Annotated in this window: 46 protein-coding genes (1 of these 46 cut by a window edge); 24 read left to right on the top strand and 22 right to left on the bottom strand. The window is 42.5% G+C overall.

Annotated elements, in window-relative coordinates; genetic code table 11:
• Nucleotides 1-181 precede the first annotated feature (181 nt).
• Both SJY28_RS09170 and SJY28_RS09165 read left to right on the top strand, forming a co-directional pair.
• On the top strand, nucleotides 182-1,879 hold the full coding sequence (locus SJY28_RS09170; protein WP_379544203.1) for an AMP-binding protein: 1,698 nt from the start codon (nucleotides 182-184) through the stop codon (nucleotides 1,877-1,879).
• A gap of 653 nt (nucleotides 1,880-2,532) precedes the next feature.
• The gene (locus tag SJY28_RS09165) at nucleotides 2,533-4,233 is read left to right on the top strand and encodes an AMP-binding protein (protein WP_379544202.1); all 1,701 of its coding nucleotides are present in this window, start codon (nucleotides 2,533-2,535) and stop codon (nucleotides 4,231-4,233) included.
• An 80-nt stretch (nucleotides 4,234-4,313) separates the two neighbouring features.
• Here SJY28_RS09165 and SJY28_RS09160 read toward each other — a convergent pair whose 3' ends face one another.
• From SJY28_RS09160 to sohB, 5 genes are all read right to left on the bottom strand, one after another.
• Entirely contained in the window at nucleotides 4,314-5,183 is an 870-nt protein-coding gene (locus tag SJY28_RS09160) for an SDR family oxidoreductase (protein WP_379544201.1), read from the bottom strand.
• A 118-nt stretch (nucleotides 5,184-5,301) separates the two neighbouring features.
• Complete coding sequence (locus SJY28_RS09155) at nucleotides 5,302-6,066, bottom strand: histidine phosphatase family protein (protein ID WP_379544200.1); 765 nt, start codon at nucleotides 6,064-6,066, stop codon at nucleotides 5,302-5,304.
• 48 nt (nucleotides 6,067-6,114) lie between these two features.
• Entirely contained in the window at nucleotides 6,115-7,359 is a 1,245-nt protein-coding gene (locus tag SJY28_RS09150) for a phosphotransferase family protein (RefSeq protein ID WP_379544199.1), read from the bottom strand.
• A 235-nt stretch (nucleotides 7,360-7,594) separates the two neighbouring features.
• Nucleotides 7,595-8,845 (bottom strand): acyl-CoA dehydrogenase family protein, encoded by a 1,251-nt coding sequence (locus tag SJY28_RS09145; protein ID WP_227526716.1) that lies wholly within the window; start codon nucleotides 8,843-8,845, stop codon nucleotides 7,595-7,597.
• Between the two features lie 258 nt (nucleotides 8,846-9,103).
• A complete protein-coding gene (sohB, locus tag SJY28_RS09140) occupies nucleotides 9,104-10,084 on the bottom strand; it encodes a protease SohB (RefSeq protein ID WP_379544198.1) in 981 nt (326 codons plus the stop codon).
• 374 nt (nucleotides 10,085-10,458) lie between these two features.
• On the opposite strand from sohB, the gene aspS reads away from it, so the two are divergent.
• The 4 genes from aspS to SJY28_RS09120 all read left to right on the top strand — a co-directional run bounded on the left by aspS (nucleotide 10,459) and on the right by SJY28_RS09120 (nucleotide 15,273).
• Entirely contained in the window at nucleotides 10,459-12,285 is a 1,827-nt protein-coding gene (gene aspS, locus SJY28_RS09135; RefSeq protein ID WP_191115386.1) for an aspartate--tRNA ligase, read from the top strand.
• Nucleotides 12,286-12,352: 67 nt separating this feature from the next.
• Nucleotides 12,353-13,369, top strand: a complete 1,017-nt coding sequence (locus SJY28_RS09130) for a lysophospholipid acyltransferase family protein (protein WP_379544197.1) — start codon at nucleotides 12,353-12,355, stop codon at nucleotides 13,367-13,369.
• A gap of 149 nt (nucleotides 13,370-13,518) precedes the next feature.
• Nucleotides 13,519-14,319: a glycosyltransferase gene (locus tag SJY28_RS09125; protein WP_379544196.1), complete on the top strand. Its 801-nt coding sequence runs from the start codon at nucleotides 13,519-13,521 to the stop codon at nucleotides 14,317-14,319.
• 96 nt (nucleotides 14,320-14,415) lie between these two features.
• Complete coding sequence (locus SJY28_RS09120; protein ID WP_379544195.1) at nucleotides 14,416-15,273, top strand: hypothetical protein; 858 nt, start codon at nucleotides 14,416-14,418, stop codon at nucleotides 15,271-15,273.
• A 59-nt stretch (nucleotides 15,274-15,332) separates the two neighbouring features.
• Here SJY28_RS09120 and SJY28_RS09115 read toward each other — a convergent pair whose 3' ends face one another.
• Complete coding sequence (locus tag SJY28_RS09115; RefSeq protein ID WP_379544194.1) at nucleotides 15,333-16,499, bottom strand: glycosyltransferase; 1,167 nt, start codon at nucleotides 16,497-16,499, stop codon at nucleotides 15,333-15,335.
• 260 nt (nucleotides 16,500-16,759) lie between these two features.
• On the opposite strand from SJY28_RS09115, the gene SJY28_RS09110 reads away from it, so the two are divergent.
• The 3 genes from SJY28_RS09110 to SJY28_RS09100 all read left to right on the top strand — a co-directional run bounded on the left by SJY28_RS09110 (nucleotide 16,760) and on the right by SJY28_RS09100 (nucleotide 20,037).
• On the top strand, nucleotides 16,760-17,761 hold the full coding sequence (locus tag SJY28_RS09110; protein ID WP_379544193.1) for a capsular polysaccharide biosynthesis protein: 1,002 nt from the start codon (nucleotides 16,760-16,762) through the stop codon (nucleotides 17,759-17,761).
• A gap of 90 nt (nucleotides 17,762-17,851) precedes the next feature.
• On the top strand, nucleotides 17,852-19,018 hold the full coding sequence (locus tag SJY28_RS09105; RefSeq protein ID WP_379544192.1) for a nucleotide sugar dehydrogenase: 1,167 nt from the start codon (nucleotides 17,852-17,854) through the stop codon (nucleotides 19,016-19,018).
• The gene (locus SJY28_RS09100) at nucleotides 19,018-20,037 is read left to right on the top strand and encodes an NAD-dependent epimerase (RefSeq protein ID WP_379544191.1); all 1,020 of its coding nucleotides are present in this window, start codon (nucleotides 19,018-19,020) and stop codon (nucleotides 20,035-20,037) included. The genes SJY28_RS09105 and SJY28_RS09100 overlap by 1 nt, the downstream gene beginning before the upstream one ends.
• A 32-nt stretch (nucleotides 20,038-20,069) precedes the next feature.
• On the opposite strand, the gene SJY28_RS09095 is transcribed toward SJY28_RS09100, so the two are convergent.
• The 5 genes from SJY28_RS09095 to glnE all read right to left on the bottom strand — a co-directional run bounded on the left by SJY28_RS09095 (nucleotide 20,070) and on the right by glnE (nucleotide 27,681).
• Complete coding sequence (locus SJY28_RS09095; RefSeq protein WP_379544190.1) at nucleotides 20,070-21,164, bottom strand: glycosyltransferase; 1,095 nt, start codon at nucleotides 21,162-21,164, stop codon at nucleotides 20,070-20,072.
• Nucleotides 21,165-21,404: 240 nt separating this feature from the next.
• Nucleotides 21,405-22,502 carry a glycosyltransferase gene (locus SJY28_RS09090; protein WP_379544189.1) on the bottom strand — a complete coding sequence of 366 codons (1,098 nt, stop codon included), beginning with the start codon at nucleotides 22,500-22,502 and terminating at the stop codon, nucleotides 21,405-21,407.
• A gap of 65 nt (nucleotides 22,503-22,567) precedes the next feature.
• Entirely contained in the window at nucleotides 22,568-23,404 is an 837-nt protein-coding gene (locus tag SJY28_RS09085; protein ID WP_379544188.1) for a glycosyl transferase, read from the bottom strand.
• A gap of 106 nt (nucleotides 23,405-23,510) precedes the next feature.
• Nucleotides 23,511-24,440: a branched-chain amino acid transaminase gene (locus SJY28_RS09080; RefSeq protein ID WP_238069605.1), complete on the bottom strand. Its 930-nt coding sequence runs from the start codon at nucleotides 24,438-24,440 to the stop codon at nucleotides 23,511-23,513.
• Nucleotides 24,441-24,816: 376 nt separating this feature from the next.
• Nucleotides 24,817-27,681, bottom strand: a complete 2,865-nt coding sequence (gene glnE / locus SJY28_RS09075) for a bifunctional [glutamate--ammonia ligase]-adenylyl-L-tyrosine phosphorylase/[glutamate--ammonia-ligase] adenylyltransferase (RefSeq protein ID WP_379544187.1) — start codon at nucleotides 27,679-27,681, stop codon at nucleotides 24,817-24,819.
• A 408-nt stretch (nucleotides 27,682-28,089) separates the two neighbouring features.
• On the opposite strand from glnE, the gene tusD reads away from it, so the two are divergent.
• The 4 genes from tusD to SJY28_RS09055 all read left to right on the top strand — a co-directional run bounded on the left by tusD (nucleotide 28,090) and on the right by SJY28_RS09055 (nucleotide 29,679).
• Nucleotides 28,090-28,551, top strand: a complete 462-nt coding sequence (gene tusD, locus SJY28_RS09070) for a sulfurtransferase complex subunit TusD (RefSeq protein WP_379544186.1) — start codon at nucleotides 28,090-28,092, stop codon at nucleotides 28,549-28,551.
• A 67-nt stretch (nucleotides 28,552-28,618) separates the two neighbouring features.
• Complete coding sequence (locus SJY28_RS09065; RefSeq protein ID WP_379544185.1) at nucleotides 28,619-28,942, top strand: hypothetical protein; 324 nt, start codon at nucleotides 28,619-28,621, stop codon at nucleotides 28,940-28,942.
• Between the two features lie 54 nt (nucleotides 28,943-28,996).
• Nucleotides 28,997-29,326, top strand: coding sequence for a hypothetical protein (locus SJY28_RS09060; RefSeq protein WP_379544184.1), 330 nt, complete (start codon nucleotides 28,997-28,999; stop codon nucleotides 29,324-29,326).
• An 8-nt stretch (nucleotides 29,327-29,334) separates the two neighbouring features.
• Nucleotides 29,335-29,679: a TusE/DsrC/DsvC family sulfur relay protein gene (locus tag SJY28_RS09055; protein ID WP_180958151.1), complete on the top strand. Its 345-nt coding sequence runs from the start codon at nucleotides 29,335-29,337 to the stop codon at nucleotides 29,677-29,679.
• A 135-nt stretch (nucleotides 29,680-29,814) separates the two neighbouring features.
• Here the strand turns inward: SJY28_RS09055 and SJY28_RS09050 are convergent, their stop codons facing one another.
• Entirely contained in the window at nucleotides 29,815-30,375 is a 561-nt protein-coding gene (locus tag SJY28_RS09050; protein ID WP_379544183.1) for a tRNA (cytidine(34)-2'-O)-methyltransferase, read from the bottom strand.
• Between the two features lie 257 nt (nucleotides 30,376-30,632).
• Between SJY28_RS09050 and SJY28_RS09045 the strand changes: the two genes are divergently transcribed.
• Entirely contained in the window at nucleotides 30,633-30,773 is a 141-nt protein-coding gene (locus tag SJY28_RS09045; protein WP_057759705.1) for an entericidin A/B family lipoprotein, read from the top strand.
• Between the two features lie 101 nt (nucleotides 30,774-30,874).
• On the opposite strand, the gene hemW is transcribed toward SJY28_RS09045, so the two are convergent.
• A complete protein-coding gene (hemW, locus tag SJY28_RS09040) occupies nucleotides 30,875-32,185 on the bottom strand; it encodes a radical SAM family heme chaperone HemW (RefSeq protein ID WP_379544966.1) in 1,311 nt (436 codons plus the stop codon).
• Nucleotides 32,186-32,501: 316 nt separating this feature from the next.
• Here hemW and SJY28_RS09035 point away from each other — a divergent pair, with 316 nt between their 5' ends.
• The 4 genes from SJY28_RS09035 (at nucleotide 32,502) to accC (ending at nucleotide 36,886) form a co-directional block, all read left to right on the top strand.
• The gene (locus SJY28_RS09035; protein WP_379544182.1) at nucleotides 32,502-32,990 is read left to right on the top strand and encodes an EVE domain-containing protein; all 489 of its coding nucleotides are present in this window, start codon (nucleotides 32,502-32,504) and stop codon (nucleotides 32,988-32,990) included.
• A 369-nt stretch (nucleotides 32,991-33,359) separates the two neighbouring features.
• Nucleotides 33,360-34,727 (top strand): MATE family efflux transporter, encoded by a 1,368-nt coding sequence (locus SJY28_RS09030; protein WP_057759699.1) that lies wholly within the window; start codon nucleotides 33,360-33,362, stop codon nucleotides 34,725-34,727.
• A 240-nt stretch (nucleotides 34,728-34,967) separates the two neighbouring features.
• Entirely contained in the window at nucleotides 34,968-35,399 is a 432-nt protein-coding gene (gene accB / locus SJY28_RS09025; protein WP_102092842.1) for an acetyl-CoA carboxylase biotin carboxyl carrier protein, read from the top strand.
• Between the two features lie 125 nt (nucleotides 35,400-35,524).
• Entirely contained in the window at nucleotides 35,525-36,886 is a 1,362-nt protein-coding gene (gene accC, locus SJY28_RS09020; RefSeq protein ID WP_057759692.1) for an acetyl-CoA carboxylase biotin carboxylase subunit, read from the top strand.
• A gap of 129 nt (nucleotides 36,887-37,015) precedes the next feature.
• Here accC and SJY28_RS09015 read toward each other — a convergent pair whose 3' ends face one another.
• Nucleotides 37,016-37,651, bottom strand: coding sequence for a hypothetical protein (locus SJY28_RS09015; RefSeq protein WP_379544181.1), 636 nt, complete (start codon nucleotides 37,649-37,651; stop codon nucleotides 37,016-37,018).
• Between the two features lie 218 nt (nucleotides 37,652-37,869).
• On the bottom strand, nucleotides 37,870-39,654 hold the full coding sequence (leuA, locus tag SJY28_RS09010; RefSeq protein ID WP_379544180.1) for a 2-isopropylmalate synthase: 1,785 nt from the start codon (nucleotides 39,652-39,654) through the stop codon (nucleotides 37,870-37,872).
• Nucleotides 39,655-39,875: 221 nt separating this feature from the next.
• Here leuA and SJY28_RS09005 point away from each other — a divergent pair, with 221 nt between their 5' ends.
• Entirely contained in the window at nucleotides 39,876-40,364 is a 489-nt protein-coding gene (locus SJY28_RS09005; RefSeq protein WP_057759684.1) for an Lrp/AsnC family transcriptional regulator, read from the top strand.
• 5 nt (nucleotides 40,365-40,369) lie between these two features.
• Here SJY28_RS09005 and SJY28_RS09000 read toward each other — a convergent pair whose 3' ends face one another.
• The 5 genes from SJY28_RS09000 to SJY28_RS08980 form a co-directional block, all read right to left on the bottom strand.
• A complete protein-coding gene (locus SJY28_RS09000) occupies nucleotides 40,370-41,626 on the bottom strand; it encodes a YbfB/YjiJ family MFS transporter (protein ID WP_379544179.1) in 1,257 nt (418 codons plus the stop codon).
• A gap of 128 nt (nucleotides 41,627-41,754) precedes the next feature.
• Entirely contained in the window at nucleotides 41,755-43,098 is a 1,344-nt protein-coding gene (locus SJY28_RS08995) for an ABC1 kinase family protein (RefSeq protein ID WP_379544178.1), read from the bottom strand.
• 170 nt (nucleotides 43,099-43,268) lie between these two features.
• Nucleotides 43,269-44,072: a HesA/MoeB/ThiF family protein gene (locus tag SJY28_RS08990; protein WP_379544965.1), complete on the bottom strand. Its 804-nt coding sequence runs from the start codon at nucleotides 44,070-44,072 to the stop codon at nucleotides 43,269-43,271.
• Between the two features lie 47 nt (nucleotides 44,073-44,119).
• Nucleotides 44,120-44,992: a peptide chain release factor N(5)-glutamine methyltransferase gene (gene prmC / locus SJY28_RS08985; protein WP_379544177.1), complete on the bottom strand. Its 873-nt coding sequence runs from the start codon at nucleotides 44,990-44,992 to the stop codon at nucleotides 44,120-44,122.
• Between the two features lie 50 nt (nucleotides 44,993-45,042).
• Nucleotides 45,043-46,959: an AmpG family muropeptide MFS transporter gene (locus tag SJY28_RS08980; protein WP_379544176.1), complete on the bottom strand. Its 1,917-nt coding sequence runs from the start codon at nucleotides 46,957-46,959 to the stop codon at nucleotides 45,043-45,045.
• 783 nt (nucleotides 46,960-47,742) lie between these two features.
• Between SJY28_RS08980 and katG the strand changes: the two genes are divergently transcribed.
• The 5 genes from katG to SJY28_RS08955 all read left to right on the top strand — a co-directional run bounded on the left by katG (nucleotide 47,743) and on the right by SJY28_RS08955 (nucleotide 55,478).
• Nucleotides 47,743-49,926, top strand: coding sequence for a catalase/peroxidase HPI (gene katG, locus SJY28_RS08975; protein ID WP_379544963.1), 2,184 nt, complete (start codon nucleotides 47,743-47,745; stop codon nucleotides 49,924-49,926).
• Between the two features lie 379 nt (nucleotides 49,927-50,305).
• A complete protein-coding gene (locus tag SJY28_RS08970; RefSeq protein ID WP_379544175.1) occupies nucleotides 50,306-51,235 on the top strand; it encodes a LysR substrate-binding domain-containing protein in 930 nt (309 codons plus the stop codon).
• 197 nt (nucleotides 51,236-51,432) lie between these two features.
• On the top strand, nucleotides 51,433-53,916 hold the full coding sequence (locus tag SJY28_RS08965; RefSeq protein ID WP_379544174.1) for a membrane-bound PQQ-dependent dehydrogenase, glucose/quinate/shikimate family: 2,484 nt from the start codon (nucleotides 51,433-51,435) through the stop codon (nucleotides 53,914-53,916).
• Nucleotides 53,917-54,263: 347 nt separating this feature from the next.
• Nucleotides 54,264-55,265 carry an LLM class flavin-dependent oxidoreductase gene (locus tag SJY28_RS08960; protein WP_379544173.1) on the top strand — a complete coding sequence of 334 codons (1,002 nt, stop codon included), beginning with the start codon at nucleotides 54,264-54,266 and terminating at the stop codon, nucleotides 55,263-55,265.
• 48 nt (nucleotides 55,266-55,313) lie between these two features.
• Complete coding sequence (locus SJY28_RS08955) at nucleotides 55,314-55,478, top strand: hypothetical protein (protein WP_160021934.1); 165 nt, start codon at nucleotides 55,314-55,316, stop codon at nucleotides 55,476-55,478.
• A gap of 110 nt (nucleotides 55,479-55,588) precedes the next feature.
• On the opposite strand, the gene SJY28_RS08950 is transcribed toward SJY28_RS08955, so the two are convergent.
• Both SJY28_RS08950 and mnmG read right to left on the bottom strand, forming a co-directional pair.
• Entirely contained in the window at nucleotides 55,589-56,548 is a 960-nt protein-coding gene (locus SJY28_RS08950) for an AEC family transporter (RefSeq protein WP_379544172.1), read from the bottom strand.
• Between the two features lie 239 nt (nucleotides 56,549-56,787).
• A protein-coding gene (mnmG, locus tag SJY28_RS08945; RefSeq protein ID WP_379544171.1) for a tRNA uridine-5-carboxymethylaminomethyl(34) synthesis enzyme MnmG crosses the window boundary here: on the bottom strand, nucleotides 56,788-57,671 show its 3' end. 1,012 nt of this gene lie beyond the right edge of the window; the window shows 884 of its 1,896 coding nt (coding positions 1,013-1,896); its start codon lies beyond the right edge, outside the window; it ends in the stop codon at nucleotides 56,788-56,790.

Genomic DNA, 57,671 nt, shown 5'->3' with positions numbered 1-57,671 from the left:
AAATATTTATTAAATAAAATGTTGTGACAGCGGCAAAAAAAATTAGCTATTAATCAATAGACAGGGATACTATTGAAGATGGTGTATACCACCTAAATAAGTGGTGGTTTGTACTACTGATAGATTGACAACTACCTTTTCAAAATACTTTAGCCTATATCAAATCGCAAGGATGCTAACTATGATATCGAACAAACCTTGGCTTTCTCAATATCCAGCCGGTGTGCCAAAAACCATTAACCCCGATAGATATAGCAGCATCATGGAGCTGTACGAAGAATGCTTCGATCGCTTCCGTGGACATCCGATGAGCATTTGTATGGGAGTGACTCATACTTATGGTGATATTGATAACGCTTCGATGGCAGTCGCCGCTTGGCTACAGAACCAAGGCTTGCCAAAAGGTAGTGTCGTCGCTCTCATGATGCCAAACGTTCCACAGTATCTGCCCACCATGATTGGGATACTGCGTGCAGGCTACGTTTGTACCCCTGTGAACCCACTATATACTGGCCGAGAACTACGTCATCAGCTTAACGATTCTGGTGCACAAGCAATTTTTGTGGTTGATAACTTTGCCCAAGCGCTTGAGCAAGTCATTGAAGAAACGGCTATCAAACGTGTCATCCTATCGAAGATGGGCGATATGATGGGTTTGAAAGGTATTTTGGTCAATACAATTATTCGTCAGGTCAAACGCTTAGTACCCAAGTACAATCTTAACGACCCTAAATACCATGTCACTAAGCTTCCTGAAGTATTGAAAAAAGGTAAAAACCTACCTTTTCAACAACCAACCATGTCTCTGGATCAAAAAGCATTTTTACAATACACAGGTGGTACCACAGGACTTTCGAAAGGCGCTATTCTGTCACAGCGTAATATCGTAGCAGCAGCGATGCAATCAGAAGCATGGACTCGCCCTATCACGTCAGAAATCAACGAAGTGTATATCAATATGGTAATGGCACTGCCGTTGTATCATATCTTCGCATTCATGTTGAGTTTACTTGGTATGCGTTCAGGTTATACTTTTATATTGATACCCAATCCTCGCGATATTCCAGGATTCGTCAAAACCTTGTCAAAACAACCGTTCCATATTTTCCCTGCAGTTAATACCCTCTTTAAGGGGCTGCTCAACAATCCTAATTTTAAAGATTTGGACTTTAGCTCTTTGCGTATCTCACAAGCTGGTGGTATGGCGGCTACCGAGCAAACTGCGAATCGATGGTTAGAAGTAACTGGCTGCGCGATGATCGAAGGTTGGGGTATGACAGAAGGCGTTGCAGTCGGTACCGCCAACGTTATTACCAATCGTGAGTTTAACGGTACTATCGGTGTACCAGCCCCTGGTGTCGATGTCATCATTATTGATGAAGATGGCAAGCATGTAGGTTTAAACGAAGGGGGTGAGCTATGTATTAAAGGCCCTAACGTAACCTCTGGATATCTGAATAGAGACAGTAGTGCTGATTTTACTAGTGATGGTTATTTCCGTACTGGTGATATCGTCAGCATGGATGACAAGGGTTATATTAAACTGCTCGATCGTAAAAAAGATATGATTTTGGTTTCAGGATTTAATGTATTCCCGAACGAAATTGAGTCTGTGATGCTTGACTGTGATGGTATTCTTGACTGCGCAGTAATTGGTATTCCTGACGATCATCAAGGTGAAGCGGTCAAAATATACGTAGTACCTGAAGACAATAATGTTACCAAAGAAGTGATTACAGACTTTGCCTTAGATAATCTAACGGGTTATAAGTGTCCACGCCACATCGAGTTTGTGAGTGACCTACCAAAAAGTAATGTCGGTAAAGTACTGCGTCAAAAATTGCGTGAAAAGCATAATGCAGATTACCCACAAAGATAAAACAACCTTAAATTTTAACTTTTCAAAAATTTAATTTTACTTTTACTAAAGAGCACCTTACATTTAATGTAGGATGCTCTTTAGCATATTTATTCTTAATTATTTATATTTGAGAATACTCTTCTAAAACTCTCGTTATTATATTCATAAAATTAATTATTCTGGTTTTCTTAATACGGGTAATGATAATTATTTGATAAGACAGTGATTTATTTTTATGAACCAATTGCTCAATAACTGTATCCTACAACATATATTCTTTTATTTATCAAATTTAATTATAAACTATCAAGTTCTTGTATAAGAATAACAGACCTAGTTGTAGTTATGTTAATGTATCGCCAAAATGTGTCACTATACTTTCTGTTATTTTAATATTATAGTACTTTTAATTAAGGCCAATTGATTAATATTATTTTACAAGTGGTCATTTTCATTATCAAAAATAGTAATCGGCTTTTTAATCTACTTAGATGTTTACGCTTTGTGGTTAAATCAAACTTTATATAGGCCCCATATTTTAGCAGTATGTGAATACATAGGATAGCACTCAACAATTTCTTGCTAATGGAGCAGCAACTTGAATTGTTGACATGGACGTGACTACTTTTTTATAGAGCCTTAACTTATTTCAATATTTAAGGACACTAATCATGACAGTAGATAAACCTTGGCTTGCTCAATATCCAGAAAACGTACCCAAGACGATTAATCCTGATCAATATGAAAGCCTCATAGAGTTATATGAAGAGTGTTTTAACCGCTTTCGTATGCATCCGATGACTATCTGTATGGGTGTTACACATACTTATGGCGACATTGATACAGCCTCACTTGCAGTAGCAGCATGGTTACAAGCACAAGGCCTACCTAAAGGCAGTGTAGTAGCTCTTATGATGCCAAACGTTCCCCAATATCTACCAACTATGATTGGTATTCTACGTGCAGGTTATGTTTGCACTCCAGTAAACCCACTATATACGGGTCGCGAGTTGCGTCATCAATTGAACGACTCGGGCGCTCAGGTTATTTTTGTTGTTGACAACTTTGCTCAAGCCTTAGAGCAAGTCATTGAAGAAACCAATATCAAACGTATCGTGCTGTCAAAAATGGGCGATATGATGGGTCTAAAAGGTATTTTGGTCAATACTGTCATCCGTCAGGTCAAACGCTTGGTTCCAAAGTACAACCTAAACGATCCTAAGTATGACGTTACTAAGTTCCCTGAAGTTCTAAAGAAAGGTAAGAATCTACCGATTCAAGCGCCAAAAACCACCCTACAACAGAAAGCTATTTTGCAGTATACAGGTGGTACGACTGGGTTATCTAAAGGTGCTGTCCTAACACAACGTAATGTCGTCGCTGCTGCTATGCAGTCAGAAGCATGGTATCGTCCTGTTACTTCAGACATCAATGAAGTCTATATCAATATGGTTATGGCATTACCGCTATATCATATTTTTGCCTTCATGCTGAGTCTGCTCGGTATGCGTTCAGGTTATACCTTTATCCTAGTACCTAATCCGCGCGATATGCCAGGGTTTATTAAAACGTTATCAAAACAACCATTCCACATCTTCCCTGCCGTAAACACTCTATTCAAAGGGTTACTTGACCAGCCAAACTTTAAAAACTTAGATTTTAGTTCATTACGTATCACTCAGGCTGGTGGTATGGCGGCAACTGAGCAAACCGCAGCACGTTGGTTGGAAGTAACTGGCTGCCCTATGGTTGAAGGTTGGGGTATGACGGAAGGTGTTGCGGCAGGTACTGCTAACGTGATTACTGATCGTAAATTCAACGGTACTATTGGTATACCTGTTCCTAGTGTCGATATCATTGTAGTAGATGACAGTGGCAAACGTGTGGGCCTAAATCAGGCAGGCGAAATGTGTATTAAAGGCCCTAATATTACGTCTGGTTACTTTAATAAAGACAATACCAATGATTTCACAAGCGACGGCTACTTCCGTACAGGTGATATCATCAGTATGGATGAAAAAGGCTATATCACCCTACTAGATCGTAAAAAAGATATGATCTTGGTTTCAGGATTCAATGTATTCCCTAATGAAATCGAATCTGTCATGCTCGATTGTGATGGTATCGTAGATTGCGCAGTAATTGGTATTCCTGATGACCACCAAGGTGAAGCGGTTAAAATTTATATCGTACCTGCCGATAACAATGTCACTAAAGAAGTCATCAAAGAATTTGCGCTGGACAATTTGACTGGTTATAAATGTCCACGTCATATTGAGTTTGTCAGTGAATTACCAAAGAGTAATGTTGGTAAAGTACTGCGTCAAAAGCTGCGTGAACAGCATATGTCAAATAATCCTCAAACGTTGTAATACTTGCCCTGCTATTTCAGAGCAAATAGAAGAAGCCCACTACAATAATAGTGGGCTTCTTCTTTTCTGCTTTAAGAAAATCAGCTTAGTTTATTCATTACCTGTAATGGCAAGTGCTTCATCGCATGACTGACCATAGACCAAGGTAGGCTCGGCACACAGGCTTCATCCACACCCGCTTCAATAGCCGCGACAATTGCTTTAGTACCAGTATCTGTATCGACTTCAAATGGTAATGGCTTAGAACCTTCGTTGATTTCGGTGCGAATATAACCTGGGTAAATTGTAGAAACTTTAATAGGTAAATTGGTCAAAAGCATATCAGCACGAATGCCTTCTGCTAAGTGAGCCAAACCAGCTTTACTTGCACCATAGGTTGTCAGATGCCTAGGCAATCCACGCATGGCTGACATGCTAGATACCACGACCAAATGCCCGCTGTTTTGAGCACGGAAGATATTCATGGCGGCTTCACACTGTGCCAGTGCGGCGACAAAATTGACATCAGCAGTGCGACGATTGGTTTCAAAATGTCCTTTACCAATGCGGCGGCTATCACCAATACCCGCATTGACCACTACTCGCTCAATGCTACCGAAATCATCTGCAAAAGCATCAAACACTTGAAAGACCGTATCGTAATCACTCACATCTAGTGCTTGGTATTCGACTCGAATATCAGGATATTTGTTCATCATCTCCGATTTTAACTGTTCTAAACGATCAGTGCGACGCGCGCATATAGCCAAGTTGTAGCCAAGGCTAGCAAACAGTCTTGCCATGCCCTCGCCCAGACCTGAACTGGCACCTGTGATAAGCACCGTTTTACCGTTGCCTACTTGCTGCTGACTCAGGTCTTTTAGATAGCTTGCAGGCCGAACCGCGCCTACTATCTGGTCTTTGCTATGGCGCGCACTTTTAGCAACCAATTTTATTAATTTGTTTTGCATGTACAGTCCTTTGTATATCGATATTACACAGAATCAAATCGGTATCTAGTATAAACGCTGATAGTGCTTATACCTTAAATAGGTATGACACTACATTATTCGCAAGTCATATATAAATTTATCGCCATGTCACGAATGGTTTACCATCAGAAAATAAATGACTGTATTCATTTAAAGACAACAAGCGAGAACTTTGATTCTTTAAAGTAATAGAGGTCACACCCGTGTTGACCAAGCTTTTATTCAGCTGATAAGCAGTCTGACTGCCTTGTCGCAATAACTGGGCAGTGATTGCAGCGATGACACCACCTGAAGTGAATACGAGCACGGTACTGTCCTGATCTAAGCTCATGTTTGCTACTTTTGTACGCACTTGTTCAAGGGCTTGCTGTGCACGATCATTAAACTGTGGCCAACTTTCAATATAATCTTGGTCATTGTCACCAGCATGCCAGCGTTGCATCGCTTGATCAAATAGCTCAGCCAGTCGCGTGGCTGGCGATTCTGCTTTGGCCACTTCAGCTGAGATGTCAGATCGATTTCCCGATGCTTCTGCTGACTTAACGAACACGTCTTTGTGATTAAATTCATCAAATTGCGGCAGAATATAACTATCTGGCTGGTCAAAGTTGATTGCAGGCGCAACAGCTGTGCCATTGCTATTATTGGCATGTACAGATGACTGGTAACGCTCCCAAAAATGACGTGCTGAGTCTTGCTGTCGAACCAACCTACCAGTAAATATGGCATCGATGCGGCGCTGTGTGGCTGCATAGTGCTGACCTAACATTTGGGCTTGGACAGTACCTAGCTCTGAGAGTTGATCATAGTTTTCTTGTCCAAAAGACGCTTGGCCATGACGTGCTAAAAGTATGGTTGTCATAAATTATTACCTTTTATCATATTTGCTAAAGTACGGTTTGCTGAATGCTTACGCTTCAGGAGAGTCAGGTGCTTTTGCAAAATAACCTTTTGGTAAAATACTTTTGACCACTTTTTGAACAGGGATTGGTAACTGCTCGATAGCAGCAGCATCTACGCCTATGTCTTCTAAATGCGGCTGAACATGCGCATTGAATAAGGCTTCGCCTTCATATTGCGCAATTAATTTGAGACATTTAGCATGCATGACATGTATAACGAGCCAAGCGTTTTTGAAAGCTGGATTGGTAGTTTGCTTATGATAATAACGGTAGTAGATTTGCTGAATAATGCCTGAGAGGCGGAACAAACCAAACACTTCATAGAAGGTCCAGTTATCTATCTCTAAACCTGACTGTTTCAGATAATATTCAACCACTTCATCACGCGTCATCATGCCTTCTAAATGTGTCGGCTGACGACGGAACTGCTGCATGATGATATTGTCATCTTCTTCAATCCAGTAAGCCAACGCACTACCCAAGTCCATCAGTGGATCGCCAAGGGTTGCCATCTCCCAATCGAGCACGCCAATAACTTTGGTCGGCTCATCTGCATCAAGTATGACATTGTCAAAGCGCCAATCATTATGAATGATACAAGTTTTGCTATCAGCAGGCGTGTGCTTAGCAAGCCATTGTCTAACCAGTGCAAAGCTCGGTACATTAGGTGTCTTTGCTTTCACATACCGTTTATCCCAACCACTGATCTGGCGTTCGCAATAACCTTCACCGCGACCCAAATTAACCAAATCAGGATGCTCGGTATAGTCTATCTGATGTAACTCTACCAAAGCGTCTAATACATTGGTGCAAAGCAGACGCGTTTGCTCAGGATTAAGATCGATACCTTCTGGCAATTCTGCACGAGGGATAATACCTTCCATCCGCTCCATTACATAAAAGTCAGCGCCGATAACAGCTTCATCCGTACATAGCGCAATCATCTCAGGTACATAAGGATAAGCATCTTTTAACGCTTTTTGAACGGTGTACTCTCGCACCATGTCATGGGCAGATTTTGCCTTGGTACCTTTTGGTGGACGACGTAATATGAGGTCTTGGTTTTTATCTTCACCCTCATACTGTAGTCGATATGTCCAGTTTGATGCGCCGCCTGAGAACTGAGTGACCTTAGGCTCGCCTACTACGCCGACACCTTGACCGCGAAGCCATTCACTGACTGCTTTGGCATCAAGCTCTTCACCCTCGCGTACGGCACCGCCTTTGTCTAGTACTTTATTATCAGTTGCCATGAGACATTCCTTATCATGTGGTCATTTATTTTTATAACAGATATGCGAGCTAGTCCTCAATGCAATTTATCTCATGCTTATTACCATTTTTGAGATGAGGACTCGCTCTAGTGATGACAAATTCACTACTAACTTGTTAATAGTGAATTCTTAATTAGCATTTTGATTGGCTTATTCTTGATAGTTGCGTGAGCAAATCAAAACTAACTCACACAACCGTTTGTTAAGATTAAGCTTAAGCTTTGTCAGATTTAGCAGAACGACTAAAGCCCTGACGTTTTAGTTCTAGCTTAGCAATCATAGTTTTATGTACTTCATCTGGACCGTCTGCTAAACGTAATACACGTGCTTGCGCGTAGAAATTCGGTAGCAAGGTGTCTTGACAGACGCCCATACCACCATGAATCTGAATCGCCATATCAACGACTTCTTGTAACACAGTTGGCGCCACTACTTTGATAGCAGAGATTTCAGTCAATGCGGCTTTGGTGCCCTGAGCATCCATTTTTTGGGCGGCGTACAATGTTAGCAAGCGTGCTTGGTCAATTTTGATACGAGCCTCGCTGATACGCTCAAAGTTACCACCCAATTGTAGTAACGGCTTACCAAAGGCAGTACGCGACATACCACGCTTGACTGCTAATTCAAGAGATTTTTCGGCAGCACCGATACAGCGCATGCAATGATGAATACGACCTGGCCCTAGACGACCCTGCGCAATCTCAAAGCCTTTACCAGGTCCACCAATAAAGTGGCTGACTGGCACACGCACATTCTCGAAGCTAATTTCACCGTGCCCGTGCGGTGCATCATAATCACCAAACACTTTCAGCATACGTTTGATGTTCACACCCGGAGTGTTGACTGGTACAAGCACCATCGAATGCTGATGATGACGGTCTGCACTTTCATCCGCGGTATATGCCATCACAATCAAGACATCAACCGCTGGATCGCCAAGACCAGATGACCACCACTTACTACCATTGATGACAATCTCATCACCATCTACTACCGCTGTTGCTTGCATATTGGTTGCATCACTTGACGCCACATCAGGCTCAGTCATACAGAATACAGAGCGTGTCTTACCTTCTAGGATTGGGGTAAGCCACTTATCTTGCTGCTCTTGAGTACCATAACGCCACAACAGCTCCATGTTACCGCTGTCAGGGGCATTACAGTTAAATACATGAGGTGCTAGCAAACTGCGACCAGTCAACTCTGCAATAGGCGCATAATCAGTGACTGACAGTCCTGCACCTAGTGTGTCATCTGGCAGGAATAAATTCCATAAGCCTTCTTCACGTGCTTGCTTGCGCAGGTTTTCGTAGGCTTCTGGCCACTCCCAGTTTTCCCAATTACCATCAGGGTTTTTCTTATGACAATCTTCCCAGAATTGGGCTTCGATAGGCTCAATATTCGTTTCAATGAACGCTTTGACTTTGGCATGCATGGCTTGACCATGTTCTGTTGCGGTAAACATTAAATTGTCGTTAGACATAAATGACTTCCTTTTCTTTATTGATTGTCTAAATCAAATGTTGATAAAAAGCTCTACTAGAGCTTTAGTGCACGCACGTATACTGTTTTCCGTGTGCTACATTTATAACACAGCAATTGTCAATAAACAGCAAAAAGGCGCGACCAGCTAGGCCACGCCTTTTACAAAATATAAACAATGTATCCAAAAAATTCTGAGCACTAAAATACCATTATTTAACTATCATAATGATAACTAACATTATTTCAGAATATTTAGGCGACTATTCAAATCAAAACGTGCAAGTGCATCAGGTAGTTTATCTACAGCCATACTCAGTGTCGCTTCTGCTGCTTGAGCCAATCCTAACTTTTCTGCTAACGTCGGCTTCTGACGTGAATATAATGCATATACTTCGTTGTCTTCCATACGCTCTAAAATATAGCTGTCTGAAGTCTGTAGACTATCAATTAAGTTAAGCTTTAACGCATCTTCGCCATACCAATGCTCACCCGTAGCTACTTTTTCCACATCAAGTGCTGGACGATACGTGTTAACGAAATGCTTGAATAGCTCATGCGTCTGCTCTAGCTCTTCTTGGTATTTGGCACGGTCTTCGGCATCATTTTCACCAAATACAGTTACCGTACGTTTGTAGTCACCAGCGGTAAACATTTCATAATCGACGTCATGGTTTTTTAGCCATTTATGAAAGTTTGGCAATTGTGACACCACACCGATTGAACCAATGATAGCGAATGGTGCCGCTATTACCTGGTCTGCAACACAAGCCATCATATAGCCACCGCTCGCCGCCACTTTATCGACACAGACCGTCAATTTTAAGCCAGCATCCTTTAGGCGAACCAATTGCGCTGCGGCCAAACCATAACCGTGTACCAAACCACCGCCTGATTCGAGACGGACGATAACTTCGTCACCTTTATTTGCGGTACTGATTAAAGTACTGATTTCTTCACGCAAATGTTTGACCGCCGTTGCTTTGATATCACCATCAAAATCAAGCACAAAAACTTGTGCCTTATCATCGGTATGTTTTTTCTTATTTTTAGTTTTTGCTTTCAATGCTTGCTTGGCTTTTTTAGCCATGACTTTTTTGAACTGTTTGAGGGCAGCTTTGCCTTGGGTGGCTTCCATCAAATCTTCACGGCGCTGCTTTTGAGCATCATTTAAGTGGCGTATTTTAAGCTCAACAGGGTTTTTAGGGGGATGAAATAGCATGGTTACAAATCCTCAAGTCAGTAAATATATTGATATGGCTGTTTTTATTAGCGTGCGTTTGATATGTGCACACTAAGCGGTGTTTTCAAGCATGATGACAATATTTAACCCAATATAAATATCATCGAATAAATACCTCAGACACTTGCACACTCCCGTTCTTTGATTGAACTCAGCCGGTTGTATAACAAAGGGAGATTAGGCATAATATGCGTTTATATCAAATTTTCTGCAGCCAACGTGATGACCATATGTCTTAATCGCGTTGTTTGTGTGTTTTTTTTGCAAATAGCTTGAAACGCACAGCAATGGCTGCATTATTGTACTTCGAATTGGGCTGATAACTGGATAACCATATTATGACGCAAAGCACTATGACGCATAGCGAATACCGAGACGAGTATTGCGGAGCCGTAACCGAGAGCTTGCTTGAGCAAACCATTAGTATCGTAGGCTGGGTACATCGTCGTCGCGATCACGGTGGCGTGATTTTCTTAGACATGCGTGACCGCGCGGGTATCTTACAGGTCGTGGTCGACCCTGATACCCCAGAAGCTTTCGCAGCAGCTGATGCTGTACGTCCTGAATACGTGCTAAAGATAACTGGCCGTGTACGTCGCCGTTATGAAGGTACTGAAAATAATAATATGACCAGTGGCCAGATTGAGCTATTGGGCAAAGAAATTGAAGTATTGGCTAAGTCTGAAACGCCGCCATTCCCATTGAATGACGAAAAAACGACTGTATCTGAAGATCTGCGTCTAAAGTATCGTTATCTTGATATGCGCCGTCCGCAAATGCAAGAGCGTATGGTGTTCCGTGCCAAGGCAACCTCAGCGATTCGTCGTTATCTAGATGATCATGGTTTCTTGGATGTTGAGACGCCTATCTTGACTCGTGCAACGCCTGAAGGTGCGCGTGATTATCTTGTACCATCACGTACTCGTCCAGGTAACTTCTTTGCCCTGCCGCAGTCACCACAGCTATTTAAGCAATTATTGATGGTGTCAGGTTTTGACCGTTATTATCAAATTGCTAAATGCTTCCGTGATGAAGATTTACGTGCCGATCGTCAGCCTGAATTTACTCAGGTGGATATTGAGACTTCTTTCTTGAACGAAGAAGAAATCATGAACATCAACGAAGGTCTTATCAAGCATTTGTTTAAAACAATGATGGACGTTGAGTTCGAGCAGTTCCCACGCATGACTTACGCAGAAGCAATGCGTGACTATGCATCAGACAAGCCTGACTTACGTATTCCTCTAAAGCTGGTTGACGTTGCAGATTTGATGAAAGACGTCGACTTCAAAGTATTTGCTGGCCCTGCGAACGATCCTAAAGGTCGTGTCGCTGCCCTACGCATTCCTGGTGGCGCATCATTAAGCCGTAAGCAAATCGATGCTTATACCAAGTTTGTTGGTATTTATGGCGCACGCGGTTTGGCTTATATCAAGGTCAATGACGCTAGCAGCATCAACAACGGTGTGGATAAAGAGTCTGGCCTACAGTCTCCAATTATCAAAAACATGACTGATGACGTACTTGTGAGCTTGATCGAGCGTACTGCTGCAGAAGATGGCGACATTATCTTCTTTGGTGCGGATAAAGCCAGTGTCGTGAATGATGCAATTGGTGCACTACGTCAAAAAATCGGGCTAGACCTTGAAATGACGACTTGTGAATGGGCCCCACTTTGGGTAACTGACTTCCCAATGTTTGAAGAGACTGACGATGGTCGCTGGACGTCGATGCATCATCCGTTCACTAAACCTAAAGGCTCAGTTGAAGAGTTGAAAAACAACCCAGAATCTGCCCTTTCTATCGCTTATGACATGGTATTGAACGGTACTGAGATTGGTGGTGGTAGCTTACGTATCAACACTTATGATATGCAGCAAGCTGTACTTGAAGCCTTGGGTATTGGTGAGCAAGAAGCTGAAGACAAGTTTGGTTTCTTACTTGATGCCCTAAAATTCGGTGCACCACCGCATGGCGGCCTAGCATTTGGTTTGGATCGTTTGATTATGTTGATGGTAGGCGCAAGCTCTATCCGTGACGTTATCGCCTTCCCAAAAACCAAAACAGCTGATTGCCCATTGACCCAAGCACCTGCTGGCGTTGATAGCAAACAACTACGTGAGCTTGGTATCCGTGTGCGCGAAAAAGCACAGGCTGATACCAACAAGCCTGCTGAATAAATCGTTTGATGATGCGCGGTTGCTGTCTACAGTGCTTGTTACGTGATTCATTACCATGTGAGTGGTCATGAATCCGTACCATATTTTCAAAGTCGTGCCATTGTCTGTACTGCAGATGCTGGCACGTTTTATTGCGTGGGTGATTATTAAGATACCCAGTCTAAGTATCATGCGTACCATTCAGATCAATATGGCGCTGATTACTCATACACTGTCTGAGCAGCAAAAGCGAGCGTTGACCAAAGACATTATTTATCATCAATGTCTGACCAGTATTGAATCTATAAAAAGCTGGGCGATGCCACCTGAGTGGAGTATCGCTCAGATTCGTGATGTCCATAATAAAGACATTCTTTTAGAGGGTCTTGCCAACCCAAATGGCATGCTTGCTATCGTCCCGCATCTCGGCACTTGGGAGATGATGAATGCTTGGCTTAACCAGTTTGGTGCGCCAACCATTATGTATAAGCCAGTTGACGGCAAATTCGCTAATGATTTTATCCTTCAGGGTCGAGCGCGACTTAATGCCACTTTGGTACCTACTGATGGTAGCGGCGTCAAATCCGTGTTTAAAACGCTCAAGCAAGGTGGTTTCAGTATCGTACTGCCAGACCACGTTCCAGAGCCATCAGGCGGCGTTGTCGTTCCGTTCTTTGGTATCAAAACCTTGACCAGTACACTTGCCTCCAAATTGGCAAGCAAAACCAAATGTGCGCTGGTTGGCTTATCTTGTATTCGCCGTACCGATGGACGCGGTTTTGACATTTACTGCTACAAACTCGATGATCCAGCCTTGTATGACCGTAATGCTGAAGTGGCGACTCATGCTCTCAATCAAGCCATGGAGCGTATGATTATAGACAACTACAGTCATTATATGTGGGGCTATCGACGTTTTAAGCGCATACCAAACTTAGGCAACCCTTACCGAAAAGATAAAGAGACTTTAGCAGCCTTTATACAATCTCACCATTCTAGCGTTTCTAGTCGTTCTGATAGCGATATCAACGATAGCGTTAAAATCGACAATGTTAAAAACGATAGTACTGTTAAAAGCGATAACCCTAAGCTCGACAATCATTAGTCATCACCAACCTAGCGTTGCCTATTTAGACATACCATCAGTTTAGACGTACCATCAGTCACAGCTATGCTAATATTGGCTGAACTCTATATCCTTTTACTTTTATTAGTCCTTCATTTATCTGACTATTATCTCAATACGAGTGCATTATGACATCTGACGTAACTAAGACCTCATCTATAGACCCTGATCAAACCAGCACAAATGCTGCTGAACAGCGTTATATCATCTGTATGAAATGGGGCGACAAATATGGTCCTGAATACGTCAATCGTCTCTACAACATGGTTAGTCGACACCTAACCCTAGATTTCCAAATGGTTTGCTTGACCGATGACAGCACAGGTATTGACCCTGCAATTGCTTGTTATCCGATACCTGACATGGATTTACCAGCAGGTCCTGAACGTGGTTGGAAAAAACTGACTACCTTTAAGCCTGAGCTGTATGATTTAAAAGGTGTGGCGTTGTTCTTAGATATCGATATCGTCATTGTCGATAATATCGATGCGTTTTTTACTTACCAAGCTGAGCATGAGGACAGTGTCGTCATCATCCGCGACTGGAAAAAACCTTGGCGCATGATTGGTAACAGCTCCGTCTACCGCTTTAATATTGGTATGAATACTTATCCTGACTTGCTGTCCAATTTTGAGCGAAACTTTGAAACCATTCGTACCCAAGTACGTCACGAGCAGGCTTACCTCTCTAACTATTTGCGTGAGCATCATCACCTAGAGTATTGGGATAAAACATGGTGTGTCAGCTTTAAGTACCAATGTATTGCGCCGATTCCTTTTAATTTTGTGCGCACACCTACTCTGCCGGATGATGCAAAAATCGTTATCTTCCACGGTGAGATTAACCCGCCAGATGCAATTGCTGGTAGTGGTGGTAAATGGTATCGGCATGTGAAGCCAAGCCCATGGTTAAAACACCATTGGCAATAAATGCTTAGCAATTAACCATATGTAGACAATTTATAATTGGCGTAAAGGCAGTGTATTAAGATATAAGATAGGTGAAATAAACGACTGGAAAATAGTATGGCGCTATATTTAAGATTACCTGCTACTGCTGGGTTCAATATTGATAATGAGCTCATCATTATCAATGCTTTTAATGCCAATGAACCTGAACAAAGCCTGCATGGAAAAGATGTCAATATTATCGCTTCAGGTCCATCTATACAGCAGCTACCGTTAGCAGAGCTCCTAGATACGCCTACTATTTTTGTCAATGGCAGTATCAGCCTGATTGGACAGCATCAGTTTACCGATATTGCTGGTTACGTCATCAGTGATGCGCGCTTTATCAATCATCAGCCTGAGATTTTACAGCAGTACTATACGGGTCAACCTCTATATGCAACATTAGCTGTCTTTGAAGCGATGGCCACCACGCACCCTGATATTATGCAAACGTACCATCATGCCATGCGAGTGTTGTACCCAGTAGATAGGCCATGGGGAGTCAAGTCAAACAAGCTATCTTTTAATAAGCTTATCTTTAAGAAAAAATTACTTAATAAAAAAATGCCGCTATCGTACTTTATCAATAATCCAAACTTTATTATTGATAGCGATCATAAAGTGGCTGACATCGGTGTCTCTCTTAACATTACTCATGGATTTGTGGAAGCAGGCACTGTCGCTTATGTGGCGGCGCAGTTAGCGTTTTCGCGTCAAGCAGCGAGTATTCATCTGTACGGTATTGATCTGCTTAACAGCAAGCAACCACGGTTTTATGAAAATAAAAATAATAGTGCACCAAGTATGCTTAGCAAAGTCATGAACGAGCGGATTGTCCCTTCGTTTAACTTGCTCGGCAGAATCTATCAATCGCATGGTGTACCCGTCGTCAACCACTCTCCTATCTCTAAATCACTATTCGACACTTTCTAGTTAATAACTCGCCGTTAGTAACCTCTACTTGATGGCGTTTAATTAAGAACCACTAAGACTTATAAACCCTCATTTTTATCTGAATCTAAAACAGAACCAAACGCTAAGTACTGTCTTGCAATATGTTCAGGAAATAACTGCTGGTTTAGCGGCACGATATAATCTGTAAGGTTGTCTATGGCTTGATCGATGAGTAACGCCAAGCCATCAATATCACCTACCGCAATTAAGTTTTGCTTAGGTAATAACTCTCGTGGACCAAAAGGACAATCCGTACTGATTACTGGTACGCCCAGTGCTTGCGCCTCTACTATGACATAGCCAAAGCCTTCAAACTTAGAAGTAAGCACCATCAGTGCAGCTGATCTAATTAATGGATAAGGGTTGGTCTGGAAGCCTAAAAACTTAATACAGTCGCTAATATTTAGTTGGACAGCCAACTGTTCAATCTCTGCTTCAAGTCTACCTTTACCTACTAGTACTAACGGCAGCTTTCGTACTGTTTTAGCATACGCCTGTAGCAAGTCTCGATGACCTTTCATGCTATCAAAAGAGGCAACATGTATAATGTACTCTTTATCTACTAAGCCGAAATGTTCAAGATGGCTAGACGCTGATGCTTTGGTATTTATAGCAATAGCATCACAAGGATTGTAGATTGTTGTGGTTTTGGTGATATTTCCGATAAGAGCAATCAAATCTTGGCGTGCACCCTTACTCACACAGCTACAAGGATGAGCGCCATAGACCATTTTCAAATGATTTATAGTCTGTACTGGCGTCTCTAATAATTGGTTTTGGAACTGCTTTGATAGCGCTGTATGCAGTACATTTACGATGTTTGGCAACTGGCTATATGCCATAATCCAGTTTATTTTATAGATATTGGCCAGTATCAAATCTGGCTTTCCTATTTGGCTAAGTACGTAATTATCAATACGTTTAGCAACTGATTCGTAGGCTTGTGCTTGCGTAGATTCTGGGTCGAGATTCTGCTCAGAAAACATCTCATCATATGGCACGATATGATATTGCACACGAGCGTCTAGTAGCATATCTTGCGTCGCTTCCAAGCATAGGATATCAGTACGATAGCCCATATCTGCGTAAGCGCTTGCCAAAGTCGTAACCATACGCTCAGCACCGCGACCTTCAAGCGCTTTTAAAATAAATAGAATAATAGGTGGCATTAGTGTCTCAGCTTGATTTTTTAACGGTATAGGCATGATAGGTTAGCCAAATAAGTGTAACTATGGTCGTAATTATTGCAGCGTTCTGACTTTATATGCTAGTCTCACCTACCGCTGGTGCTCGGTAGTTACTCAGTAAAGTACGAGCAGGATTTAACGGTATATCTATAAAAAATTATAATAAGTCTAACTATCTAAATCGATTAAACCTTGTTAATAATCGCATCAGCAAATATCATAGCTGATCTAATATAGCTACTAAAATAGATGCATATCCGATGAGAGCAGGATCAGTTATGAAGCAGCCTAATGAAAACACATTAGACATCGTCATTGCTTGGGTAGATGGCGCAGACCCTATACTCAAGCAAAAGCGAGAACAGTATAAGCCAACTAAAAAAGTGGCATCTGACGCAATAACTGACACGCGTTTCGCTAGCGACGATGAGATATATTATAATATTGCTTCTATCATCAAATATGTGCCTTTTTGTCGTCATATATATATTGTCACAGATCAACAAAAGCCAGCGTTCATCGATGAGTTTGCCAAGCAAGGTATTTGTTCAGCAGATAAAATACGCATCGTTGATCATAAAGACATATTTTTAGGTTATGAGCAATTTTTGCCTACGTTTAATACCCGATCGATTGAGTCGATGATATGGAATATTGAGGGGCTATCTGATTACTTCATCTATATGAACGATGATTTCTTTTTTAACCAACCAGTAAAAATAGATGACTTTTTGGATGGCGAAAAGCTGAATATTCACGGCCAAAGGCGTAAAAGTGCGGCATTAAATGCTAAGCTTAATTTCCGAAAATCTCGTTTTAAATTGTTTGGAACACCGATTCAACCAAGGCATACTATCGCCCAAATGCTAAGCGCCAAAATAATCGGTATGGATCAATTCTTTGAAATTCATCATTATCCTCATATCGTCGATAGGAACATATTGAAAGATTATTTGCTAAATCATCCTCAGCTGCTGACAGAGCAGATTAGATATAAATTTAGAGATGTGGCGCAGGTGAACCCAATAACCCTGATGAATCATCTGAAAATTCAAAAAGATGAAGCAAATCTAAAACCCGATACCTCTGTCAACTATCTAAAAAATGAAGGTAGTGTCGATGATTTTATTACTGCTTTAGAAGATGAATCTATCAAGTACGGTTGTATCCAAAGCCTAGACCTTCTTGAATCAGATTTACACAAGAAAATCAGCCAAGCTATGAAGCATAAATTTTTAGCGTATCTCCCCGCTTCTATGACGGGAACACTAGCTAGCTGAGCTGACACAGTATCGTTATTTTGAATATTATTTAGCACAAACCAATTTCGGATCAGATCCATCAAAGCATAAACATTAATTGGATATATTATGAAAATAGCAGTAGTAGGTACAGGCTACGTAGGCTTATCAAATGCAATGCTATTGGCACAGCATAACGAAGTCGTCGCTGTCGACATTGTTCCTGAAAAAATCGATTTATTGAATGCCCAGCAGTCCCCTATTGAAGATGAAGATATTGAGGATTTTTTATTAAATAAAAATCTCAACTTTTCTGCGACACTTGATGCAGCGACCGCCTATGAAGGCGCTGATTTTATTATTGTGGCGACACCAACTGATTATGATGCTAAGACCAATTACTTCAATACATCAACGGTAGAAGCAGTGATTGAGCAAGTACTTTTGGTCAATCAGCAAGCAACCATTATTATAAAGTCTACCGTACCAGTAGGATATACGGCGAGTATTAGAGAACGTTATGCAACTGACCGTATTATCTTTTCACCCGAATTTCTGCGAGAAGGTAAAGCGCTGCATGACAACCTTTACCCTTCTCGAATAATTGTAGGTGAACAGTCAGAACGGGCTCAATTATTCGCTAACTTACTCCTTGAAGGCGCGATCAAAAAGGACGTACCGCTACTATTTGTAAAGCCCACTGAAGCTGAGGCAATCAAGCTATTTTCTAATACTTATTTAGCAATGCGCGTGGCCTACTTTAATGAGCTTGATACTTACGCTCAAACCTTTGGACTTGAAACCAAACAAATCATAGAAGGTATTGGTTTAGACCCGCGCATTGGTGATCATTATAACAACCCATCATTTGGCTATGGTGGCTACTGCTTGCCTAAAGATACCAAACAGTTATTGGCAAATTATGACGAGGTGCCCAGCAACCTGATAAAAGCCATTGTCGACTCCAACAGAACTCGTAAAGACTTTATCGCTGATAAAGTTATTGAACGAAAACCAAAAATTGTAGGCATCCATCGACTGGTCATGAAAAGTGGTTCAGACAACTTTAGAGCTTCTGCCATACAAGGCATCATGAAGCGTATTAAGGCTAAAGGTATCGAAGTCGTTGTTTACGAACCAGTATTAGAAGAAGAAGAGTTTTTTAATTCACGAGTAATCAAGGACTTAGCAGAATTCAAGGCAATAAGTGACATCATCGTTGCCAATCGCTTGTCTGCAGAGATACAAGATGTATCTCATAAGGTCTTTACGCGTGACTTATTTGGGAGCGATTAATGAATATTTTAATTACTGGTGCGGCAGGTTTTATTGGTTTTCATCTAATCAAAGCTCTATTAGAAATAGAGCTGCCTGATAGTAATCATTGCATCGTTGGTATTGATAACATCAACGACTACTATGACGTGAGTTTAAAAGAAGATCGCTTAACACTACTAAACGAAATATCAGAAACAGAATATTTTACTTTCATCAAGCTAGACCTTGCTGATCGCGAAGCTATGTCTGATCTTTTTTCTACCTATCAGTTCGATATTGTCATTAATTTAGGTGCCCAAGCAGGTGTGCGCTACTCTATCGAAAATCCGAATGCATATATTGATTCAAATGTGGTTGGCTTTGTTAATATACTTGAAGGCTGCCGCCATCATGATATCAAGCATTTAATCTATGCCAGCTCCAGCTCGGTCTACGGTATGAATATAAAGCAGCCATTTACCACTGCTGATTGTGTTGATTTTCCTATCAGTTTATATGCGGCTACCAAAAAATCTAACGAGCTCATGGCGCATAGCTATAGCCATTTATATAATATCCCTACGACAGGATTAAGGTTTTTTACCGTTTACGGCCCTTATGGTCGACCTGATATGGCCTATTTTTCTTTTACGAAAAAAATTATAGCTGGTGAGCCAATCAATGTCTTCAATAATGGTGATATGCAGCGTGACTTTACCTACATTGATGATATTGTAAAAGGTATTATTCGAATAATGGATAAAGCCCCCTCTCCTCAATACTCTACTATCACTACAGCGACTGCTCCATATAAAATATATAACATTGGCAATAACCAACCAGTAACTTTACGCCGTTTTATCACTGCCATCGAAAGCGCTTGTGGCAAAAAAGCGCAAGAGAATTTATTACCGATGCAAGCAGGTGATGTGCCTATTACTTATGCAGATATAGACGAGCTAGTAGATGATATTGATTTCAAACCTGATACCAGTATCGAAGATGGAATCACAAAATTTGTCGAATGGTACAAAGCCTATTATTTGGGCTCGATATAGTATAAATGCTTGCTCATAGGACTCTATTATTTTTATTTGATACTTTGTACAAAATGAAGATATTTCTCAGCGATTTTAGCAGGTAAAAGCGCCTCATCAAAAGGCGCTTGGAATTGTTTTGGATTCTCCATAGCTTGACTCAGTTTGTCAGCAATAGCATCAACATCACCCATTGGCATCAGATTTTTCTGAGGTAATAATTCACTTGGACCTGATGGACAATTGGTACTGATAACGGGCGTATCTAGCACCAAAGCCTCTGCAATAACCAGAGCAAAACCTTCCCAATCTGAAGTCAGTACTTTCAGTTGTGCATGTTTAATATAGGGAAAAGGATTTTCTTGAAAACCTAGGAAAACCACCTTGTCCTCTAGTCCTAAATCTACAACTAGTTGTTCTATTTCATTTTTGTATTTACCTTGACCTAAAAGCAATAACGGCATAGACCGATCAGTCTTTGCGTAAGCCTTTACCAATACATCATGCCGTTTTGCCTCTTTAAAGCTACCCACATGAATAATATAGTTTTGGTACTCAGGGACGAAAACATCTGCTTGTTTTTGAATACTCTCTTTATCAATTGGATTATGGACTGCAGTGGTTGGCGTAATTTGACCGAAGCTCTCTATGAAGTCCTTCTCAGCGCCTTGACTAACACATATACAAGGATGTTTTGAATAAATTTTACTAAACTTTATTTTTTTCTCATTATTATCATTTTTATTGAAGCCATATAATAATGACAAAGTATTGTGGATAACATAGGTAATGTTCGGCAAGCGACTATAACTTAGAATACTGTCAGCACGATCAAGGTTGGATATGATAAGTTCTGGCTTTCCAATTTTCTTCGATATATACCGATCTACTACATATGCAAATACTCTATCACGACGGTCTAATTTTGGTATAAGTTTGAAATTCTTAAACTTGAGTAGATGATAGTTTAAATTTGGATTAAGGCTGAACTCTATTTGAGGTTTGAATGTTAAGACATGAACTTCATAGCCTAAATCATGGAACCCTTGTCCTAAAGTCAATACTACACGTTCGGCACCACCGCCTTTCAAAGAATTAATAACCAATAATATTTTACTTTTTTGTTTTTCGACGAAATCTATGTTCATCTTATTAGTATAACCTCTCACTTTTACTTTCTTATTATTTGGGTTTTCAAAAAACATAGGATTAAAAACAGGCTATTTCGCTACAGTTATAGATTTTTAAATAACTATTTAATATTTTCTCATAACAAAAGTGAAAACAAGCACTATTCTTTCCGAATAACTCTTGAAGCTAAATATATTTATATCTTTCTTTCGATTATATTTACATCCATTTGTTTATCAAAATATGAACGCTACTTACTAAAACTTTAAATAGTCAACATACTGTTGAGCAATATTCTTAGGCAGAAAACTTTCATCTAAACTCACTCTGAAAGATTGTGGCTCAGCCATTAATTCTGTCATTTTGACTGCTAAAGCATCGATATCGTCTACAGGCACCAGACTACTTGCAGGTAGCATCTCACTTGGCCCTGATGGACAGTCAGTACTTATTACTGGCGTATCTAAAGTTAATGCTTCTGGTATGACTCTCACAAAGCCTTCAAAACGTGAAGATAAAACTAGTCCTCTTGCGTTTTTCATATATGGATAGGGATTTTTATTGAATCCTAAAAAGATTACTTTATCGTCTATTCCTAAGCTTTTAGCCAATGCTTTAGTTTCATCAAACATTTTACCTTTACCTAACAATACTAAAGGATAAACCATAGATGATTGAGCATAAGCTTTTAACAAAACATCGTGAGCTTTTTGATATGTAAAGCTACCCACATGAACTATATATTGATTTGGCTTAAGTACACTATGAGGCGTACTATACGACTCATTGCTCATCTGTTTAATCAGTTGCTTATCAAAAGGGTTGTAAATCGTTGTACTAGTGATATGAGGTCCTAGCCTTGCCTGTAAGTCATTTTCTACACCCTTCGAAACACATACGCAAGGATGCTTCCTATAAATATGCTGTAGCTTGCTAATTTTATTATCTAATTTATTACTATCAGTTAGTTTGAACTTATTAGAAATATTATTTCTAATAATGTACATGATATTGGGTAATTTACTATAAACCATGACTCTATCTGATGGCTCTAAATTAGATAATACAATGTCCGGCTTTCCGATTTTCTTCTCAATAAAGTTATCAATAGCACGCGCAAATAACTTATGGCGAAAGCGCTCATTAGGAATTAATTTATAAGGTTTAAATTTAAGCAGATGATAAGCAAGGTTGGGATTTAAGTCATACTCTGTAAGAGACTTGAACCTCAAAATATGCACTTTATAACCTAACTCATGAAAACCTTGCCCTAAAGTTAGTACAGAGCGCTCAGCCCCACCTCCTTTTATAGCGCTAATAATAAGTACTGCTATTTTATCAGTGCTCTGTCTCATGATATACGACCTACTGCTATATTAGATGTTATTATGGTTTTAGATTAAAATTTTAAGGTTAAAACTTATTCTCTCCAATATTTCTCAACCCATCCTACCGGCAAGATAAAATGACGCAAATGGCGCAATGGGCGTTTCAAATTTTTAGGCTCAGTCAATCTTTTTAGATGGTCTTTGGCATTATCGGCGGCGTTTTTATTGTATCTGCCTTCAATAGCGTGCGTAGGATATAAATCACCTGGGAAGATAACAATACGAGCGCCTTTAGGGATCTTCGGTTCTTTGATGTAGTTAAGCGGAAATGGTTGGCGACATTTACGTCTAAAGTGTGCCACCCAAGCTTTTGGAAATAGTTTTACACCGCCTGGTGCATTGCGGGTGACAAAACGTTGCTCAAAACGATATTCATCAGCGATACCTTGCGGGTCAGCTTTGAACTTCTCTTGGAGTGAAACAAGTGACCCTATCTGAAATCTAAAGCAAGATGTCTGCCCTAGGCGCTCTAATGGATTGCTTGGATTGTAAGACAAGATAACATCATCTGGTTCGCCATATTCAAAGAAAGGATCGAGGCTATCGACGATAATCACATCCAAATCTACAAATAATACTGTCCCTGTTAAATCACCGAGCTTTTCACCCCACAAACGGGATTTCGGCCACTTTCCTAACGTATTCGTTGGCATGGTGACATCTAATGGTGGCAATTCTTGACATTCGATTTCTGGACGTACATCAGTCGTATCATCCGTAAAACATACAAAACGAAATGGCGGGGTAATATTACGAGATACCATACCATATAGTTTATTGGCGTAATCAGCACCGTACTTTGTACCCCACTTAATACAAATAATTTGTTTGATATTTTTATTGTCGGCTGTACTAGAATCTATTGGCATTGACTGCTCACTTTAATCGTATGAATAAATATGATGGCTATATTAGCATAAAAAAAAGACTGAACAATTATGTTCAGCCTTTTTGGTCTTTAAAGTAACGGCATTATCAATCAATGAAGCTTAACCAGTCCATATATTTCTCATTACGGCCATGGACTACATCAAAGTATAAGGTCTGTAGTTTTTCAGTCAATGGTCCGCGGCCACCATTACCGATGATACGATCGTCATATTCACGAATAGGCGTCACTTCAGCAGCAGTACCTGTCATAAATATCTCGTCAGCCAAGTAAAACTCATCACGAGTGATGCGGCGTTCGATAACATTGATACCCAAGTCAGCCGCGAACTGTAAGATAGTACGACGGGTGATACCGTCTAACGCTCCACCTGATAGGTCTGGCGTATGTAGCTCACCATTTTTTACCAAAAATAAGTTCTCGCCTGCGCCCTGACATACAAACCCTTGTGGATCCATCAAGATAGCTTCGTCATAGCCATTACGCGTCACTTCTTGATTGGCCATTATAGACACAGGATAGTTACTAGAGGCTTTAGCCTTGCACATAGTCACGTTTGGCATGTGATGTGTATAAGATGACGTTTTTACACGGATACCATTCTTGATGCCTTCTTCACCAAGATAAGCACCCCAATGCCAAGCAGCAACCATGGCATTGATGCTGTTATCACGTGAAGACAAGCCAAGTTTTTCTGCACCTACCCAAATTAGCGGACGAATGTAAGCTTCTGCCAAGTTGTTTTGCTTGACCACATCCTTGTGTGCTTGCTCTAAAGTGGCAGCATCAAAAGGTACGTCCATTTGGAAGATTTTAGCTGAGCCAAGTAGACGCTCAGTATGTTCTTTTAAGCGGAAAATAGCGGTACGATTATCCGCTGTTTGGTAAGCGCGTACGCCTTCAAACACAGCCATACCGTAATGCAAGCTATGTGTAAGCACATGAACTTTAGCATCTGGCTGTTCGATCATTGTGCCATTCATCCAAAGCTTACCATCTTGTGTTGCCATATTCATTTTATTGTCCTTATGCTAGCACTAACGTCTAACTTTTTTTAGGTAGGTTTTATTTAACAGTATTGATCAACATCGTATGATAACACCGTAGCGTCAATTTTTATTGCCTAAACAACAGCTTCATTATGACGAACGACTGACAGTGCTATGATGATGTGTGACCGATTATATCACTGGCCGTCTTGGCAAATGAATTCTTTTGGTTTGGCACTATATGGTTTTTAATTATATCGTTCCTAGCTACCGATTCTATCCATAGTTTTTGTTCATAACTTTTATTGATAGTTTTTGTTCATAGCTTCTATTTATCGTAACGCATGACAGTTTAAGCGTCTCTTGGACTATCGGCAAGACCTGAATCATACAAGTTACGATATTACTCGTCGTCTGTCTCCACACCCATAAGATGCTGCCATTGTGACTGTACTAACGCTCGCGTCTCCTGCCACAATAACTCATCAACGAGCAAAGACTGCTCTGATAGTGCCAATTGATGCGTGGCAGCACGTATTCTTAAGTAGGCATCGGTCAAATCCTGACAGACTTGGTCATCCCAAATACCAAGCAAGGCAACTTCTGCAAAAATTCGCACATTATCGCTCCATTTGGTCAAACTTGGATATTCATGTGAGTAAGCCAATACAGCAAACTGTGCTAAAAACTCAATGTCTACAATCCCGCCTGCATCTTGCTTAAGATGAAACTTGCCCGCTTCCTGCTGCCCTTGGTTCGTCCCTAGATGCTTCTGCATTTTGATACGCATACTGGTGACTTCACTACGTACTTGATCCAGTGTCCGTGGCAACGACAATACGTCGCGGCGAATATCACAAAAGCGTGCAGTGACTCGTCTGTCTCCGCAAATCGCACGAGCACGTACCAGCGCTTGATGCTCCCATGACCATGCTTTATCCATTTGATAGGTTTCAAACGCATGACAAGACACTACCATCATGCCAGCATTTCCTGAGGGTCGGAGACGCATATCAATCTCATAGGCACGGCCATCACGGGTTTGAGTATTGAGATAATTCATCAGTTTTTGTACAAGACGCGCGGCAAACTTCATACCACTGACTGATTTTTCACCAGTGGTCATGCCTTGCTCTTTTATCTTGTGTAAGAATACCAAGTCCAAATCTGAAGAATACGACAACTCTAAGCCACCAAGCTTGCCATAACCGATAATTGCAAAGCCGCAGTCCGCTTCAGTGACTGGGTCGCCATCTTGGCCAATAGGATACCCATAACGGTTAACAATCTCCGCAAAAGCGCGCTCCAATGCTGCTTCTAGTACGACTTCAGCGATATAAGTCAATGAATCCGACACTTTCATAATCGGGCGTTCCGCCAATACATCGCTAGCAGCAACCGCTAACACTTGATTCTTTTTGAACAGACGTAGGACGCTCAACAGCTCTTCTTCATCGTTTGGTTCGACGCGTAGCAACTGTTGACGCAAGATATCACGCAGCTCACGCTTATCTGGCAGATGGCGATAACGCTGCTGCAAAAATGTGTCTAATAATACAGGATACTGAGCCAACTCTTTTGCGATCCACGGGCTGGCAGATAGCATTGGAATCAGCTCAATCGTTGCATTGGGGTTTTCAGCAATCATGACCAAATAGATAGAACGGCGGCAAATCGCTTCAAGCAGTGAGATCAATCTTGGTAAAGCAGTATTGGCAAGTTGCTGCTGTTCTTGATGCGCTAACAACGCATGGACAATGACAGGATATGCGTCGTCTAAACGCTCTCTGGCTTCATCACTTAAATTAGCCACCATTTTTGATTGCCAAAAATTCTGTAGTACCTCGCGATTTTCTTTTGTTAGCACTTCATTTAAACGGGCAATTTGCTCATCTAAGTGCTCTGGCTCTAGGTCGGTATCTTCGTTATCAGGTATTTGACGCTCAGTGACCATACGCTCAAACGGCACATTGACACTCTCGCGATGACGATTAAGCTGGTCTAATAAGGCATGCCAGTTTTCAAAATTCAGCGTCACTGCTAGATTATGCTGCCATTGCTCATCGTGTGGTAAGCGCTGGGTCTGTTGGTCATTAATCGCTTGAATAGCATGCTCAAGCCGGCGTAAGAACCGATACGCGGCCTGTAGCTGCTCATAAGTTGAATGCTCCAGATAGCCAAGCTCACATAATACTTGCATCGCTTGCAAGCAAGGTTTGATTTGCAGCTGTGGATGCCGGCCACCATAGATAAGCTGAAAGGCCTGTACGATAAACTCGATATCTCTGATACCGCCCGCGCCAAGCTTGATATTGTCCAAGTCTTCACGCTGTGCAACTTGATTTTGAATAAGAGATTTCATTTCTCTCAATGCCGAAAACGCACTGTAGTCCACGTAATAACGAAAGACAAATGGCTTAATCAGCGATTGTATCTCTTCATAAAACGGCTGGTCTATTTGTCCGACTACGCGCGCTTTTAACCAAGCAAAACGCTCCCATGCACGCCCATGCATCGTAAAGTATTTTTGCAATGCAGACAGATGAATGGCCAAATCACTTCCATCACCCCATGGACGTAAGCGCATATCTACTCGAAAGACAAAACCATCAGCGGTCTTGTTATCAAGCAGTTTAATAATGCCTTGACCCAATCGAGTCATAAAGCGTTTGTTATCTATGCTACGTGTGCCTTTTGCTTTACTGCCATTGGTCTCGCCGCGTGCTTGATGTACAAAGATTAAGTCAATATCACTTGATAAATTCAGCTCTTGCGCACCAAGTTTACCCATGGCCATGATTGCCATATCATCAATCTGTACATTGCCTTGTTCATTGATAAAGGTCGGCTCGCCATATTTAGCAACCAAGTGCTGATAAGTGTAATCTTTAGCAAAAGAGATACAGCCATCTGCAAACTCAGACAACTCATCGGTCAGCTGCTCTAGACTGATCGTCTGCAAGGCATCTTGCCAAATCCAGCGCATCATTAGTAGCGTGCGCAAGTGACGCAGACCACTCATGACCTTGATTTCATCAGCGAGTTGATAGTTCTCATCTAACGTATAATCTTGTATCAGATCATCGATTTGCTGGCGGGTCAGCGTACTATTCAATGGATAGCTACGCAAAAACGTCTGACATGAAACGGTCCGACTTTCCCAAATTTGGTAAGCGAACTCGCTCGCTGTCTTCAGGACTTGCAGTTGTTCTACGGTAGGCTGATAATCTGTACCATTGTTCACACGTGAGGGCATAACAGGTAACATAGTGACAAAAACTCCTTACATAGAATGGTAAGACTACGTGAACCTAGCTCATAAGTTTATTGTTTTTTCTTACGAGGCAGTCACAGCATCAAATAATAGTACTCAGTGTGCCTACACTTGAGATAAAACCACGTTAAATAACAGTGAGTCTACTTGGTTTGCGACGCTTTATGTTAGCATAAACATCTTTGATAGAGACGACTCACCTCTCTTTTATGACATAACGCTATGTGATGTGACAGTATGATCCGCTGTATGTCGCATTATCAGTATAAATTCTGTTTTCTGTCACGCAAATTTGCACACAAGCACTATAATAATAACGACCAAATGACTTTATACAAAGCATTTATAGCAACTCGGCCATAATTTTTAAACTCTAATTTATAATATGTGATACCGCGCCTTATGACGACCACTTCCCCGTTACTACTGATTACTGCTGACCCTAGTCACCCACTGGCACACTTGGCGTTACGCTATGCACGCGCTTACCTGAATGGCGCAGCGAATAGTCATGATATTGATAATACTGACACTAATAGCATAGGCAGCAGCGATAATGCTACCTTTGAACAACCATTGCTCAATGTCTTCTTTTATGGGGATTCGGCTCACATAGCCAATCGATTGCGTTGGCAGTCAGCCGATCAATTAGACTTGACCAAAGAATGGCAGTCATTGGCTGAGCAGTATCAATTACCCCTGCCTGTTTGTGTCAGTACAGCCCTTAGCCGCGGTGTGAGTGATGTAGACAACAGCTCACGTCATCAGCTTGACGGTGCCAATCTTGCGACAGGGTTTACCTTAGTGGGACTCAGTGAGCTTGCGATGATGATGCAGGACGACTGTCGTTTGATACAATTTTGATAGTGTGTCGTTTGATAACTTGTCTATTGAGATCACTGGTAGCGGTAAATATTTTTAGGAATAGATTATGAAATTATTAATTCAGCTACACACGCCCACTGAAGCAGCAAGCTACGAAGGCTGTGCACTTGCGCTAACTCTAGCGACATTTGGTCATGAGGTGCAACTATTCTTAGATGCGCCAGTCTTTGGCTTATTGATGCAATCTGACTCGCGACTGCATGGCATGATTCAGTCACTTGAGCTTTACGATATGCCCGCAGCTTGGCTACCTGATGACGTCTTTAGTGGCTGGGTCACTGGTATGTTGCCGACAGATCTGGCATCACAGCTCACACTCGTGCCAGAGGTCATTAACTCACAAGACTTTGAGCAGATACTTACCTTTTAAGACGCTGTATAACTTAGATTTATAAAATAATAAAGCACGTAATTGGACACCTTTATGGCAACTTTATATCAACTGCATAGCACGATGGCTACCCTTAGACGCAGCACCGAAGAGATGTCTCGCACTTGGCGCACGGGCGACAGTATTCTCTTGCTTGGCAGCACCCCTGCTTTTATCGATTGGCTCAATGCTTATTTAAATGATAGCGATATAGAGGATATTGCTGGTATTTACGCATTAGCAGATGACATCGCACAGCTCACGGCAAATACAACTGGCAAGCTTAATTTAGAGACTAAGTTGACTGCTGTTTTGACCGACGCAGAATGGGTCAATCTGGCTCAGAGCAGTCAATTTGACAAAGTGGTGACGATTGCCTTATGAGTAATGACATGACCACTCACAACGCTGCGTTATCAGCGGCTGATATCGAACTAGATCAAGACGGCCATCTATGTGACCATACGATTTGGACACCTGCTATCGCACAGCAATTGGCAGACACGTTAGAGGTTAATCTGAGCGATGAGCATTTAGAAATTTTGCAACAAGTGCGCGCGTTTTTTGATAAATTTAATCACGCGCCAGCAACCCGTCCATTAATCAAATGGCTACAAAAGACTTTGCCAGAACTTGATATTAGCAATCAAAAGCTACAGCAATTGTTTAATACAGGTTTGGTTGCGCGTCATGTCAATCGCTTAGCAGGCTTACCAAAACCACCGAACTGTTTATAAGTGCTTTATAGGCGATAAGATACGATCGATGTCGCACTAGAAACTCATCATATGTACATGAGCAGTATCTAATATTTTACTGCTCATTGAGTATGCAAATACTTTTAAGTCTATAGTTATTGCTTTGTAGAATCGCTATTTTGGGTCATAGACTGTCAATGTCTCATAACCAACGCTACGACCTTCATCGCCTGCAAATCCTTGCTGTCGCCATATCTCGTACAAACAAATAGCTACGCTATTTGATAAGTTCAAACTGCGCGAGTCAGCTAGCATGGGTAGTCTTAGCCAGTTATCAGCACCGATATCTTCACGTATATCATCTGCCAGACCTGCCGTCTCAGAACCGAAAACCAGCGCGATATTGGGCATAGCAGCCTTATCAGATGCTTCAGAGTCCGAGTTTTTGCCAAAGTCATAATCGTAGAACGGTTTGCTCAGTTTGGTTGTCAATGCGGTAACGACATGGCAGTCAGCGGCTTTTAGAGCTTGTCTCGCAGCCGTCCAATCATCATGCACTTGCAAATTAGCATATTCGTGATAATCAAGACCTGCACGGCGTAGCTTTTTATCATCAAGCTCAAATCCTAACGGTCTGACTAAATGCAGCTGTGCCCCGCTATTGGCACACAGTCGAATAATATTGCCAGCGTTACTTGGCATTTTTGGTGCTACTAGCACGATATGGATGGTCATTCTTACTCCACAAATATTCAACGCTCTATTATTTAAATTTATGAGCGGTAGGTAATCGAAAGTTACAGTTTACTGCCAATAATTACATTTTGATACTGTGCAGCGTTTTTAACTTTCACTATGATGTCTGTAATGGATAACGCGATAGCATTTATGTATGACTGTCTCATCCAATACCCCTTCAGTGAAGCTTGAGCACGATGCTTAGCGTCACTGTTGTTATTTATAACCATTCATTTATCTTTGAGGATACTATTATGAAAAAAGTAATCATCGCATCTTTAACTGCTATGTTCGTTCTAACTGGTTGCAACACGTTCAAAGGCTTTGGCCAAGACGTATCAAGCGCTGGTGATGCTGTAACTGGCGGCGCACAAGAAGTACAAAACAAAATCTAAGGTCTGCTTTTTTTAGATTTTCAAAAGGGCTTATCATTTATTTGATAAGCCTTTTTTGTGTTCTTATTTTGCTGCTGTTAAACAATTACTCAAGCACGATTTTATAAAAACGCGCGTAATATCTGATTGAGATAACGCTGTCCTAATACGGTCGGTTGCAACTGCGTATCACTATCTACCAACAATCCTTGCTCAACTAAACTGTTTACTTGTTCAGCAATACTATCAAGCGTTAACCCAGTTCTCTTTCCAAACAGTGACCAAGCAACGCCGCCATGTAAGCGCAGTGCGTTTAGCATAAACTCGCTCACTAACTCATCTTGATCAATCGCTTGCCAGCCAACCATTTTTGGTGTGATTTGGCGTGTATCAGACATCTCCGTGACATCTGGATTCATTACTACATAATCTTTTGGCAAACGTGATTTACTAAAGCGATAGATACCTGACGCTATTAACAAGTCATCTTCCATTTTATCTTTTATATCTGATGAATGACCACCATTGCTATCGTTACGACCAATCGTCACTTTACCATGTGCTCCAGCGCCAATAGCTAGATAGTCGCCAAACTGCCAATAGTTGATATTATGGCGGCATGGTTTGTCTGACTCGCCTGCCCACGCAGACACCTCATAGTTGCTATAGCCTAATTGCTGCAATAGCGACTGACCTGCTTGTTCAATATCTGCCAAATTGTCTTCATCGGGTAAAATAGGCTGGCTACGGTAAAACACGGTATTTGGCTCAATAGTCAGTTGATACCAAGAGATATGCGTTGCACCAGCATTATGCGCCATTTGGATATCTTCTAGCGCTTCATTCATAGTTTGCTGCGGTAGACCGTGCATCAAGTCGACGTTGACCCGTACAAATCCAGCCGCTTTAGCAGCGCGAATTGCTGATAACGCTTGCACAGGATCGTGGATACGCCCCAGTACCTTTAGCTTATCAGCGGCAAAGCTCTGTACGCCGATAGAAAGACGATTGATACCAACCTCTAAATACTGCGCAAATGGTGCATGCTCAAGCGTGCCGGGATTGGCCTCCATCGTGACTTCGATGTCTTCTGAAAACTCAAAACATGTACGTAACCCAGAGAACAATCGCTGATACTGAGCAATAGGTAGCAAAGACGGCGTACCACCACCGATAAATATCGAACCAATTTTTCGGTTCTGAGTTAAAGGTTGCTGCATCGCGGCGTCTAACAGTAATGCATCGACGTATTCCTCATACATGGATAGCTCACTGTCTATCGGTAGCTCATGCGAATTAAAATCGCAATAAGGACACTTCTTCACACACCACGGAATGTGGATGTAAAGAGACAATGGAATGTCGGCCACGTTTACCGCGATAGTATCCGTCGTTGGTTCAGTAAGACTTAACGTATTCAGGTCATTTAGCATACTGTCTGTATTCACTTTGGGCATAAATAAACTTATTTTGTAGTGAGCAATAATGATCGATATCAAAAGTAAGGCTAGGATAGCGACTAGATGAGATAAAGAAAAGCCTATCTATCATAAAATTATTAACAAAAACACGTAGAAACGCCCTATTCACCATGACAACTTATGGGCAATATATAGAGAATCTGTTAAAAACAGCCTCTACTAAGAACAGAAACTATTAAAAATGGGTTTGAGAGTGAGTCAATAGAAACTAACTCTGATAATTTTAAGAACAAATTGAAAAATAAATAAAAAATCAAAGGACAAATATATGGCGTATTGGTTAATGAAATCCAACCCTAAATTTTTTGGTATTGAAGATTTGCAGCGCTTGGGCACCGACGGTTGGGACGGCGTTCGCAACTACCGTGCGCGTAACTTTATGCGTGATGATATGAAAGTTGGTGACAAGGTATTCTTCTATCACTCTAGCGCCAAGCCGTCTGGAGTCGCTGGTATCATGACAGTCACTACAGCAGGGTATCCCGATCCTACTCAGTTTCACCCTGAACACCGTCACTATGATCCTATTGCGACTGAAGATGCACCTCGCTGGTATATGGTCGATCTCACTTTTGAGCAAGCTTTTACAGAGGTATTGCCACTATCAGAGCTAAAATTTTTGCCAGCCTTAGAAGATTCTTTATTACTTAGGAAAGGCTGTCAGCAGTTAACAGTGATTCCATTAGAGCCCAAACATTGGCGAGCGATTATGGATATGGCGGAGACACTTGAGTTGCTGCCGGAGCAAACTTATTAAATTGGCTATTAGCTGTTGTTCATCAACTATGAAATAGAGTACAAAAAACCTAAGATTAATACCTGTATAGCGGCGCTAAAGCGTTGACATCATAGTGTGGCTTCTTTACCATCTTACTATGTATATGACCTGTCAATCCACTACTTGGATCGACGGGTTATTTTTATTTTAGTGTCTTTACTTTTATTTTCATACTCTGCCTATCTACTTATGCAACATTATAAGCTTGCTCATATTATTTATCGGAGTATTATCGTCGGCACTACGCTCTCCTCGCTGTGTCAATCTTAGTCGATTGATAGCAGTGTTTGTTTATTAATAATAACTACCTTAATAACAATTACCGCAAAGAATAAAAAGTTGCTTACCATGGTTTTTCCATTGTCTTTCAAAGATTTTAAAAGCTACAGCTTACGTCTAGGCGTACTCGCCCTCCCTATCTTAATCACTCAGTTTTGCCAAGCAGCACTTGGCGTGGTCGATGCCATCATGGCGGGTCAAGTTTCGGCACTTGATTTGGCTGCGGTAGCCGTTGGCTCTGGTATTTGGCTACCACTGTTTTTATTGGCCACAGGTGTGCTTATCGCAACCACGCCTCTAATTGGTGAAGCGATTGGTCAAGACCAGCACGGCCAAGTACCACATATCACGCAGCAGTCTCTATGGACGGCAGGTGTCATTGGCATTATTGGTTTTATCATTGTCAATTTGGCTCCTAATGTCCTTGGCATTATGGGTGTCCCAGAAAACATTCAGCCGATAGCGACACAGTATTTACATGGTGTCTCATTTGGTTTCCCAGCGCTCGCTGTATATGCCGTTCTACGCAGTTATTGTGAGGCATTGGGTCGTCCTGAGCCTGTAACTGTCATTAGTATCATTGGCCTACTCGCAGATATTCCTTTGAACTATATTTTTATTCATGGGTTATTTGGCATGCCAGAAATGGGCGGTGCAGGCTGCGGGGTGGCGACAGCATTGGTCTTATGGATAAATGTCCTATTGCTTGCAGCCTATACTAGCTTCACGAAACGTCGAGAATTTGTGAGCACGAGATTTTTTTATGGCTTTTCTAGCCCCAATCGTACACAGATAAAAAAGCTGTTAAAACTTGGTATCCCTATTGGTATCTCTATCTTCTTTGAAGCCAGTTTGTTTAGCTTAGGCGCACTCGTTATCAGTCCATTGGGTGAGCTAGCAACAGCATCGCATCAAGTGGCGCTGTCAGTGACCTCACAGCTATTTATGATACCGATATCTGTCGCCATGGCACTCACTATCATGGTCTCCAATCGATTTGGCCAAAAAAACCTATTAGCACTGCGCCAAGTGCAAGCTACTGGACTGGTATGGACCGTATTGATCGCTTTGACCTGTATGGTTGGGATATGGCTATTCAGACCAGAACTAGCAGCAGCATTCACGGATAACCCAGAGGTCAGAGCCCAGTCTATGCATTTGCTTATCTTTGCACTCGCCTATCAGTTATTTGATGGCTGGCAGGTTAACGTCGCTGGTATATTGCGCGGCATGCAAGATACCACCATACCGATGTGGGTAACACTCTTCTGCTACTGGTTAGTTGCCCTACCACTTGGCGTCTATCTGGTGCGTTTTACTGACGTTGGTGCACAAGGGTTTTGGATGGCGTTGATTACAGGTTTGTTCTTATCATCTATTTTACTTACTTTGCGTCTACGCTATCAGCAAAAACGTTTAACTGTACTATGGGGTTGAGCCAATTGCTCATGGATTGTATTTTATAATCATTGTCAGCGTCATTTGATCATACAGACTATGAAAAATCGTAGATATTTTCTTGCTAAAAAGATGGCTTACGTCAAAATATGTAAAAATTCTCAGTTAACAACTGTACATTGATTGCTCATTGCCCTGAATCTAGGTATCATTAGCAATTAATTAGACAATATTTAGTTACACTATTTCTCGAATTTAGTACAAGGTCAGATAAAAACTATGGATATTGAAAAAATACGCACCCTCATCGCCCTTATGGAAGAAAGTGAACTGGTTAATTTAGAAATCAGTTCTGACGACGAGCATATTAGCTTAACTCGTCACTATGACGCGCCTGCGCCAACTATGATGGCCGCCCCAGCTGCGAGCGCTGCTCCTGCTGCCGCTGTCGAAGGCAAACCTGCAGAAAAAGCGGGTAGCGTTGAGTCTTCACCAATGGTTGGTGTTTTCTATTCAGCACCAAGCCCTAATGACCCACCATTTGTAAAAGTCGGTCAAAAGGTTCAGGCAGGTGATACTTTAGGTATTATCGAAGCCATGAAAATCATGAACCCGCTTGAAGCGACTCAAAGTGGTATTGTTGACGAAATCTTGGTAGATAACTCTGAAGTCGTACAGTTCGGTCAACCTGTCATACGCTATAAAGCGTAACGATATTTGCCATACTTTATTTCATTATGGCTGACTTTTGGTATATATACCGCGTCAATGCTAAATAACTTGATGCTATGTATCGAAACTCAGTCAATGACTGACGCTTCGACAAGGATGAACCCATGATAAAAAAATTGCTCATTGCCAACAGAGGTGAAATTGCCCTGCGCATCGTCCGCGCCTGTAAAGCGCTAGGTATCGAAACGGTAGGTGTCTACTCTACTGCGGATGCCAACTTGATGCACTTGCGCTTTGTTGATGAGGCAATTTGTATTGGCAAGCCTAATGCTAACCAAAGCTACCTTGATATCAATACCATCTTAACTGCTGCTGAGATCACTGGTGCAGATGCTATCCATCCCGGTTATGGCTTTTTGTCTGAGAATGCTGAATTTGCTGAACAAGTAGAAGAAGCAGGATTGACCTTCGTTGGTCCTAATGCTGATCATATTCGCCTTATGGGCAACAAAGTTTCTGCCATCAACGCTATGAAAAAAGCGGGCGTACCAACCGTACCTGGTTCAGTTGGCGCTGTGACCCTGCACAATGCTGAAGAGCAAGCACGCAATATTGGCTTCCCACTATTGATTAAAGCGGCTTCTGGCGGTGGTGGACGCGGTATGCGTGTGGTTGAACGCTTTGACGAACTAATTGGTCAAGTACAAGCGGCCAAACAAGAAGCTGAGCTTTGGTTCGGTGATGACACTGTCTATATGGAGCGCTATCTACAAAACCCGCGCCACGTAGAAGTACAGGTACTAGGCGATGGTAATGGTAATGCTATCCATCTATATGATCGTGATTGCTCATTGCAGCGTCGCCATCAAAAAGTCCTAGAAGAAGCACCTGCGCCTGACATCCCAGATGATGTACGTGAGCCAATCTTAAAAGCTTGCGTAAAAGCTTGCGAGCTTGTTAAGTATCGCGGTGCTGGTACGTTTGAGTTCTTGTTTGAAAATAACGAGTTTTTCTTTATTGAAATGAACACTCGTGTACAGGTTGAGCATCCAGTGACTGAGATGATTACTGGTATTGATGTTGTTGTCGAGCAGCTCAAAATTGCTGCCGGTTACGGCCTGTCTTATCGTCAGAGTGAAATTGAGATTCAAGGTCATGCGATCGAATGTCGTATCAATGCCGAAGATGCAGCGACTTTCGTACCTTGCCCGGGCACTATCAGCCAACTGTTCACGCCAAGTGGCTCTGGTATCCGTTTTGACTCTCATCTATACCCTGGCTATGAGATACCGACCTATTACGATTCATTGATTGGCAAATTGATCTGTCATGGTCAAACTCGTCAGCAAGCTATTGCTAAGACAGTACATGCCCTTGATGAGCTGATTATCGAAGGTATCAAAACCAATATACCTTTGCATCGTGATGTAATTTTGGCGGATGATAACTTTACTCGTGAAGCGCAAAATATTCACTATCTCGAAAGAGAGCTGCTGACTGCGAATAAAGCCAAAAAAGACTCGTAAGCTGAAATGCTTGCAGAGTTTGCTAAGTTTAATTAAAACAGCACATAAAAAAGCCGCTATTAATATAGCGGTTTTTTTATGTCATCAATAAGCAGTCAATCATACGTAAAGTACAACGAGCACATCTAATTATGGCAATACTCTATTGAAGTTCATAAAGCATTCGTTACCATCAGGATCAGCGCACCATTGCATCTGATTGCCATCATGATTGATAAATGCAATCAACGCTTCATCAGTTTGATCGACCTGATTGCCTGAGCAGTCTACTTCATTATTATCATAAACAGTCTTGATCGCAATAACTGGCAGCCCTTCTTCACGATGGGTGACTAGATAGCGTCCGTATGTCCACTCTTTGCCACTGACAGACCACATCTCATTATCCGCACTAAAGTTATATAGCTCACGGCACTGGTTAGACTTACCAACTGACGCAAGTAAGTTCTTACTAGTAGCTGGTTGAATGTTTAGAACCCGCTCTTCACTTTGAGTCAGTACGCCGCCGTCCATGCCCGTCATCACTTTAGGCTCTATACTGCTAGGCTGTTGCGCACTATTTGATACTGACTGGTTAGCTTCCGCTTCCTTGGTCATCATGGCGTGAGTAGAATGAGCGCTACTGTCCAAGTCTATTTCCCACTGTCCGGCAATGGCTGGACTAATATGAGTGGTGATGGTTGGCTTGGTAATAGCCTCACCGTTCGCAGGCAACGAAGCCAAAATAGATGCTAGCGTGAATGAAGCAAATGAGATAGGTTCCATAATTAACCTTTTATTTATAATATTTTAATATATACATTAGCGTAAGTCTTAGACACCAAAAACACAAGTAACATTATGCTATTGCTCATAAACCTATAGTCGGAATTTCATAGGTATTTATAGCAAAAAATAACGCCATCGCTTTACTTGCATGAATACAAGGAGCGATGGCGTTATTAGCATACAGAATTCTGCGTGATATTAATGACTACTTAATATTAAGCAGCTTCTGTATTTAGCGCTTGAGCAAAAGCTGATAACGCCCCTTTTAGCATGGCTGATACCGTACTGCTACAAGTACCGATGCCAGAGTATACCTCGCCATCGACATTTAACTGAATGTAAGCGGCAGCATTGGCATTGGTTTTGTTATCACTATTGGTATCATCATCGATACCATTACCGCTGTTATGATGCGGGTTAATCGCATGTTCTGCATAGTTAATAATATGCAAGGATTTGCCAGTATGCTGCGCAAGTCCGTCAATAAACGATGATAATGGGCCGTTACCCGTACCATCAATATCGATGGTATCGCTATTCATCTGTACTTGACCACTAAAGTAAACCGCACCGCCTTTATTGTTGACGCTATAGTCTAGCAGCTCAAACTTACCCTGCTGCAAGTAAGTATCTTCAAAGGTCTGCAAGATTTCATCATTCTGCAACTCGCGTGCCGCCGCTTCAGCTTGCTTTTGTACCACACGGCTAAAGTCAATCTGCATCCAACGTGGTAAGTTGAAACCGTAGTTGCGCTGCAAGATATACGCGACGCCGCCTTTGCCTGACTGGCTATTGATACGTACCACATCTTGATAGCTACGCCCAATATGCGCAGGATCGATAGGTAGATAAGCCACGTCCCAGACGTTGTCTGTTTCGCTCTGATTGATTTCATTGTAGTCGAGAGATTTTTTGATAGCATCTTGATGTGAGCCACTAAAGGCCGTGAAGACCAACTCGCCTACATAAGGATGACGTGGGTGCAATGGTAAGTTATTACATTCGCTCACCACCTGTACGATTTCGCTCATGTTGCTAAAATCAAGCTCAGGATCGATACCTTGGCTAAACAAGTTCATGGCCATAACCATGATGTCCATGTTACCTGTACGCTCACCGTTACCAAGCAATGTGCCTTCGATACGATCGGCACCTGCAAGCACACCCAACTCAGCTGCTGCTACGGCACAACCACGGTCATTATGAGTATGCAAGCTAACAATAACATGCTCACGCTGCGCTAGATGACGGCAGAAGTACTCTACTTGATCAGCAAAGACATTGGGCATAGATGCTTCGACCGTCGCTGGCAAGTTAAAAATAACTTCCTGACCCTGCTGTGGTTGCCATACGTCACACACTGCATCGCAAACCTCTACGGCATATTCAGTTTCTGTCTGGCTAAAACTCTCTGGCGAGTATTGAAATACCCAATCTGTCTCAGGGTATTTTGCTGCATATTCTTGCAATAGCTTAGCACCAGCAATCGCAATCTCTTTGATTTCAGCTTTATCTTTGCCATAGACTTTTTCGCGTTGTACACGGCTGGTTGAGTTATAGACATGGACAACCGCACGTTTAGCACCTTTTAATGATTCAAAAGTACGGGCAATCAAATGCTCGCGCGCTTGTACCAATACTTGTAACGTCACATCCTCAGGTACGTGGTTTTCTTCGATAAGCTTACGCGCAAAGTCAAACTCTACCTGCGCCGCTGACGGAAAACCAATCTCAATCTCTTTAAAGCCAACGTCTACTAAGGTCTTAAAGAAGCGCATTTTTTGTTCAATGGTCATCGGATCAATCAGTGCTTGATTACCATCACGCAGATCCACACTTGCCCATATCGGTGACTTCTCAATCGTCTTGCTTGGCCAAGCACGATCTGGCAGCGATGGCGCAAATGCAAATGGACGGTATTTACGGAAGTCAAAAGCGGCACTTTTTGGTGTGATCTTTGCAGTCCCTGTGGCTGCGGTGTGCGTGGCTTGGTCAGACATAATCAATCCTTAGATGATATGGTTATTTATATATTTAGCTAGGCGATTAGCTGTTGATTAGATCAGTATTTATCATATGAGATAACTAGTGTTCATACCATAATAATATCAAAGTTTAACAGAGAGAAACCTGCTTTCTTTTACTTTATTTTCTGTTATTTTAGTGGAAAAACACAATTTAGACATTATAATCGAATAAATTCACTATTAAGGCTTGAGAAATGCCAGATAATCATATTGATAGTACAGGGACTGCAGATATAGACGAAATAGATAGACAGTTACTGCGCTTATTGCAAACACAGGCGCGTATGAGCATTACTGAACTCGCTGAACGTGTCAACCTGTCTGCCACCCCTTGCGCACGTCGTATCAAACGCTTAGAAGATGCGAACATAATCACTGGCTACCATACCAAAACCGATGCGCAAAAACTTGGCTATCCACTAGCCGTGTTTATCGCTATTAGTATGGATCGTCATACGGCAGAACGTTTTGAGCAATTTGAACGCAAAGTTCAGAGCTTTGAGGAAGTCATCAGCTGTAGTATTGTCACAGGTCGCACCGAAGACTATCTGATTAAGGTTAGAGTACGTGATATGACACATTACGAAGAGTTTTTATTACATCGCCTCAATCGTATCGAAGGCGTGGCGCAAGTTCATACCAGTTTTGAATTACGAGAAGTATTTAGCCGTAGCGTGGTTTAGACGATCTATACGGTCGTTGGTGACTGTCGACGAAACCATGCCAATAGTACAAACCCGATCATCAATCCAATAGCAGCGACAAGTAACCCTGCATTGAAATTACCATCCTGCCCTGCCAGCGCCACTGTCACCAAAGGTCCTAAAAACTGACCCAATGCATAAGCTAACGTCGCTAGTGCAATCAGTAAATTAGAATAGGCAGGATTGATGTTTTTAAATAGAGTCAGTGTCATCGATACCATACCGACGAAGGTCAATCCTAAAATCGCAGCATTGCCATACAATCCAAGCGCCCCATCAAACCATATCGGCAAGCACATGCCAAATGCTTGCAATACCGTCAGCCCCATTAAGGTTTTTATCTCACCGATACGTTTGGCAAGCGCTCCCCATAGGGGGTTTGACAACATCGCAAAAATACCAACAACCAACCAAATCATCAATCCAGCATACGTCTGTGTCGTTAGACGCTGCGCTGCCATAACGGGCAAAAAGGTCGCTGAGCTAATATAACCAAACCCTGCCAATACGTAGCTGACAAAAAGTAAAGTAAGCGCTTTATGGTGCCCAGAGATGGCTTCGTATAAGGAGCGTTTAAAGTTTAAATAGGTCTGGTGCACTGACACGTGTTGTTTGGCATCAATCTGCTGTGAATCAACAGCCCGTACTCGTCTTGGTTTTATCGCATACAGTAGCCATACAAGCGGCAAACTGGTGACACCTGCGACTAGCCAAATTACATCGAAGTGATAGCCTAGTTTTAATAGCCACCATGTCACTATGGCAGAGGCGCTAATGCCAACGCCAATACCTGCATAATGGACTGCTGACAATACAGAACGGCGCTCAGGGCTAAGGTTTTGAATCACAAAAGATGAGCTTAGAATCATCGCCACGCCACTTGCAATACCTGCAATTAATCGGATGATATACCATAGTATGAGCGACATATTTGGTATGACGAGTAACATCGTGGTAACAACACTTATAATCGCCCAAAGTGTCATCGCCTGCCATGTCGAGCGCTGAGGTACAAACATGGCGATAAGAGCGCCAATAAAGTAACCGATATAATTGATTGATGCCAACCAGCCTGCAATCGTCGTTGATAGCGACAATTGCACCATAATATCAGGTAAGGTAGCGGTAAACAGAAAACGGCCATAACCCATAACGACTGCCATGCAGTACATACCGATACAGGCAATGGCAGCTTCATTGGTAATCGTCGGGATCATACGGCTTTTAAAAGCAGTCATCATGACAGAGCCATTTTTGCGGCAATTAGCACACAATCCTTTGTGTTAGACAGTCAAAAGCAGTAATAAATAAACGCAGAAATAGAGAAGTTATTAGATATATTAGGCCAGCATAAAGTTATTAGCGAAAACTATAATACGTCTAACGTTGGTGTCTCTACTGTATCTTGCCCTAGCATCTGTACCCGCTGATCGCTAAACATATCCATATCTGGAGCTAGCGTACGCATAAACCGATCAAAATACAACATCTGTTTGGTTAATAGAGCAAAGTCGCGTGGGAAATGGATGCCATGACGTTTACCAACTTCGACAATTTCAAGCATCATTTGATTAAGCTCATCGGCTTGCTCTTTACTATTAAAAGGTACACCACTGGTAAAGGTTTTATCTTCTGCCATGATGGTTGTCATCATGCGTTGCAAGTCATTCCCCAGTGCAGCCACATCTACTTTATTGCCACCATGCGTCATTTCCATATCAATCATATGGCGAGCCATGGCTTGATAGTCACTGTCTTGCATGGCTTGCATCATGCCCATGCACGCACGCCAGCTCTCAGCTTTGAGCTTACCGACAATACCAAAATCCAAAAATCCAATACGGCCGTCGGTTAATAGCATTAGATTACCAGCATGTAAATCCGCATGGAAACTATTGCACAGCATAAGACTGGCAAACCATGTGTTCAAAGTATCTGCCATAACTTGGGCAGGATCTGCACAGTATTGGCGCATGAGCGATTCATCGACCATAGAAACGCCATATAGACGGCTCATCGTTAGGACACGCTTGGTAGTCAGTTCTTCATATACGGCTGGTGCAACGACACGAATATTGCCTGATACCGCTAAGAACTGCTGAAAATCGCGGATGTTCTGTGCTTCAGCGATAAAGTCAGTCTCGGCAAGCATACGCAGACGAATCTCATCGATAATCGGCGCAATACTCGCAAATTTCATCGATGGCATCAGTATCTCAAGTAGCTTAGTTACGCCATGTAATACACCCAAGTCAGTCTGCATGATGGTCTCGACGCCAGGCTTTTGTATCTTTAGCACTACTTCATCGCCATTGTGCAGACGAGCTGCATGCACTTGAGCGATAGAAGCCGAGGCTAATGGCTCTGAGTCAATATGCGCAAACGTATCATCAAGCGTCATGCCATCATTCGCTAGCTCCTCTCTTAGCACTTGCTCGATATAAGCATAAGACAATGGCGTGGTTTGATCCAAGCAGCTCTGGAAAGCCTTAACATAATCACGTGGAAACAATGACGGCGTACTGGCGATGAACTGACCGATTTTGATATAAGTCGTGCCTAGCTGCTCAAAGGTTTCTTTGAGTAGCATCGCGTCAGGTTTCTCACCTTTTGCCACTCTTAGCGCAGACAGGCCAGCGACACTCGCCGTTTGACGAACACGATTGACAACATTGAATGTATGTTTTAATAAATGCGGACGGTGAATTTTCATAAGAAACAACTATGGTAATAAGAAGGATGTTTGAAGATAGGCAATACAATATAAAAATGCGTTAAAATCAGATTACTCAGTTATAGTCGGTTTAATATAATTTGGATACAAGAAAAGCGAGTAAAAGTACTACAAGTCGTAGACTAAGCCAGCCTAACACCGTATCCAATTTATAGAGGATTGACTATAGGACTGCTACAGACAGGACACTGTGGGTCTTTTCGATAGCCCATTAGCCGCTGCTGCATCTGACTACCATCCCATATGAGCAGCTTGTTTGTCAGTGGATTTTTGGTTAATCCCAAGTATTGCAACGCAGCATTGGCTTGTAGATTGCCCATGACGGCAGTGGTACTCGCAAGCACTCCTGAATTGGCACACGTACGTTCGTCAGCGGCTTCGTCAAGCACCACTGAGCCAAATACGCAGTGATAGCAACCAGTATCGAGCTGAGGTTCGAACAGTGCTAACTGCCCTTGCATCGCAATCGCTGAGGCGGATAGTAGCGGGATTTGATAGCGCACGCTGATACGATTGATGATGTCACGCGTGGCAAAATTATCCGTACAGTCCAATAGCAAGTCCGGCTTGCCTGCTGCCATATCGAGCAATTCATAGGCATTATCTTCATCTAACCGCGCCACTGTGCCACGAGTCTTTATCAAAGGATTGATGCGCTCTAACATGGCTGCTGCGGTCAGTGCTTTGGGTTTACCAATATCGTCAGGCAAAAACAGCGTTTGCCGTTGTAGATTGCTCGCCTCAATCTCGTCATCATCAATCAGATGGACGTGACCCACTCCAGCACGTACCAATGTCTCAGACGCAGGACAGCCAAGGCCGCCTGCCCCTATTATGACCACACGTGCTGTCTTTAATCGCAGCTGAGCATCCATATCCCAACCGTCTAATAATACTTGCCGTGCATAACGGAGCAGCTCGTCATCTGATAGCTGTACCATCTCTTCTACCATATTCATCTACAACCTATAACCAAAGAAATCTACTATCAAGAAACTATCTATTGAACTTGCCCTAGCGTAACGCGATCATTACCACCATAATCTTTTACGGTATGTACTGACTCAAACCCATTGTCTAGAAACAGCTGCCGAACCGCATCACCTTGATCATGGCCATGCTCGATAGCTAATAACCCACCTATACATAGGTATGTCGTTGCTTGCTGGACGATATGCTCGATATCAGCCAAACCCTGATTGGGTGCACTGAGCGCACTGAGCGGTTCAGCTGTTAGTCCTGCCAAATGTTCGTCTGTCTCGTCAATATAGGGAGGGTTAGAGACGATGATATCAAACTGTGGCTCATCGTTAGTAGGTAGTGCTTGATACCAACTACTCTGGATAAATTCAACATTGATAACGTTGTTACTCACGGCATTGTGCTGAGCAACTTTAAGCGCCTCTGACGATAAATCAACCGCCACGATTTGCCAATTAGCGTGCTTTAACTCATGGGCAAGACTGATAGCGATACAACCTGACCCTGTCCCCAAGTCTAGCAATCGTTTATTACTGAGTTGCGCTGGCTGAGCGTTTATCCAGTTTAATACTTGCTCAACCAATACCTCGGTATCAGGTCTAGGAATCAAAGTATGCTCGTTTACCCTAAAGCTAAGCGACCAAAACTCCTGCTGCCCAGTCAGATACGCAAGCGGTATGCCTTGCTGCATTTTCACCACACCAGCGTTGAACTGAGCAAGCTCACTATCAGTTAGCTGATAATCTTCATCAGTCATCAACGCTATCGCAGGCTTATCAATGACGTGCAACAACCAATCAGTTAGCCAAAACGACGGCAGCTGATTATCAGTATCACCATTCGTCAGTTGTCCAATTTGTTGCTTAATTTGACGAATGGTTAATACGGTCATAAATAGCTCTTAAAAAACGGTGAATGTATAAAGGTAAAATGCTGCTTAGCCTACTCTGATGCGCGTGGTGGCTCTTTGGTATCGGTCAGGTTAGGATTGGTTTTGCTTAGCTTGTCACCTATCCCACTACCACCGCTGCCATCATTATTGTCATCGCCATAAATATCATCGTTATCACCAATGACAATATGTCTATCGACAAAGTAGATCAGTGCCAGAATTGGAATACCAATAGCGAAGGTAAAGATAAAGAAAAATGGATAACCCATATTATCGACGATAGCACCTGAGTACCCACCCATCACTTTTGGTATCAGGGTCATCAATGAGGAAAAAATCGCATACTGTACAGCAGTAAAGCGAATCGAGGTTAGTGCGGATAAGAAAGCGATGAATACAGCGCTCGCAAGGCCCGCAGCCAAGTTATCAAATATCACTGCCATATACATGATTGGCAGGCTACCTGGGTTATATGTCAATACCACAAACAACAGGTTGGTCGCACACGCTAAAATCGCGCCAATCATCATGGCATGCATGATACGGAAACGCTGAGCCAAAATCCCGCCCAAGAAGCCACCTGCAATTGCCATTATCACACCGACCAGTTTTACGGCATTGGCGATATCGGTTTTGCTAAAGCCCATGTCTTGATAAAAGACGTTGGAGATCACGCCTGCGACGATATCTGAGATACGGTATAGACCAATCAAGGCTAATAGTAGCAAGGCTTTTTTGCCATAACGTCGGAAAAAGTCTAAGACAGGCTCGATCCATGTTGCCATGGCCACTTCTTTTTTCACCAGTCCTACTTGTACCAGTGCATAACCTGCTGCCATCGCCACGCCTAGGCTTACTAATAAGTGCAAGGTTTCTACAAAGAAGCTAGAAAACGCGCCTTCGAACTCTGGCAGGACTTGTCCCATCAATATATAAGCAGCGATAAAAGCAATCACTGAAAATACAAACAAGGCTACTAGTCTGACGTAGTCTTCACGAGTTTCGGCGACTAGCGGAGCTTTGTTAATGATTTTTGGTTGGTTAATAATAAAGTACAGCAGTAATAATGGCGCGCACGCGACCAGTGCTAAAAAGTAAAATTTAATCGCTGGCATTACCATTAGTGGTATTAAGGCCACTGTGCTATCAAATACTGTATTGATCAAAATATTAATTAGGTAAATAACGCCAAACAGCAGACCTGGGATAAGCAGTAACGCTGAATAAATCAGGAATACTTTTAAGTTACCCTTTTGCTTTTTACTTTGCAGGGTCTCAGCGGTTGGCTCATAACTGGCAAAGGTCGTTAATACCCCTAAGGTCATAACCCCTGCCATGATGTAATAGGTGTTGCGCCATGCTTCATAACTATAAAACGTCTCATTTGAGCCAAAATAATCAGCCAAATATAACGCGCCTGCCCCTGCGACAATCATACCGATACGATAGCCTGACACATAGATAGAGGACAGAATAGACTGCATAGATGGCGGCGCAAGCTCAATACGGTACGCATCAATCACGATATCTTGCGTCGCAGAAGAGAACCCAAGCAACACGGCCGCGCCTGCCATATAAACTAAAACATCTTCGCTAACAGGATTTACCCTTGCCATCAAAAAGATCGCCAGCACGATAAGCAGCTGTGATACCACCATCCAACTACGACGACGCCCTAACCACTTGGTCAAAAACGGCACAGGGAGCGCATCAATCAATGGCGCCCAAATAAATTTGAACGAATAACCCAATGCTGCCCAGCTGAACATAGTGACGACACTACGATCAATGCCTGCTTCTCTCAGCCATAGCGATAGACTTGAGAAAATCAGCAGAATGGGTATACCCGCTGAGAACCCCAAAAACAGCATAATAATGACACGAGGATCGAGATAAGCTTTTGTAGCCTCGCCCCATGACTTTTTGGCAATTGGTTGATTGGGTGGTACAGATTTGACAGCAGACATAATAACTCACCAACAATTCAGACAAAGAACACAACCGCGCACAATTTTTATCAATCTTTAGAATCAGTTATCGACAAAAGGATCGATAAAAATTGCTCTACGTTGCACCAATATTATCATTACAACAAAATCCAGTTATGGTACTTGAGAACCTTTATCTTGACTAGATGTTTTTGCATTAACTTAGCGATTGCAGGCCATGGGCAATCGCTTATATTTCTTAATAGTAACGCAAAAAACTGCAGTGTTTTACCAAGGTTATCTTAGCTCTCTTTTTTATTGCTAATTTCTATTTTGAAAGATGTCTGACAATGACATTATTTATAGGTAATATAAAGGTAGTAGTAAAACTGACGCAGGCTTGATTGGTTAGGTGCACTCTATTGGTTTACTCTTAACTGGCGATGATAAGCACGGGCGTTAATGAAGATTGAGATAAACAAAACATCAAGCTTTTTATGATTAGTAATTTAAAACTTATAATTCTTATATATTAGTTTTATAAATCTACTCAGCTTAGTTATGCTTTGTACATAAACAACGACTACCGAGATTCACGGTTTGTTCTTTCTATTATCATAGCCTAGGAGTTATACCATGTCCGACTCAACCAATAACACCACCGACAAAAACACTGCCCCAGATGCTGCTCGTTGTCCTGTAGATCACGAAAGCAACAATAATACTGAATCAACCAATACCACTTATGACAAAGGCGATGGTCAAGGTCCAACGATCCATAGCGAAAACGTTGATAACTCGCATGAGCCTGAGCGTCCGAGCATGGGTGGCTGCCCTGTTATGCATCAAGCGCACACTACTACTGCTTCTGCTGCGACAGATTGGTGGCCAAATGCACTGAAGTTAGACATATTGCATCAGCAAGACAAAAAGACTGACCCAATGGGTGAAGACTTTGACTATGCTGAAGCTTTTAAACAGCTAGATCTAGAAGCGGTCAAAACTGACTTAAAAAACCTAATGACTGAGTCGCAAGAATGGTGGCCAGCGGATTGGGGGCACTATGGCGGCTTGATGATTCGTATGGCTTGGCATTCAGCTGGTACGTATCGCGGTGCTGATGGTCGCGGCGGCTCTAATACTGGTAACCAACGCTTTGCACCATTGAACAGCTGGCCTGACAACGTCAACCTTGATAAAGCCCGCCGTCTATTGTGGCCAATCAAGAAAAAATACGGCAACAAATTGTCTTGGGCCGATTTGATGATTTTGGCAGGTAACATGGCTTATGAATCTATGGGCTTCAAAACCCTAGGATTTGCTGGTGGCCGAGCTGATATTTGGCATCCAGAAAAAGACATCTATTGGGGTTCTGAGCGCGAATGGTTAGCCGCTACCAAAAACCGTTATGATAGCGACGAAGACCGCGCGTCACTAGAAAACCCACTAGCAGCAGTACAAATGGGCTTGATTTATGTTAACCCTGAAGGTGTGGATGGTAACCCTGACCCACTAAAGACCGCTCAAGATATGCGTACTACTTTTGCTCGTATGTCAATGAATGATGAAGAGACTGTCGCTCTAACCGCTGGTGGGCACACCGTTGGTAAATGTCACGGTAATGGTGATGCAACGATACTAGAAGACGAGCCAGAAGCCGCTGATATTAAAGAGCAAGGTCTAGGCTGGCGCAATCCTAAGGGTCGTGGTAATGCAGGCGATACTGTTTCAAGTGGTATCGAAGGCGCATGGACCACCAACCCTACCCAGTGGGATCATGGTTACTTTGAGCTTCTATTGAACCATGAATGGGCATTGACCAAAAGTCCAGCGGGCGCATGGCAGTGGGAACCAACTGACATCAAAGAGGAAGATCGTCCGTTAGATGCTCATGATCCAAGTGTACGTCGTAACCCAATCATGACTGATGCAGATATGGCATTGAGCAAAGATCCTATCTATCGTGAAATTTCAGAGAAGTTCCATAACAACCCAGAGTACTTTGATAAAGTATTCGCTAGAGCGTGGTTCAAACTGACTCACCGCGATTTGGGACCGAAATCTCGTTACTTAGGTGCCGACGTACCGAGCGAAGACTTTGTATGGCAAGACCCTATTCCTACAGGTAATGCGGACTTGACTGCTGATGATATTGCAACGCTAAAATCGCAAATATTAGACAGTGACATTAGTCGTCGTGAGTTGATCATTACAGCATGGGACAGCGCTCGTACATTCCGCGCTTCGGACTATCGCGGCGGTGCCAACGGTGCACGCATCCGTTTAGCCCCACAAAAATACTGGGCAGGCAACGAGCCAGAACAATTACAGCGTGTGCTTGAGACATTGACAAGTATTCAGTCTGGCTTTGAGAAAGAGGTTAGCTTAGCAGACCTTATTGTGTTGGCTGGTAACACCGCTATTGAACAAGCAGCAAACGATGCAGGTATAGATATTACTGTACCGTTTAATCCAGGTCGCGGTGATGCTGACGCTGAAATGACTGACGCCGAATCTTTCGCTGATTTAGAACCACTACATGATGGCTATCGTAACTGGATTCAGGGCGACTATGCGGTATCACCGGAAGAGATGCTGCTTGATCGTACGCAGTTGATGGGATTGACAGCACCTGAGATGGTCGTATTGCTTGGTGGTATGCGAGTGCTTGATACCAACCACGGTCAGAGCCAACATGGCGTCTTTACTGAACGCGCTGGCGTACTTACCAACGACTTCTTTGTCAATTTAACAGACATGAACTACACATGGCACCCTGTAAAAGCAGCCGACAATACTGCTAATAGCTACGAAGTACGTGAACGTGGTACAGGAAACGTCAAATGGCAAGCAAGCCGTGTAGACTTGGTATTTGGCTCTAACTCTATATTACGTGCTTATGCTGAGCTATACGCGCAGGATGACAACTTAGAGAAATTCGTTCGTGACTTCGTCCGCGCTTGGAACAAGGTTATGAATGCAGATCGCTTTGATATTGCAAAATAAACTGAGTTTGAAGTTGGTCAGTATCGACTAACTAATATTAATAAATAACTTTATAACTAACGAACAGCTATCTTTTAGAAGGTAGCTGTTTTTTTATGCTCAGTTTTTTATGCTCAATCATGACCGTTTTTTATGAATTGTTAAGTCAAGTTACCTCACTGAATAAAAAGTATTTACTGACTAAACAACATTTGCTGAACGAATAATTTTTTAGCATTGCAAAATACAAATTCTATATTCATAATTATCATAAATTGATAGCTATTTATTATATACAAGAATAATAACTTTGTTTTACACTACTTTATTACTGTATGTTCAGACATTTTTACTTTCATATACAGACAGGGTTTGTATATTTATACAATAGGATTAAGTTATGGCAATCGACGTAGTGGTCAACCAACGGCATTTGCAGATTCAGCTCAAACAGCTAGAAACAGTATGGCATACGGTGATTAACGGTTATAACTTAAGCCAAGCGGCGACCGTGCTACATACCAGTCAATCAAGCTTATCAAAGCATATTGCTGCGTTAGAAAACCAGTTAAAGACGGAAGTGTTTGTGCGCCAAGGCAAACGCCTGACGGGACTGACCACTATGGGCACAGCGCTCATGCCTCATATCGAGTCTATCTTTGCTGAAATTCGTACCATTGAAAACCTAAGTTTAGATTTTAATAATCCTAACATCGGTACGCTGACGATTGCCACCACTCACACACAAGCGCGCTATGTACTGCCGCAAGTGGTTAAAGAGTTTAAAGATCGTTTCCCTAAAGTAAATTTGATTTTGCAACAGGCAGATCCTGAGACCATCGCTCAGATGGTCATACGTGGTCAAGCCGATATCGGTATCGCCACTGAGTCCTTGCTACATAATAACTATCTTAGATGCTACCGTTACTATGACTGGACGCATCGCGTTATCGTACCGAGTGACCACGAACTGGCTAGCCAAAAGTCTATTGACCTGCCCACGCTTGCCAGCTATCCGATTGTGACTTATCACGGTGGTTTTACGGGACGCGGCGCGATTGACAAGACGTTTGATGAAGCAGGATTAGAGCCGGATATTGTATTAGCGGCACTTGATGCCGATGTGATCAGCACCTATGTCGGTCTGGGCCTAGGTATTGGTATCATCGCAGAAATGGCCTTTGAGCCAAGCCATTATCAAAACCTGACTGCCATACCCGTCGATCATTTCGGGCGCTTTACCAGTTGGATGGCGGTACGCGATGATGCAGAAATCCGTCAATATGGACGTGCGTTCATGGAGCTATGCCAAAAGCAATTTGCAAATTAATGAGCATTTGTTAAATAAAGTATCTCAGACTTGCTCACCCTTACTAGACTGAGCTGTGGATGATAAAATAGATTCTAGAACGTTATTCAATGTTTCTTTTATATATTATTCACACTTGTATTGATATTTGGTCGAATGAAGTTGACTAAATATCAATACATATTAACTTGCTCTTCTGTAAACAGGTGATACCGCTCATGGAAAAATTCGTAGCGATCATTATGGCAATTTTTGCCGCCCCTCTATTCATTGGCGGCGCTTATTTATTGTCCTTAGGCGGTAGTCCTTACTACCTCATTGCTGGCGTTATCATACTAACGACAGCTTTTTTATTGTTCAAAAAACACTGGAGTGCTTACGGGTTATATGCGCTATTTATCGTAGCAACCATGGCTTGGGCACTTTGGGAATCTGGGTTCTATTGGTGGGCGCTAGCACCTCGAGTTGGCTTCCCGCTTATATTTGGTTTGCTCATGCTATTGCCATGGGTATCCAACAAAATGCGTGGGCCTAAAACTCAAGTAGCCGCAAATGCTGCAGCTAATACATCAACCACAAACAACGCTAAGAAAAGCCCTCTGTATTATTGGGGTCTACTCGTAAGCGTGGCCGTAGGTGCACTGCTCTCTTTTGGTAGTTTAGCTAACAATGCCACTGACAAACTCGGTGAACTAGACTTGACTGCTGCAAATGATGACGAGCAAAACGTCAGCTCAGATGAGACGTCAGCCAACCTTGGTGATCCGTTATCAAACGGTCAACAAACGCCAGATGGTGAGTGGAGTGCGTATGGTCGTACTGATTATGGTCAGCGCTACTCGCCTCTCGATAAAATCAATACCGATAACGTCAAAGATTTAGAACTGGCATGGCAAATCCAAACAGGTGATGTCAAAGGTCCTAACGATGTCGGTGAGACCACTTATCAAGCAACACCATTAAAAATTGGCAACGGTTTGTACCTATGTACCCCTCATAACTGGGTACTAGCGCTAGATGCCGACTCTGGTGAGACACTATGGAAGTTTGATCCTCAAGTAGAGGAAAACTTACAACGACAGCATCAAACCTGTCGCGGCGTATCTTATTATGCGGGTCAAGCGACCAGTCCTGTGCAAGTACAAAAAATTGCTGGTAATACCTTTGAAAATGCATCTAAGCAATGTGATGCCAAGATATTTATCCCAACGTCTGATGCGAAACTATATGCACTCGATCCAAATACTGGGCAACGCTGCCAAGACTTTGGGGATGATGGTGCATTAGACTTGATGCATAACATGCCGTTCAATCAAGCAGGTTACTATTACTCAACGTCACCACCAGTTATCGCGGGTGATACCATCATCGTCGCTGGTGCTGTCAATGATAACTATGACGTCAACTCGCCTTCTGGTGTAATCCGTGCGTATGACGTCAATACTGGTGAGATTCTTTGGAACTGGGACTCAGGCGATCCTGATAATACAGCGCCTTTCGATGTTAATGATCCAACCCAAACTTATAAGACCAGCTCGCCAAATTCATGGTCAGTCGCTACTGCCGATGAAGAGCTTGGATTGGCGTACTTCCCTATGGGTAACCGCACACCGGATCAGCTAGGTAGCTACCGAAATGCCGCTGAAGAAAAGTATGCAACGTCTGTTGTCGCATTAGATATCGAAACTGGTGAAGCACGCTGGGTTCAGCAGTTTGTCCATCATGACCTTTGGGACATGGACACGCCTGCTCAGCCAACCTTACTCGATCTAGATACGGCCGACGGCGTACAGCCTGCGCTGGTTGTACCAACCAAACAAGGCGATGTATACGTCTTGAACCGCGCAACGGGTGAGCCTATTGTACCGATTAAGGAGCGTCCTGCACCACAAGGCTATCTCATAGCGGGAGAGCACGCAGCGCCAACTCAGCCTTATTCTGGCTTGAGCTTTGAGCCTGAACCACTAACTGAAAAAGACATGTGGGGTGCCAGTCTCGTCGATCAAATGATGTGCCGTATTGAGTTCAATCAGCTCAACTATGATGGTCGCTATACCCCACCATCAACCAATGGTAGCTTGGTCTATCCTGGTAACTTTGGTACCTTTAACTGGGGCGGTATTGCAGTCGATCCTGAGAATGGCGTGATGTTCGGTATGCCGACATACTTGGCATTTACTTCAAAACTCATTCCTAGAGACACGTTGGGCGATGCAGAGACCAATAAAGGCGAGCAAGGCGTCAATGCCAATGAAGGTGCAGATTACGCAGTAGAATTGGGTCCCTTCTTGTCACCGCTAGGCGTACCTTGTCAGCAGCCACCATGGGGCACGATCGCTGGTGCTGACCTGGCCACAGGTGATATCGCTTATCAACGCAAAAATGGTACGGTACAAGACTTGTCTCCTATTCCTATCAAACTGGAATTGGGCGTACCCGGTATCGGCGGACCTATCATCACTAAAGGTGGCGTCGCGTTCTTGTCAGCGGCGACAGAAAACAACTTCCGAGCTTATGACTTGAAAAATGGCGACGTGCTATGGAATGTCCGTATTCCAGCAGGTGGTCAAGCGACGCCAATGACTTACTTGAACTCTAAAGGTGAGCAAATGGTCGTATTGGTCGCAGGTGGTCATGGTTCAGTTGGCACAACCATTGGTGATTATGTCTTAGCTTACAAGCTTAGTGACCAAGATAAATAATGTTGCATTTGGTTCTTAAGATAGTGATTATTTAATTTATCATTATCTTATAATCGACTAATTAGAGAAGCAGGTAACTTAGGTTGCCTGCTTTTTTTGATGCCATCTTTTTTTAATGCCATAGTGTAATGCTGCTAAATCCTTTTATGACCTTACTTACAGTTTATTTATCGCTTATTTTGACCAACGACAACCTTCATAAATACACCCTAATAATTGTTAAGCGAGCTTAAAAACAGAGTTAGCTGGCTTTGTTATGATTCATTAACAGTGGCTAGTGGCACTTGAAACTACCACTGTCTATAAGCATATCAGTAGAAAATAATTCACACACTACTGGAACATTTATGAGTAATAAAATCCCTTTATCTTTCTTAGATCTCGCACCTGTGCCTCAAGGCAAAACCATCGCTGAAGGCATCGCCCAAACGGTCGAAACCGCACAGCAAGCAGAAAAATCAGGCTTAAATCGCTACTGGATGGCAGAGCATCACAATATGCCCGGTATTGCTAGTGCAGCTACTTCAGTACTACTATCGCATATCGGTAGTCAAACCGACCGTATCCGTATTGGTGCTGGTGGCGTCATGCTACCGAACCACGCCCCTCTTGTGATTGCCGAGCAGTTTGGTACTTTGCAGGCACTATATGGCGACCGTGTGGACCTAGGCCTAGGCCGTGCACCTGGTACTGATGGTGCGACGTTTCAGGCACTTCGTCGACAAATGAAAGATGCAGAACGCTTTCCACAAGATGTGCAAGAGCTGATGTATTTCTTAGGTAATGATACAGATGGCAGTCCTGTACAGGCATTCCCTGGTGCAAAATCAGGCATACCGATTTGGATATTAGGCTCTTCTCTATTTGGTGCGACCTTGGCTGCACATTTAGGACTACCTTATGTGTTTGCCTCTCACTTTGCCCCGCAAATGCTTGGGCAAGCAATTGAGGCTTACCGTGAGCAATTTAAACCGTCTGTCTATCTAGATAAGCCTTATGTGATGTTGGCTGCAAACTTATTGCTGGCTGATGATGATGCGACCGCTCAATATCACTTTACCTCAGCACAGCAAAGCTTTGTACGTCTGCGCCGTGGCGAAACAGGTCAAATGCCTAAGCCTACCCACGATATGGACAGTATCTGGAGTCAAGCAGAAAAAATGATGGTAGATAACGCATTGTCAGTATCATTCATTGGCTCTGTCGACACGGTCAAACCAAGACTCGCTGCATTTTTGGCAACCTATCAGCCAAATGAGCTGATTGTGACGGCCAATATTTATGACCAAGCTGCTCGCATCCGTTCACTTGAACTTACACCGGAGCTAAACTTATTTACTTTACAATGAAATGAGACACTTGCATAATTATTGATGAACCTTAACTGGATTTTTGACATGGAAGCAACTCCTATTATCGGTGCATCGCTCATGATTGGCTCGTCGATATTTATGTATATCATCGCCTTTCTTGCAGTTATGGCTATCGGTGGTTATTTGACCTACCGTACTAGCCCAAAGCGCAAGCAGCGCCGTGAAGACAAGCGTAATAGTGAACGCTAGATTAATACCAAAAGCCCTCTTTTCTTATTTGAAAAGAGGGCTTTTTTAAGGCTATCAAAGTTAGATAAAGCGAAAGTACTTACTTATTTAAAAATAGTACAAAATCTGCATTACATCAATCCAAGCGCACGTAACGTCGCTGCCCCAATCGCCATACCAAACATGCCGACAACAGTGGTAAATGCCAAAATATTAGCCGCTAATACGTCATTACCACCCATTGCTTTTGCCATGACATAGCTAGCTGCAGCTGTTGGTGATGCGACCATCAAAAACAATACCCCCATATGCACGCCTGATAGCCCAAATCCGAGCCCAACAGCGATAGCAATTAATGGTGCAATGACAATTCGTCCAATACTCGCTTGCATGGATAAGCCAGAAGGATGCAACATAGACTTTAGGTTAATACTAGCACCTGCACAGATTAGTGCTAGCGGCAGAGCCACCGCTGCTAATAAGTCGCCAGTGGTATGAATCACCCCAGTAAGCGGTGGTAATGGTAGTGCTTTATAGACGAATGCGCCGACCAATGCCAAAATTAGAGGATTTGTCAGCAATTTTTTTACGATCATTGTACCGCGACTAATCCATGTATCATCCACACTTTTAGATACGCGGCTCAAGGTAATGACTGCCAAGATATTAAACAGTATCGTCACCACGCCCATATAGACAGCACCGATACTTAATCCTTGCGTGCCGTAAGCGTTGGCCACGGTTGCAAGGCCGATGATGGCCATGTTGCTACGGAATACGCCTTGTACAAACACACCTTGGTCTTCAGGACGCTTGACGAAGCGTTTGGCATAAAACTCTGCGCCAATAAATAATATAAACGTCACCAAGATACCAACAAGGATAAGCGTAATTTGCTTACCATAATCGACATCGCTATCGACCACGCTAAAGAACAATAAACACGGCAAGCAATAATTAAAGACAAAACTTGATGCCTGATCGATAAAAGTTTGGCTTGCCTCACCGCGTCTTTGCATAAAAAAACCCAACCACATTAAGGCAAGGTTGGGTAAGACAATGGTAATAGCAAAAACAATAGCATCAATCATAAGTAGACTCAGTTCGGCGACAAGCCCATCAATATATGGACATCAGCGAGACAAATTAACAAGTAGTAAGAAAATTTACTGACCTAGTATAGAGACAAAGTAGCAAGTAGGACAAGGTTACATGTGACTTTCTTTCAAAATCGACTGTTTTTTTGACAAACAAAAGCCCGTAACGAAATATCGTTACGGGCTTTTTATACGATAAGTGCTTTATAATAAAAGGCTTTATTGCATAGCTATTATGAGTCCAATGCAGCTTTTGCTTTTTTATGCTTTTTAACCGTCATTGCCAATAACTGAATGGCAGCAGGGGTTACACCACTCACACGTCCCGCTTGAGCTAGTGTCGCAGGACGAACTTGCGTAAGTTTCTGTACTATCTCATTCGATAGACCTGACACGATACTATAATCAAAGTCTAACGGTAGCGCCGTATTTTCTAGTCGCTTCATTTGATCGATATCTTCTTGTTGACGATCGATATAGCCGGCATATTTGACAGAAATCTCTATCTGCTCACCCACTTGTGCATCGACAGTTGAGTCAGTGATAGCCGCAATATCAGCGAAATGTATTTGCGGACGCTTTAGCAAATCGAAGGCAGTCGACTCTTTAGACAACACTTCACCCGTTTGCTCGGTCACTTGCTTACCTAATGCATTAGCAGGCGTTGCCCACATATCTTTTAGGCGTGAAGTTTCTGTGGCGATGGCTTCCATTTTTTCTTGATAGGCTTGCCAGCGTATATCGTCTACTAGACCTAGCTTGCGACCAGTCTCAGTCAAACGCTGATCGGCATTGTCTTCACGTAAGAGCAAGCGATATTCTGCGCGACTCGTAAACATACGATATGGCTCGGTAGTACCATGGGTAATCAAGTCATCGACAAGCACACCAAGATACGCTTCATCGCGGCGCGGTGTCCATGTGTCAAAATCGCTATTGTTAGTAGAGACCAATGCCGCATTGGTACCTGCAAGCAAGCCTTGTACGCCTGCTTCTTCATAGCCTGTCGTACCATTGATCTGACCCGCAAAGTACAGACGATCAATCGACTTAGTCTCTAGCGTTGGCTTTAGGTTTTGTGGATCAAAGTAATCATACTCAATCGCATAACCTGGAC

Source organism: Psychrobacter sp. R86515 (assembly GCF_042466315.1).
Taxonomy (GTDB): Bacteria; Pseudomonadota; Gammaproteobacteria; order Pseudomonadales; family Moraxellaceae; genus Psychrobacter.
Note: the sequence above shows the minus strand (reverse complement) of the source record. Positions and strands in the feature narration are given on the sequence as shown.

What these genes read in the sequence shown, in the direction of transcription:
- SJY28_RS09170 (WP_379544203.1), top strand. Translation starts at nt 182, where the DNA reads ATGATATCGAACAAACCTTGGCTTTCTCAATATCCAGCCGGTGTGCCA.
- SJY28_RS09165 (WP_379544202.1), top strand. Translation starts at nt 2,533, where the DNA reads ATGACAGTAGATAAACCTTGGCTTGCTCAATATCCAGAAAACGTACCC.
- SJY28_RS09160 (WP_379544201.1), bottom strand. Translation starts at nt 5,183, where the DNA reads ATGCAAAACAAATTAATAAAATTGGTTGCTAAAAGTGCGCGCCATAGC.
- SJY28_RS09155 (WP_379544200.1), bottom strand. Translation starts at nt 6,066, where the DNA reads ATGACAACCATACTTTTAGCACGTCATGGCCAAGCGTCTTTTGGACAA.
- SJY28_RS09150 (WP_379544199.1), bottom strand. Translation starts at nt 7,359, where the DNA reads ATGGCAACTGATAATAAAGTACTAGACAAAGGCGGTGCCGTACGCGAG.
- SJY28_RS09145 (WP_227526716.1), bottom strand. Translation starts at nt 8,845, where the DNA reads ATGTTTACCGCAACAGAACATGGTCAAGCCATGCATGCCAAAGTCAAA.
- sohB (WP_379544198.1), bottom strand. Translation starts at nt 10,084, where the DNA reads ATGCTATTTCATCCCCCTAAAAACCCTGTTGAGCTTAAAATACGCCAC.
- aspS (WP_191115386.1), top strand. Translation starts at nt 10,459, where the DNA reads ATGACGCATAGCGAATACCGAGACGAGTATTGCGGAGCCGTAACCGAG.
- SJY28_RS09130 (WP_379544197.1), top strand. Translation starts at nt 12,353, where the DNA reads ATGAATCCGTACCATATTTTCAAAGTCGTGCCATTGTCTGTACTGCAG.
- SJY28_RS09125 (WP_379544196.1), top strand. Translation starts at nt 13,519, where the DNA reads ATGACATCTGACGTAACTAAGACCTCATCTATAGACCCTGATCAAACC.
- SJY28_RS09120 (WP_379544195.1), top strand. Translation starts at nt 14,416, where the DNA reads ATGGCGCTATATTTAAGATTACCTGCTACTGCTGGGTTCAATATTGAT.
- SJY28_RS09115 (WP_379544194.1), bottom strand. Translation starts at nt 16,499, where the DNA reads ATGCCTATACCGTTAAAAAATCAAGCTGAGACACTAATGCCACCTATT.
- SJY28_RS09110 (WP_379544193.1), top strand. Translation starts at nt 16,760, where the DNA reads ATGAAGCAGCCTAATGAAAACACATTAGACATCGTCATTGCTTGGGTA.
- SJY28_RS09105 (WP_379544192.1), top strand. Translation starts at nt 17,852, where the DNA reads ATGAAAATAGCAGTAGTAGGTACAGGCTACGTAGGCTTATCAAATGCA.
- SJY28_RS09100 (WP_379544191.1), top strand. Translation starts at nt 19,018, where the DNA reads ATGAATATTTTAATTACTGGTGCGGCAGGTTTTATTGGTTTTCATCTA.
- SJY28_RS09095 (WP_379544190.1), bottom strand. Translation starts at nt 21,164, where the DNA reads ATGAACATAGATTTCGTCGAAAAACAAAAAAGTAAAATATTATTGGTT.
- SJY28_RS09090 (WP_379544189.1), bottom strand. Translation starts at nt 22,502, where the DNA reads ATGAGACAGAGCACTGATAAAATAGCAGTACTTATTATTAGCGCTATA.
- SJY28_RS09085 (WP_379544188.1), bottom strand. Translation starts at nt 23,404, where the DNA reads ATGCCAATAGATTCTAGTACAGCCGACAATAAAAATATCAAACAAATT.
- SJY28_RS09080 (WP_238069605.1), bottom strand. Translation starts at nt 24,440, where the DNA reads ATGAATATGGCAACACAAGATGGTAAGCTTTGGATGAATGGCACAATG.
- glnE (WP_379544187.1), bottom strand. Translation starts at nt 27,681, where the DNA reads ATGTTACCTGTTATGCCCTCACGTGTGAACAATGGTACAGATTATCAG.
- tusD (WP_379544186.1), top strand. Translation starts at nt 28,090, where the DNA reads ATGACGACCACTTCCCCGTTACTACTGATTACTGCTGACCCTAGTCAC.
- SJY28_RS09065 (WP_379544185.1), top strand. Translation starts at nt 28,619, where the DNA reads ATGAAATTATTAATTCAGCTACACACGCCCACTGAAGCAGCAAGCTAC.
- SJY28_RS09060 (WP_379544184.1), top strand. Translation starts at nt 28,997, where the DNA reads ATGGCAACTTTATATCAACTGCATAGCACGATGGCTACCCTTAGACGC.
- SJY28_RS09055 (WP_180958151.1), top strand. Translation starts at nt 29,335, where the DNA reads ATGACCACTCACAACGCTGCGTTATCAGCGGCTGATATCGAACTAGAT.
- SJY28_RS09050 (WP_379544183.1), bottom strand. Translation starts at nt 30,375, where the DNA reads ATGACCATCCATATCGTGCTAGTAGCACCAAAAATGCCAAGTAACGCT.
- SJY28_RS09045 (WP_057759705.1), top strand. Translation starts at nt 30,633, where the DNA reads ATGAAAAAAGTAATCATCGCATCTTTAACTGCTATGTTCGTTCTAACT.
- hemW (WP_379544966.1), bottom strand. Translation starts at nt 32,185, where the DNA reads ATGCTAAATGACCTGAATACGTTAAGTCTTACTGAACCAACGACGGAT.
- SJY28_RS09035 (WP_379544182.1), top strand. Translation starts at nt 32,502, where the DNA reads ATGGCGTATTGGTTAATGAAATCCAACCCTAAATTTTTTGGTATTGAA.
- SJY28_RS09030 (WP_057759699.1), top strand. Translation starts at nt 33,360, where the DNA reads ATGGTTTTTCCATTGTCTTTCAAAGATTTTAAAAGCTACAGCTTACGT.
- accB (WP_102092842.1), top strand. Translation starts at nt 34,968, where the DNA reads ATGGATATTGAAAAAATACGCACCCTCATCGCCCTTATGGAAGAAAGT.
- accC (WP_057759692.1), top strand. Translation starts at nt 35,525, where the DNA reads ATGATAAAAAAATTGCTCATTGCCAACAGAGGTGAAATTGCCCTGCGC.
- SJY28_RS09015 (WP_379544181.1), bottom strand. Translation starts at nt 37,651, where the DNA reads ATGGAACCTATCTCATTTGCTTCATTCACGCTAGCATCTATTTTGGCT.
- leuA (WP_379544180.1), bottom strand. Translation starts at nt 39,654, where the DNA reads ATGTCTGACCAAGCCACGCACACCGCAGCCACAGGGACTGCAAAGATC.
- SJY28_RS09005 (WP_057759684.1), top strand. Translation starts at nt 39,876, where the DNA reads ATGCCAGATAATCATATTGATAGTACAGGGACTGCAGATATAGACGAA.
- SJY28_RS09000 (WP_379544179.1), bottom strand. Translation starts at nt 41,626, where the DNA reads ATGATGACTGCTTTTAAAAGCCGTATGATCCCGACGATTACCAATGAA.
- SJY28_RS08995 (WP_379544178.1), bottom strand. Translation starts at nt 43,098, where the DNA reads ATGAAAATTCACCGTCCGCATTTATTAAAACATACATTCAATGTTGTC.
- SJY28_RS08990 (WP_379544965.1), bottom strand. Translation starts at nt 44,072, where the DNA reads ATGGTAGAAGAGATGGTACAGCTATCAGATGACGAGCTGCTCCGTTAT.
- prmC (WP_379544177.1), bottom strand. Translation starts at nt 44,992, where the DNA reads ATGACCGTATTAACCATTCGTCAAATTAAGCAACAAATTGGACAACTG.
- SJY28_RS08980 (WP_379544176.1), bottom strand. Translation starts at nt 46,959, where the DNA reads ATGTCTGCTGTCAAATCTGTACCACCCAATCAACCAATTGCCAAAAAG.
- katG (WP_379544963.1), top strand. Translation starts at nt 47,743, where the DNA reads ATGGGTGGCTGCCCTGTTATGCATCAAGCGCACACTACTACTGCTTCT.
- SJY28_RS08970 (WP_379544175.1), top strand. Translation starts at nt 50,306, where the DNA reads ATGGCAATCGACGTAGTGGTCAACCAACGGCATTTGCAGATTCAGCTC.
- SJY28_RS08965 (WP_379544174.1), top strand. Translation starts at nt 51,433, where the DNA reads ATGGAAAAATTCGTAGCGATCATTATGGCAATTTTTGCCGCCCCTCTA.
- SJY28_RS08960 (WP_379544173.1), top strand. Translation starts at nt 54,264, where the DNA reads ATGAGTAATAAAATCCCTTTATCTTTCTTAGATCTCGCACCTGTGCCT.
- SJY28_RS08955 (WP_160021934.1), top strand. Translation starts at nt 55,314, where the DNA reads ATGGAAGCAACTCCTATTATCGGTGCATCGCTCATGATTGGCTCGTCG.
- SJY28_RS08950 (WP_379544172.1), bottom strand. Translation starts at nt 56,548, where the DNA reads ATGATTGATGCTATTGTTTTTGCTATTACCATTGTCTTACCCAACCTT.